This window comes from Larkinella sp. VNQ87, from assembly GCF_049445795.1.
Classification (GTDB): Bacteria; Bacteroidota; Bacteroidia; order Cytophagales; family Spirosomataceae; genus Larkinella.
This window is the reverse complement of the sequence record NZ_JBMSDT010000004.1, coordinates 339,982-397,652: the sequence shown is the minus strand read 5'-3', so window position 1 is coordinate 397,652 and position 57,671 is coordinate 339,982. Positions and strand designations below refer to the sequence as shown.

51 protein-coding genes and 1 pseudogene (1 of these 52 running past the window's edge) are annotated in these 57,671 nt (G+C 48.8%); 24 read left to right on the top strand and 28 right to left on the bottom strand.

Annotated features, from left to right (window positions below; all coding sequences use genetic code 11):
* The 3 genes from mltG to ACO2Q8_RS09275 all read right to left on the bottom strand — a co-directional run.
* Positions 1-358 carry the 5' end (the start) of an endolytic transglycosylase MltG gene (mltG, locus tag ACO2Q8_RS09285; protein ID WP_423344518.1) on the bottom strand. It extends 680 nt beyond the left edge of the window, so the window shows 358 of its 1,038 coding nt (coding positions 1-358); it begins with the start codon at positions 356-358; the stop codon falls past the left edge of the window.
* Positions 359-498: 140 nt separating this feature from the next.
* On the bottom strand, positions 499-1,443 hold the full coding sequence (locus tag ACO2Q8_RS09280; RefSeq protein WP_423344517.1) for an EamA family transporter: 945 nt from the start codon (positions 1,441-1,443) through the stop codon (positions 499-501).
* Between the two features lie 125 nt (positions 1,444-1,568).
* Positions 1,569-2,639 (bottom strand): Ldh family oxidoreductase, encoded by a 1,071-nt coding sequence (locus ACO2Q8_RS09275; RefSeq protein WP_423344516.1) that lies wholly within the window; start codon positions 2,637-2,639, stop codon positions 1,569-1,571.
* A 167-nt stretch (positions 2,640-2,806) separates the two neighbouring features.
* On the opposite strand from ACO2Q8_RS09275, the gene ACO2Q8_RS09270 reads away from it, so the two are divergent.
* The 7 genes and pseudogenes from ACO2Q8_RS09270 to ACO2Q8_RS09240 all read left to right on the top strand — a co-directional run.
* Positions 2,807-4,459: a DUF4139 domain-containing protein gene (locus ACO2Q8_RS09270; protein WP_423344515.1), complete on the top strand. Its 1,653-nt coding sequence runs from the start codon at positions 2,807-2,809 to the stop codon at positions 4,457-4,459.
* Between the two features lie 119 nt (positions 4,460-4,578).
* Positions 4,579-5,172, top strand: a complete 594-nt coding sequence (locus ACO2Q8_RS09265) for a hypothetical protein (protein WP_423344514.1) — start codon at positions 4,579-4,581, stop codon at positions 5,170-5,172.
* Positions 5,173-5,357: 185 nt separating this feature from the next.
* Positions 5,358-6,692: a 3-phosphoshikimate 1-carboxyvinyltransferase gene (locus tag ACO2Q8_RS09260; RefSeq protein ID WP_423344513.1), complete on the top strand. Its 1,335-nt coding sequence runs from the start codon at positions 5,358-5,360 to the stop codon at positions 6,690-6,692.
* 118 nt (positions 6,693-6,810) lie between these two features.
* Positions 6,811-8,373, top strand: coding sequence for an FMN-binding glutamate synthase family protein (locus tag ACO2Q8_RS09255; RefSeq protein WP_423344512.1), 1,563 nt, complete (start codon positions 6,811-6,813; stop codon positions 8,371-8,373).
* A gap of 237 nt (positions 8,374-8,610) precedes the next feature.
* On the top strand, positions 8,611-9,408 hold the full coding sequence (locus tag ACO2Q8_RS09250) for a DUF3050 domain-containing protein (RefSeq protein WP_423344511.1): 798 nt from the start codon (positions 8,611-8,613) through the stop codon (positions 9,406-9,408).
* 18 nt (positions 9,409-9,426) lie between these two features.
* Positions 9,427-10,155: a carbon-nitrogen hydrolase family protein gene (locus tag ACO2Q8_RS09245; protein ID WP_423344510.1), complete on the top strand. Its 729-nt coding sequence runs from the start codon at positions 9,427-9,429 to the stop codon at positions 10,153-10,155.
* 22 nt (positions 10,156-10,177) lie between these two features.
* Positions 10,178-10,339 (top strand): annotated as a pseudogene (locus tag ACO2Q8_RS09240) (EamA family transporter); the annotation flags it as partial.
* On the opposite strand, the gene ACO2Q8_RS09235 reads toward ACO2Q8_RS09240, so the two are convergent.
* The 3 genes from ACO2Q8_RS09235 to ACO2Q8_RS09225 all read right to left on the bottom strand — a co-directional run bounded on the left by ACO2Q8_RS09235 (position 10,336) and on the right by ACO2Q8_RS09225 (position 13,156).
* Positions 10,336-11,136, bottom strand: coding sequence for an NIPSNAP family protein (locus ACO2Q8_RS09235; RefSeq protein ID WP_423344509.1), 801 nt, complete (start codon positions 11,134-11,136; stop codon positions 10,336-10,338). The pseudogene ACO2Q8_RS09240 and the gene ACO2Q8_RS09235 overlap by 4 nt on opposite strands.
* 459 nt (positions 11,137-11,595) lie before the next feature.
* On the bottom strand, positions 11,596-12,681 hold the full coding sequence (locus tag ACO2Q8_RS09230; protein ID WP_423344508.1) for a hypothetical protein: 1,086 nt from the start codon (positions 12,679-12,681) through the stop codon (positions 11,596-11,598).
* Between the two features lie 157 nt (positions 12,682-12,838).
* Positions 12,839-13,156, bottom strand: a complete 318-nt coding sequence (locus tag ACO2Q8_RS09225; RefSeq protein ID WP_423344507.1) for a hypothetical protein — start codon at positions 13,154-13,156, stop codon at positions 12,839-12,841.
* 138 nt (positions 13,157-13,294) lie between these two features.
* Here ACO2Q8_RS09225 and ACO2Q8_RS09220 point away from each other — a divergent pair, with 138 nt between their 5' ends.
* The 6 genes from ACO2Q8_RS09220 (at position 13,295) to ACO2Q8_RS09195 (ending at position 21,064) form a co-directional block, all read left to right on the top strand.
* Positions 13,295-13,489 carry a hypothetical protein gene (locus tag ACO2Q8_RS09220; protein WP_423344506.1) on the top strand — a complete coding sequence of 65 codons (195 nt, stop codon included), beginning with the start codon at positions 13,295-13,297 and terminating at the stop codon, positions 13,487-13,489.
* Between the two features lie 115 nt (positions 13,490-13,604).
* A complete protein-coding gene (locus tag ACO2Q8_RS09215) occupies positions 13,605-15,128 on the top strand; it encodes a type IV secretory system conjugative DNA transfer family protein (RefSeq protein WP_423344505.1) in 1,524 nt (507 codons plus the stop codon).
* Between the two features lie 12 nt (positions 15,129-15,140).
* Positions 15,141-15,929 carry a hypothetical protein gene (locus ACO2Q8_RS09210; RefSeq protein ID WP_423344504.1) on the top strand — a complete coding sequence of 263 codons (789 nt, stop codon included), beginning with the start codon at positions 15,141-15,143 and terminating at the stop codon, positions 15,927-15,929.
* 170 nt (positions 15,930-16,099) lie between these two features.
* Positions 16,100-18,841 carry a MobF family relaxase gene (gene mobF / locus ACO2Q8_RS09205; RefSeq protein ID WP_423344503.1) on the top strand — a complete coding sequence of 914 codons (2,742 nt, stop codon included), beginning with the start codon at positions 16,100-16,102 and terminating at the stop codon, positions 18,839-18,841.
* Positions 18,825-19,205 (top strand): hypothetical protein, encoded by a 381-nt coding sequence (locus tag ACO2Q8_RS09200; protein WP_423344502.1) that lies wholly within the window; start codon positions 18,825-18,827, stop codon positions 19,203-19,205. The genes mobF and ACO2Q8_RS09200 overlap by 17 nt, the downstream gene beginning before the upstream one ends.
* Positions 19,206-19,771: 566 nt before the next feature.
* Entirely contained in the window at positions 19,772-21,064 is a 1,293-nt protein-coding gene (locus tag ACO2Q8_RS09195) for a hypothetical protein (protein WP_423344501.1), read from the top strand.
* Between the two features lie 467 nt (positions 21,065-21,531).
* Here ACO2Q8_RS09195 and ACO2Q8_RS09190 read toward each other — a convergent pair whose 3' ends face one another.
* From ACO2Q8_RS09190 to ACO2Q8_RS09165, 6 genes are all read right to left on the bottom strand, one after another.
* Positions 21,532-22,473, bottom strand: coding sequence for an ArdC family protein (locus ACO2Q8_RS09190; protein ID WP_423344500.1), 942 nt, complete (start codon positions 22,471-22,473; stop codon positions 21,532-21,534).
* A 225-nt stretch (positions 22,474-22,698) separates the two neighbouring features.
* Complete coding sequence (locus ACO2Q8_RS09185) at positions 22,699-23,157, bottom strand: JAB domain-containing protein (protein ID WP_423344499.1); 459 nt, start codon at positions 23,155-23,157, stop codon at positions 22,699-22,701.
* A 29-nt stretch (positions 23,158-23,186) separates the two neighbouring features.
* Positions 23,187-24,095 (bottom strand): toprim domain-containing protein, encoded by a 909-nt coding sequence (locus ACO2Q8_RS09180; RefSeq protein ID WP_423344498.1) that lies wholly within the window; start codon positions 24,093-24,095, stop codon positions 23,187-23,189.
* 39 nt (positions 24,096-24,134) lie between these two features.
* Positions 24,135-24,353, bottom strand: a complete 219-nt coding sequence (locus ACO2Q8_RS09175; RefSeq protein WP_423344497.1) for a helix-turn-helix domain-containing protein — start codon at positions 24,351-24,353, stop codon at positions 24,135-24,137.
* 137 nt (positions 24,354-24,490) lie between these two features.
* Positions 24,491-25,705, bottom strand: a complete 1,215-nt coding sequence (locus ACO2Q8_RS09170) for a tyrosine-type recombinase/integrase (protein WP_423344496.1) — start codon at positions 25,703-25,705, stop codon at positions 24,491-24,493.
* Positions 25,706-26,117: 412 nt separating this feature from the next.
* Positions 26,118-27,302 (bottom strand): ATP-binding protein, encoded by a 1,185-nt coding sequence (locus ACO2Q8_RS09165; protein WP_423344495.1) that lies wholly within the window; start codon positions 27,300-27,302, stop codon positions 26,118-26,120.
* Between the two features lie 334 nt (positions 27,303-27,636).
* Here ACO2Q8_RS09165 and ACO2Q8_RS09160 point away from each other — a divergent pair, with 334 nt between their 5' ends.
* Together ACO2Q8_RS09160 and ACO2Q8_RS09155 are read left to right on the top strand one after the other, a co-directional pair.
* On the top strand, positions 27,637-27,855 hold the full coding sequence (locus tag ACO2Q8_RS09160; protein ID WP_423344494.1) for a hypothetical protein: 219 nt from the start codon (positions 27,637-27,639) through the stop codon (positions 27,853-27,855).
* Positions 27,856-28,006: 151 nt separating this feature from the next.
* Positions 28,007-28,882, top strand: coding sequence for a hypothetical protein (locus tag ACO2Q8_RS09155; RefSeq protein WP_423344493.1), 876 nt, complete (start codon positions 28,007-28,009; stop codon positions 28,880-28,882).
* Positions 28,883-29,027: 145 nt separating this feature from the next.
* Here the strand turns inward: ACO2Q8_RS09155 and ACO2Q8_RS09150 are convergent, their stop codons facing one another.
* The 5 genes from ACO2Q8_RS09150 to ACO2Q8_RS09130 form a co-directional block, all read right to left on the bottom strand.
* Positions 29,028-30,290: an STAS-like domain-containing protein gene (locus ACO2Q8_RS09150; protein WP_423344492.1), complete on the bottom strand. Its 1,263-nt coding sequence runs from the start codon at positions 30,288-30,290 to the stop codon at positions 29,028-29,030.
* 266 nt (positions 30,291-30,556) lie between these two features.
* Positions 30,557-32,647 carry a 3'-5' exonuclease gene (locus ACO2Q8_RS09145; protein ID WP_423344491.1) on the bottom strand — a complete coding sequence of 697 codons (2,091 nt, stop codon included), beginning with the start codon at positions 32,645-32,647 and terminating at the stop codon, positions 30,557-30,559.
* A complete protein-coding gene (locus ACO2Q8_RS09140; protein ID WP_423344490.1) occupies positions 32,647-35,442 on the bottom strand; it encodes a site-specific DNA-methyltransferase in 2,796 nt (931 codons plus the stop codon). Before ACO2Q8_RS09140 ends, ACO2Q8_RS09145 begins: the two co-directional genes overlap by 1 nt.
* Positions 35,442-38,516 carry a BPTD_3080 family restriction endonuclease gene (locus ACO2Q8_RS09135; protein WP_423344489.1) on the bottom strand — a complete coding sequence of 1,025 codons (3,075 nt, stop codon included), beginning with the start codon at positions 38,514-38,516 and terminating at the stop codon, positions 35,442-35,444. The genes ACO2Q8_RS09140 and ACO2Q8_RS09135 overlap by 1 nt, the downstream gene beginning before the upstream one ends.
* A gap of 148 nt (positions 38,517-38,664) precedes the next feature.
* Complete coding sequence (locus ACO2Q8_RS09130) at positions 38,665-39,294, bottom strand: hypothetical protein (protein ID WP_423344488.1); 630 nt, start codon at positions 39,292-39,294, stop codon at positions 38,665-38,667.
* Between the two features lie 85 nt (positions 39,295-39,379).
* Between ACO2Q8_RS09130 and ACO2Q8_RS09125 the strand changes: the two genes are divergently transcribed.
* Positions 39,380-39,970, top strand: coding sequence for a hypothetical protein (locus tag ACO2Q8_RS09125; RefSeq protein WP_423344487.1), 591 nt, complete (start codon positions 39,380-39,382; stop codon positions 39,968-39,970).
* 2 nt (positions 39,971-39,972) lie between these two features.
* Here the strand turns inward: ACO2Q8_RS09125 and ACO2Q8_RS09120 are convergent, their stop codons facing one another.
* The 4 genes from ACO2Q8_RS09120 to ACO2Q8_RS09105 all read right to left on the bottom strand — a co-directional run bounded on the left by ACO2Q8_RS09120 (position 39,973) and on the right by ACO2Q8_RS09105 (position 42,404).
* Complete coding sequence (locus tag ACO2Q8_RS09120) at positions 39,973-40,245, bottom strand: hypothetical protein (RefSeq protein ID WP_423344486.1); 273 nt, start codon at positions 40,243-40,245, stop codon at positions 39,973-39,975.
* Positions 40,246-40,247: 2 nt separating this feature from the next.
* Positions 40,248-40,517 carry a helix-turn-helix domain-containing protein gene (locus ACO2Q8_RS09115; RefSeq protein ID WP_423344485.1) on the bottom strand — a complete coding sequence of 90 codons (270 nt, stop codon included), beginning with the start codon at positions 40,515-40,517 and terminating at the stop codon, positions 40,248-40,250.
* 8 nt (positions 40,518-40,525) lie between these two features.
* Positions 40,526-41,104, bottom strand: coding sequence for a restriction endonuclease (locus tag ACO2Q8_RS09110; RefSeq protein WP_423344484.1), 579 nt, complete (start codon positions 41,102-41,104; stop codon positions 40,526-40,528).
* An 85-nt stretch (positions 41,105-41,189) separates the two neighbouring features.
* Positions 41,190-42,404 carry a phage integrase SAM-like domain-containing protein gene (locus tag ACO2Q8_RS09105; RefSeq protein WP_423344483.1) on the bottom strand — a complete coding sequence of 405 codons (1,215 nt, stop codon included), beginning with the start codon at positions 42,402-42,404 and terminating at the stop codon, positions 41,190-41,192.
* Positions 42,405-42,644: 240 nt separating this feature from the next.
* On the opposite strand from ACO2Q8_RS09105, the gene mnmA reads away from it, so the two are divergent.
* The gene (gene mnmA, locus ACO2Q8_RS09100) at positions 42,645-43,823 is read left to right on the top strand and encodes a tRNA 2-thiouridine(34) synthase MnmA (protein ID WP_423344482.1); all 1,179 of its coding nucleotides are present in this window, start codon (positions 42,645-42,647) and stop codon (positions 43,821-43,823) included.
* 54 nt (positions 43,824-43,877) lie between these two features.
* Here the strand turns inward: mnmA and ACO2Q8_RS09095 are convergent, their stop codons facing one another.
* Positions 43,878-44,969, bottom strand: a complete 1,092-nt coding sequence (locus ACO2Q8_RS09095; protein WP_423344481.1) for a hypothetical protein — start codon at positions 44,967-44,969, stop codon at positions 43,878-43,880.
* A 355-nt stretch (positions 44,970-45,324) separates the two neighbouring features.
* On the opposite strand from ACO2Q8_RS09095, the gene ACO2Q8_RS09090 reads away from it, so the two are divergent.
* From ACO2Q8_RS09090 to ACO2Q8_RS09080, 3 genes are read left to right on the top strand one after another with little or no spacing between them, the layout of a single operon-like run.
* Complete coding sequence (locus ACO2Q8_RS09090) at positions 45,325-45,708, top strand: hypothetical protein (RefSeq protein ID WP_423344480.1); 384 nt, start codon at positions 45,325-45,327, stop codon at positions 45,706-45,708.
* A gap of 3 nt (positions 45,709-45,711) precedes the next feature.
* Positions 45,712-45,849 (top strand): hypothetical protein, encoded by a 138-nt coding sequence (locus tag ACO2Q8_RS09085; protein WP_423344479.1) that lies wholly within the window; start codon positions 45,712-45,714, stop codon positions 45,847-45,849.
* Between the two features lie 47 nt (positions 45,850-45,896).
* On the top strand, positions 45,897-47,519 hold the full coding sequence (locus ACO2Q8_RS09080) for a S8 family serine peptidase (RefSeq protein ID WP_423344478.1): 1,623 nt from the start codon (positions 45,897-45,899) through the stop codon (positions 47,517-47,519).
* A 36-nt stretch (positions 47,520-47,555) separates the two neighbouring features.
* Here ACO2Q8_RS09080 and ACO2Q8_RS09075 read toward each other — a convergent pair whose 3' ends face one another.
* Positions 47,556-49,646 carry an ATP-binding protein gene (locus ACO2Q8_RS09075; RefSeq protein WP_423344477.1) on the bottom strand — a complete coding sequence of 697 codons (2,091 nt, stop codon included), beginning with the start codon at positions 49,644-49,646 and terminating at the stop codon, positions 47,556-47,558.
* 11 nt (positions 49,647-49,657) lie between these two features.
* Positions 49,658-50,059, bottom strand: coding sequence for a response regulator (locus tag ACO2Q8_RS09070; protein ID WP_423344476.1), 402 nt, complete (start codon positions 50,057-50,059; stop codon positions 49,658-49,660).
* A 175-nt stretch (positions 50,060-50,234) separates the two neighbouring features.
* Between ACO2Q8_RS09070 and ACO2Q8_RS09065 the strand changes: the two genes are divergently transcribed.
* A complete protein-coding gene (locus ACO2Q8_RS09065) occupies positions 50,235-51,941 on the top strand; it encodes an IlvD/Edd family dehydratase (protein WP_423344475.1) in 1,707 nt (568 codons plus the stop codon).
* Between the two features lie 91 nt (positions 51,942-52,032).
* Here ACO2Q8_RS09065 and ACO2Q8_RS09060 read toward each other — a convergent pair whose 3' ends face one another.
* The 3 genes from ACO2Q8_RS09060 to ACO2Q8_RS09050 form a co-directional block, all read right to left on the bottom strand.
* Positions 52,033-52,959, bottom strand: coding sequence for a sugar phosphate isomerase/epimerase family protein (locus ACO2Q8_RS09060; protein WP_423344474.1), 927 nt, complete (start codon positions 52,957-52,959; stop codon positions 52,033-52,035).
* 81 nt (positions 52,960-53,040) lie between these two features.
* Positions 53,041-53,949: an EamA/RhaT family transporter gene (locus ACO2Q8_RS09055; protein ID WP_423344473.1), complete on the bottom strand. Its 909-nt coding sequence runs from the start codon at positions 53,947-53,949 to the stop codon at positions 53,041-53,043.
* A gap of 116 nt (positions 53,950-54,065) precedes the next feature.
* Entirely contained in the window at positions 54,066-54,866 is an 801-nt protein-coding gene (locus ACO2Q8_RS09050) for a prolyl oligopeptidase family serine peptidase (RefSeq protein WP_423344472.1), read from the bottom strand.
* A gap of 296 nt (positions 54,867-55,162) precedes the next feature.
* Between ACO2Q8_RS09050 and ACO2Q8_RS09045 the strand changes: the two genes are divergently transcribed.
* Together ACO2Q8_RS09045 and ACO2Q8_RS09040 are read left to right on the top strand one after the other, a co-directional pair.
* Positions 55,163-55,828, top strand: a complete 666-nt coding sequence (locus ACO2Q8_RS09045; protein WP_423344471.1) for a hypothetical protein — start codon at positions 55,163-55,165, stop codon at positions 55,826-55,828.
* Positions 55,792-56,196, top strand: coding sequence for a DUF4932 domain-containing protein (locus ACO2Q8_RS09040; protein ID WP_423344470.1), 405 nt, complete (start codon positions 55,792-55,794; stop codon positions 56,194-56,196). The genes ACO2Q8_RS09045 and ACO2Q8_RS09040 overlap by 37 nt, the downstream gene beginning before the upstream one ends.
* 81 nt (positions 56,197-56,277) lie before the next feature.
* On the opposite strand, the gene ACO2Q8_RS09035 is transcribed toward ACO2Q8_RS09040, so the two are convergent.
* Positions 56,278-56,976: a fasciclin domain-containing protein gene (locus ACO2Q8_RS09035; protein ID WP_423344469.1), complete on the bottom strand. Its 699-nt coding sequence runs from the start codon at positions 56,974-56,976 to the stop codon at positions 56,278-56,280.
* 223 nt (positions 56,977-57,199) lie between these two features.
* On the opposite strand from ACO2Q8_RS09035, the gene ACO2Q8_RS09030 reads away from it, so the two are divergent.
* On the top strand, positions 57,200-57,670 hold the full coding sequence (locus tag ACO2Q8_RS09030) for an FKBP-type peptidyl-prolyl cis-trans isomerase (protein WP_423344468.1): 471 nt from the start codon (positions 57,200-57,202) through the stop codon (positions 57,668-57,670).
* The last annotated feature ends 1 nt before the right edge of the window (position 57,671 follow it).

Sequence of the window (57,671 nt, the reverse complement as noted above, 5' to 3'; positions counted from 1 at the left end):
GGATGTTGTTGAACGTGACGTTCATCGGGTCCTGCGCGCCCGACCGCAGCTTCCGGATGGCGTCGTGGTTGCTCATTTCCTTTTTGATGACATACCGGCCGAACTTGACGTGATCGGTATACTTCATAAAACGAGCCAGAAACCGGAACGACATCTTATCGTTGACCACATTGTGCTTTTCGAGCGTATCCATAACGGTTTCAAAGCTGGCACCACGCGGAATAAGAAGTTCAAAATCTTTGTCGTTCTCGCCAACCTGTAGGTTCGGGGTCTTAACAATTTGCCACGCATAAAACGACAACGTAGCCAGCAGAACAGAAGCGATAATCAAAACAGCAGCAACAAACTTGCGAGACATATAGAAAGTTAGTTCGTTTACAGTTTTTGGTTTACAGTTCGCTACCCGATAAAATGGGCACCACTCCTCTCAACTATAAACTATAAAGTATACACTAAACGCTGCAAAGGTAGCAAGGAAGAAATTCACCCGGAAACAAATCATTTTTTTGAATTACCAACCTTGCGCACACTCTGATAATTGGGGAGATTGACCAGCAACACACCCACCAGAATGACACCCAGCGCCAGTACCTGCCGCAGCGAAATAACCTCATTGGCAAACAGGGTTCCCAGCAAAACAGCAATCACGGGATTAACATAAGCATACGTACTGACGACGGCCGGGGGCCGGACCTGCAACAGCCACAGGTACGCTACGTACGTAATGACGGACCCCATCACGATCATATACCCCAAAGCCAGCCAGGATTCAACCGTAACTTGCTCGATCTGAAAGTCAGCCAGTTCGCCCGAGAAAACACTTACCAGCCCACTGAACAATCCCGCAGCGAGCAGTTGCAGACTCCCGTTGAGCAGGTTCGAGGAAGGCGATGGTCTGTATTTGGCAAACAACGATCCTACCGTCCAGAAAATACCCCCTGACATCAAAACGGCGATGCTGAGCCAGTAATAGTCGCCGACCCGCTGGAGTGTCCCCATTCGGCCCGGCTGCGCGAGCAACAGAATTACCCCGATAAAACCAATTACCAAACCACCCGGAATCATCCCGTTTGAAAAATAATTCTTCCACTGCCGCCGATCCAGAATCACAAACCAGAACGGCAGGGTTGTCACCAGGATGGCCGCCAAACCGGAAGGAATATACTGTTCAGCCCATATCACCGAAACGGTACCGCCAAAAAGCATCAGCACACCGCTCAGGGTGTTCCGCGCAACAATCTTTCCCGAAAGCGTCGCCTGCTTTTTCCAGATACACCAAGCGAGGAGCAACATCCCGGCGATCAGAAACCGGAGGGAAGCCATCAGAAACGGCGGCATACTCTTCAGCCCGAGCAGCGCGGCCAGGTAGGTTGAGCCCCAGATGATGTAAACGGCCGCAAAGGCCAGGATGACCAGCAAAGGCCGGGGTTTTGTTGGAGTCATTCGATTGTTTTTCCCCCAACCCCCTGAAGGACGGTCGGCCGCTGCCGGTCTTTATACACACGAATTTTCAGCCCGGCAGCGGCCGACCGTCCTTCAGGGGGTTGGGGGTAATGTTGTTTCTTAAACTAATTCCATTTCAGGCCAAACCGTTCCGCCAGTTCGCGCAGATTTTGAATCACCGGCTCGATCAGCGGCAGACCGTTCTGTTCGCGCTCGGTTTCCATGTCGCGCTCCGGATCGCCCGGAATCAGGACCTGCTTGCCCTCCACCGCCCGGGCATTTCGGAACGCCCCAATCCAGGTATCCATGTGCTGCTTGAACTCCTCCGCTGGTCGGAACGCATCGACGCGCATTGCCCCGAAAAAATGACCGGTTCCGACTCCCACGCCCTCTTGAGCTGCCATAAAACCGGCGGTGGCAAAGGGCGGCACCCACGGTCCGTAGTTGGCCCCTGACAAGACACCGGAGAAAATATCCACAATCGCGCCTAAACCGTACCCTTTATGACTTCCATGTTCGCGGTCGGAACCCAGCGGTAACAAGGCCCCGCCATTTTTGATCGGGTTAGCATCCGTTGAAGGTTGCCCGGCCGCATCCTGCGCCCAGCCCAGCGGAGCCGACTGCCCTTTTCGCTGCAAAATCTCCATCTTCCCGTAAGCCACGGCGGTCGAAGCAAAGTCGGCCACGAACGGCGGCTGAGTCAGGGCCGGAACCGCCACCGCAATCGGATTGGTTCCCAGCAACTTATCCAGCGAAAACGTAGGTGCGACCAGTGGAGCTGCGTTGGTCATGGTCAGCCCGATCATATCGTGTTCGAGCGCCAGCATGGCGTGGTAGCCTGCAATGCCAAAATGATTGGAATTCCGGACGGCCACCCAGCCGGTTCCGGCCACGCGCGCTTTTTCGATGGCGACCTGCATGGCTTTCGGCCCGACCACCAGCCCAACACCCCGGTCGCCATCGACTACGGCCGTGGACGGCGTTTCGTGTACGACCCGGATATCAGGCGTCGGGTTCAGTCGGCCGTGATCGTACAACCGAACGTAGCCAGCTAAGCGAGCCACGCCGTGCGAATCGACGCCCCGGAGATCAGCCTGGACTAAAACCGTCGTCGCCAGGTCGGCATCGGCCTCGGAAAAGCCTATTTTCAGGAAAACTTGTTTGGTAAACGCTTTGAGTTGATCGACTGGAATCATAGGTTGACCACCCGACTAACCAGAAATCGGTTAGGGTGTTTGAAAAAAAAGTGGACAATAAAAACCGGTATGTGGTTCTTTTTTTTGCAAAAGTAGCCGATTGACTAAACGAAACCGCCATCAAACGTATCTATATTCCCAAATGATCTTTTTCCCTCCCTGAATTGATGAAAACATATCTCGTTGCTATAGCTATCCTCCTGACGTTCAGCTCAGTTTGTGCTCAGGACGACGAACAGCGCCTGAGCGCTACCATTCAGCACGTTACGGTTTTTCTGAACCGCGCCCAGATCGACGCCCAGGCCCGGACCACGCTGGCTCCCGGCACGACCCGGCTAATCATCGACAATGCTTCCGCCCAGACCGATCCGCAGAGCATTCAGGTCAGCGGAAAAGTCAGTCCAGACCGGGTCAGTCCAGACCGGGTCAATCCAGACCGGGGCGACGCCGTTATCCAGGGCGTTCAGTTTCGGACCAACTTTCTGACGAAAGTCCCTAAACCGGTTTCGCTGCAACGGCTGGAAGATTCGCTGCGTGCCGCCCGCGAAACCTACGACGAACACCTGCTTCAGAAAGAGGTATTGGAAAACGAAAAAAAAATGGTGCTGGCGAACCAGAAAGTGGGAACCGAAAAAGGCACCATTGTGGACGATGTGGAAGACATGGCCGACTTTTTCCGGAAACGCCTGACCGAAGTGGGGAAAAAACTGCTCGCGCTCGAAAAAATCGTGCAGGAGCAAAAGAAAAAAGTGGATCGGCTCGAAGGCCAGGTCCGGGAGCAGAACGCCAAACGCGAACGGCCGGTTGGTGAAATTGAAGTGACGATTTCGGCCAAAAACCGCACAACCGTCGATCTGGCCTTGAGCTATGTCGTCAACGATGCCGGGTGGGTGCCGTTTTATGACATCCGGGTGCGTGACACCAAAAGCCCGGCGACCCTGGTCTACAAAGCCAATGTCTACCAGAACACCGGTTTCGACTGGCAGAACGTCCGGCTGACCCTTTCGACCGCCAACCCCGCCCTGCCCGGTACCCAACCGCAACTGGAGACGCAGTTTGTCGGTTTTTACGAACCTCGCCCCGTTCTGCAGAACGCTTCCATTCGGGCCAAAGCACAGTTCAGACAGTCGGAGTCGGCCGTAGCCGAAGCAGCCGCCCCGGCCGCTGATCTGGCTACGACGGCCAATTTTACGCAGGTCAGCGAGCAGCCGACGAGTGTTCGGTTCGACATTTCGGTTCCGTATACGGTTTTGTCGAACAACCGACCACAAGTCGTTGATATTCAGTCTGGCGAATTACCGGCTACCTACCGGTATACGGCCACGCCCAAAGTTGATTCGGATGCGTTTCTGGTGGCAACGCTGAGTGGCTGGGAGAAGCTAAATCTCCTGAATGGCATCGCCCGGACGTATTTCGAAGGCACCTACGTCGGCGAGTCGCAGGTGAATCTGCAACAAGCTGGCGACACGCTGGCGCTCGGGCTGGGCCGTGACAAAAAGATTGTGGTAAAACGCGAAAAAACGCAGGATTTCAGCAGCCGAAAAGGTCTAAGTTCGTCGGTTCGCGATAGTTATTCGTACAAGATCTCGGTGCGGAACACAAAAGCCGAACCCGTTAGTCTGACGGTTTTCGACCAAATTCCGGTTTCGACCGATAGCCGGATCGAGGTGGAACTGGACGACCGGGCCGGAGCGGAACACAACGCCGAAACCGGTCGCCTGACCTGGAATCTGGCCCTGAAACCGGGTGAAAGCCGTGACCTCGTTTTCCGGTACACGATCAAATATCCGAAAGGGAAGCAGTTGGTGAATGCACAGTAAGAAAGCTAGGAACGCTGATTGGACAGATTTAACGGATTTTATATCCTTACCAATCCGCTAAATCTATTAAATCCGAGTTCCAAACGGTACTTTTTGCTCGGTTTGTCGTTTATTGGGGTATGATTCGATCCCTGCTCACGACGGTTTTTCTCCTGCTTTTGGTTCAGACCCTCTGCGCTCAGAGCGATACGCTTTCGGTCGACTCGTTGATGATCAAGCAGAAATCGCCTTATGTCGCCCTGCTTAAACCGGGTCAGAAGTACCTCGCGCTGGATGTGACGGGGCGGATCGGTGGTTTTCAGCGTCACCGGTTTTTCCCGAACGAGGAAATCAAGTTTAAATACGACGGCAAAAAATACCGAGAACCCATCTACGGCGTCACCGACACGACGCTCATGCTGATCCTGGAAGATCCGAATACATTTCTACCCGAAACCGTTCATTTCCGACTCGACAAGATTGAGAAGATCTACGTCAATCGGCAGATTCCATTCATCACACAGGGCACTTACCTCTTTCCCATCGCCGGAACGCTGTTCTTCGTGGCGGATGTGGTCAACGTGTCTCGCCAGGAAAAACGGCTCGCGGCCGACACCCGCGCCCTGAGAGTGCCAGCGGTCCTGATTGCCCTCGGTGCGATTTGCTACAAGCTGAGTTTTCCGCGCTACCGAATTAACAAAAACAACCGGCTCAAAGTACTCGAAACGTATTGAATATTAAAATAATAACGAATATTGAATAATGAATAACGAATATCGAAAGTCAAACCGTACTTAATTTCGATATTCGGTGTTCGATATTCAATATTCGATATTGCCTTTTCATTCTTCTTCATTCATTATTCATTGTTCTTTCCTCTCTGTAGTTTTGCGGAAAAATTCACCAATTCGTTTCCGATTTGAACGCTGTACGTCTAACCCCGCCGACTGCGCCCGTCCGGGCCACCATTCCCCTGGCTTCGTCCAAAAGTGAGAGCAACCGCGCCCTGATTATTAACGCACTGACCGGTTTTCGGGGCAGGCTGCACAACGTGTCGGCCGCCCGTGACTCCCAGACCATGATCCGGCTGTTGCAGTCGGAGGATGCTGTAGCCGATGTGCTGGATGCCGGAACAACCATGCGGTTTCTGACAGCGTACTTTGCGGTGACCGGACAACAAAAAACAATGACCGGAACGCCCCGTATGTGCGAACGACCGATTGGTATTTTGGTGGATGCGCTGCGTGAGCTCGGGGCCGACATTGCCTACCTGAAAAACGACGGTTTTCCACCCCTGCAAACCAACGGTTTTACCAGCAACGGCACCAGCCGGTTAGCCATCCGGGGCGATGTGAGCAGCCAGTACATCTCGGCCTTGCTGATGATTGCCCCTACCCTGGCCAACGGCTTGACCCTCGAACTCACCGGCGAAATCGGTTCGCGTCCGTACATTGAAATGACACTTCGGCAGATGGAACATTTCGGGGTAAAATCCGTGGCCGATTGGACGAACAAAACCATTACGGTTCCGGCCACACCTTATATACCCACCGACTACAGCATCGAATCCGACTGGTCGGGAGCCAGTTACTGGTATAGCATGCTGGCGCTGGCGCAGGACGATTCGGCTGAAATTGAACTCCTTGGTTTAAAGGAAAATTCCTTGCAGGGCGACAGTGCCATTGTCGACATCATGCGCCCGCTCGGCGTTACCAGCCAGTTTACGGAGCAGGGTGTCATCCTGACGAAAATACCGGCCGAATCCTCCCTGGCCTGGGACTTTACCGACTGTCCCGACCTGGCCCAGACGGTGGCGGTTTGCTGCGCAGTAAAGAATATTCCGCTGACGCTGACCGGTATCGAAAGTCTGAAAATTAAGGAAACCGACCGCGTTTTTGCCCTCCAGACCGAATTGAAAAAAATCGGTGCCGAGTTGGTGGAAGTGGTAGAGGGCTCGGGGCAAGGGGCAGAGGGCATGGGGCAGAGGGATTTGGGCAAAGGGCTGGGGGCTGAGGGACGAAAATATGTGGTTCGCACCGTACCCTCTGCCCAGAGCCCTAGGCCCTATGCACAATCCCCTCTGCCCACTGCCCCCAGCATTGCGACTTATGAAGATCACCGGATGGCGATGGCGTTTGCCCCCGTGGTCATGCGCCAGGAAGTGATCATTGAAGAACCGGGTGTGGTTGCCAAGTCGTATCCTTCGTTCTGGGAGGATGTGGCCAAGGTGGCCGGGGTTCGGATAGTGGATTAATCCCCATACTTCTCAGCGACCACAGAGCCCAAGCCCTGCGGGCTTGGGCAAGGAAACGGGATTGGGACAGTGTAGGATTGCCGGTTTTTGGTATTTTTACGGCACTCACTGAACCTTGATGCTGTTGGAACTCCTGATTTTTCTGGGTAACCTTCCCTGGTGGGGATGGCTCCTGCTTAGCCTTGCAGTCGTAGGGCTCTACGACATTTCCCAAAGGAAGCACACGATCCGGCACAACTTTCCCGTTGTCGGCAATATCCGGTATTTTCTGGAAAGCTTTGGTCCGGAACTTCGGCAATACATTGTGGCCAATAACCGGGAAGAATTGCCGTTCAACCGGCAGCAGCGGGCCTGGATTTATGCGTCGTCCAAACAGGAAAATAATTTCCAGGGCTTCGGCACCGATCAGGACATTCATAGTCCCGGCTATATTTTCATCAAACCGGCGCTGTTGCCCTTACAGCTTCCGCCCGACGATCCGAATTGCCACGCGCCCTACAGCGCTCCGGCGGCAAAAGTGATTGGCCTGTTTCACAAACGCCGACGGCCATACCTGCCGCGTTCGATCGTCAACATTAGCGGGATGAGCTACGGCTCGCTGTCGGCCACAGCCATTGAATCGTTGAACAAGGGAGCCAAAAAGTTTGGGTGTTATCACAATACCGGCGAGGGCGGGTTGTCACCCTACCATAAATTCGGAGCCGATGTGGTTGTCAATATCGGGACGGCGTATTTCGGCATTCGGGATGACGACGGTAACTTTGTCATGGAAAAACTGGTGAAACTGGTCAATTCCAACCCATTTGTGCGGATGCTCGAACTGAAATTGTCGCAGGGGGCCAAACCGGGTAAAGGCGGGGTGTTACCGGCGGCCAAAATTACGCCCGAGATTTCCGAAATCCGGCATGTTCCGATGGGTAAAGATGTGATTTCACCCGCTGCTCACAGCATGTTCTCCGACATTCCGGGCATGGTCGGATTCATTGAAGCAATGGCCGAAAATACCGGGTTGCCCGTGGGCATCAAGTCGGCGGTGGGCAAACTCGAACTATGGGAAGAACTGGCTGATTACATGCTGGAAACCGGCCAGGGCCCCGATTTTATCACCATCGACGGTGGAGAAGGTGGTACCGGTGCTGCTCCTCCCTCCTTTGCCGACCACGTTTCACTGCCGTTTGTGTACGGTTTTTCCAAAATTTACCAGATTTTTCAGAAAAGGGGCCTTACAAATAGGATTACCTTCATTGGGTCGGGAAAACTTGGACTGCCCGAATCAGCCATCATGGCCTTTGCAATGGGTGCCGATCTGATCAACGTCGGTCGGGAGGCCATGCTGTCCATCGGTTGCATTCAGGCCCAGATTTGTCACACCAACCGCTGTCCGTCGGGCGTAGCAACTCAAAATAAATGGCTGCAATCAGGGATCGATCCGGCGCTGAAAAGTGAGCGGTTTTACAACTACATTAAAACGATGACCAAAGAAATTATGGAGATCTCGCACGCGTCGGGGTATGAACACCCCTGCCAGTTTACGATGAAGGATGTGGTTCTGTCGATGGGTGACAATAACCGCATCCAGACGCTGGCCGAAGCCTTTGGTTATCAAAAAGATCCGGTTTCCTTTACGTCCATCGTTTCTATTTTAACCAGTGAGTACCTGGATAACAAGATAGATCTTTAAGCGGGATGCATTTTTTTCCGGAGTAACCCGAAAACTCCTGACGTTTTCATCTATCAACCCGGCTGAAGGGTTCACAACGTCCCGTTACGGTCGCTCGCATGAGCTGCTTGATGATCAAATAAATTAGAAAACCGCCACCAAAGGGAAACTATCCGCGCCCAAAATCAGTACGTATGGCGAACAACGCTTCTAATCGAAATTTTTAGCGTTGACCGATCAAAAAAATACAACTGACCCATGAACGAACGGATTGAACTACTCAAATCAACGATCGAGCCGCTCCGGCAGGAAATTATTCACCATCCGGTCTACACCCAGATGCATGATCTGGACGACCTAAAAGTTTTCATGCATTTTCACAGTTATGCCGTCTGGGATTTCATGTCCCTCCTTAAAACCCTGCAAAACAAGTTGACTTGTACAAACGTACCCTGGTTCCCGACGGGTTCGGCCGACACACGGTTTTTAATCAACGAAATCGTAACCGGAGAAGAGTCGGATGTCGATCCGAATGGAAATCGGAAAAGTCATTTTGAGCTGTATCAGGAAGCCATGCGGCAATGTGGAGCCGACACCGCTTCCCTTGAAACCTTCACCGCTACCCTGCAACAAACCGGCAAGCTGGACGCAGCTTTTCAGGCTGCCCAAACCCCCATTGAAGCCCGGGATTTCGTAGACTTTACCTTTCGGGTCATTGCTACCGACAAACCGCATGTGCAATCCGCCGTGTTTACGTTCGGGCGTGAAGACCTGATTCCGGGCATGTTTTTCGCGATCATCAACGACATCCACCACCGTTTCCCGGAGACGGTGTCTATTTTTAAGTATTACCTGGAACGGCACATTGAAGTAGACGGCGACCACCACAGCCACCTGGCACTACAAATGACTGCCAATCTTTGTGGTGATAACAACGATTTATGGCAGGAAGCCGAACGCGCTACCATCGATGCGCTCCGAAAACGCATCCGGCTCTGGGATGGCGTTGCCCGCCAGCTTGCCGAACAGCCGGAAGTGCTGCCTCAGTTGACCTGATTAAAAAACACATTTCGCATGATCATTTGCCTTGCCCAAACCCGTCCGGTCAAAGGAGCCATTGCGCAAAACCGCCAGCAACACCAGCAGCTCATCGACCGGGCGGTTGGGCGAGGTGCGGATCTGATTGTTTTTCCGGAACTCTCGCTGACCGGCTACGAACCGTCGCTGGCGGCTGATCTGGCCACCGCGCCGGACGACCGTCAGTTCGATGATTTTCAGACGCTTAGTGACCGTCACCAAATCACTGTCGGCATCGGAATGCCAACCCAAAGTGATGCCGGTGTCCATATCAGCCTGCTACTTTTTCAACCCCGGCAAACCCGTCAGGTGTATTTTAAACAATACCTGCACGACGATGAAAAACCGTATTTTGTCCACGGCGAGCAGGCGTTTTTTTTGTCGGAAAATCCAACGAAGGTTGCCCTGGCTATTTGCTACGAACTGTCGGTGCCCGAGCATGCGGAACAGTCGGTTCGGAACGGTGCCAACCTTTACCTGGCCAGTGTCGCCAAAACCGCTGAGGGCGTTGCGAAAGCCGCCGAACGCCTGGCCGACATTGCCCGCACCCACGGTCTGACCGTTTTGATGGTCAACAGCGTGGGCGAACAGGACGGTTTTCGGGCGGCCGGGCAATCCGCCATTTGGAACGAACAGGGCAAGTTGCTCGGGCAACTCGACGACACCAGTGTGGGCTTGCTGATGCTCGACACGGCAACGCAGGAGGTGACGGCCCAACTTCTATAGTCCGAAACGCTCCACCCCGCCCCAACTGGTATCCACCTACGCTTACGTCAATCCCGTCGTGGCTATGCTGCTGGGCTGGGCCTTTGCGGGCGAGACCCTGACAATTACCTCGGTTCTGGCCGCCCTGATCATTTTGCTGGGCGTTGTCCTAATCACCCTGGGCCGGAAAGAACGACAGGGTTAAATCTGAGAAAAAGCCGTCGGAACCAGAAACGTCCGGGTGATATTCGACACGATGCGGGCGTTGGCATATTCCGGAATGGCACTAATTTTTTTCCACTCCGGATCACTGCCGAAGGTTTTCCAATTCCGGTCATGCTCTGGCATGTCGTCAAAGGTCAGCATATAGGTCAGATTGGGCCGGTGCGGCCCAATAAGCGTTTCACCGAAGAAAACCGGGGTGAGCCCCACTCGCTTGAAAATGGCGATCTCCCCGCCTTCGTTGAACATTTCAATCTTTTTCTTCCCGGCCACCTCGCTATGGCTTTCATACCGGCGAAGCTCAAAAATCCGGGGCTTTTTTTCCGGTACTTCCAGCTTCGGCATGTACGCAAATGCTTTCAACAGCGAGCTTTCAATGCGTTCGTACGCCGGTTCGGTAGCTGTGGCGTTCAGGTAATCGGCACCGGCCTGCTGGTACGCGGTGTCACTGGCCAGTTGATCCGGTGCTTTCAGATACGCATCCAGGGACGGGTACGGAATGACAGCCACCAATGTGGTAAAGCCCTGCGGAAGGTACTCGGTAAAGACGCCGACGGTTTTACTCCCCAGCCGGTTCAGTGCCGGAATGGCCGCCTGCTGAAAATACGACTCGACCAGTTTTTGCTGCCGCCCGTTTTTCAAGGTGTAGAAGCGCAATTCATAAAATTCAGGACCGGGATTTTGTTGCGCAATTCCGGCATCAGCCGAACTGGAAGAAGCCAAAAAACCGGCGGCCGTGGTACTCGCTAAGGAAGTCTTGACAAACGTGCGTCTTTTCATGAAGGGTTTAGTTGAGTTAAATAGCCGTATTGTCACGCAAATTACCAAGTTTACGGGTGAGTGCAAAGCTTGGTCCCGATGGTAAATAGCCGGATTTTCGTTGCGGTCAGCGAACCCATTGCGGGTCAACCGCATAGAATCAACGGAACCTCATAATCCGACCCCACAACTGAATCAATTTTCCGGAATACCTGTTAAACTGTATCTTTACAACAGTTTCCGGTAACCATAAAAAGAAAAAGAGAATTGATTCCAGCTTTTTACCGTAAATCAGCCGGTTCATCTTACTTCTTTTCTCTTTTTGTCTACTAGTCTTTTATTTATCAAACTAATTATCGCAAGGCTTTGAACCTTGTCAAAAAACCGCAAAAATAGAGATCAATTGACTCATAATCAGTATTTTAGAGAACTGAAATTTTAGCTGGTACAACATAGGTACAACAACTCTTCTCCTGCCCTTCAATGTAGTTGCCTACAATGCAAAGGTAGTAGGCCATCAATACGCCATTGATCTCCTTGTCTTACACACCGGCATTTAAAGAGACGGTCAATTGGAGCGGTACTTGACAGCGGAAAAGCAGCTTTCAACCCGACTGGGTCTACGCCGTGCTCAAACCAAACTGTTTCTACAGCGGTTGGATAGAACAAGCGGATGATCGCCTTATCCCCAAATCCTTTTCCGCCTAAGCGTTCAACGGTGGTAGCCAACGTTCTGATCTTTTCCACGACGCTGCCGACATCTTTGATCGCTGTTTTTCCTAAATCATTCAGTTCGCTAATGTGAGGTAGCTCCAACTCATCTTTGTAATAGACCATGCAATGGGCAGTCGGACCACTGACCTTGAGGTTGAAGACATGCAGATCGCTTAACGCCCTGAAAAAGAAATACCCCTTTTTAAACAACTCAAAACCGGCTTTCTCACGCTCAGCCTGGCTGCCTTCCCCACTTAATGCGATCCAGATCCGGTTGTGAAAATCCTCCGATAATAGTGACCAGGCGGTTCGGTATCCCTCTTCACTCCGAATAGCGATATGCTCATAAAATCGATAGACAACCGCAGTAATGTCATCTATGGGTTGCTGGGTGTTTGTGGTGCCGAAATAATTGTAGTTGATGGTTCGTTGGTTGATATTCTCCCCGGTAATGTGCAGGTTTTCGGTTTTGATTGCGTAATTTTTTTCCTGCTCTTCTTCTTCAAATGTTTCGTCTAACTTCTTCTGGGCGAGAATAATCGAGTCTTCAACCTTGTATTTTTTGTAAAAGTCATCCAATAAAGCTTGGGTATTTTCTCCTGAACAATCGATATAGACAAGAACATCGTTTAGTACTTGAGCCTTTAACGTGATGTCTTCTCCATCTTCGGCCCATTGGTTTCGCTCGTAAAAAAACTTCTGACTTACCTTAAACTTCTCATCTACAACAAGTTGCCGCTTCGCATTGAGCTTTCCCCAGACGCCATACTTCTCACCCGGTCTTGCGCCAATGGACGTCCATTCCTTCCGAATAAATACCTTTTTAAATTCTTTATAAAGTTTCGTATACAACCGACAATGCAGCGTCTTCTTTAAGACCATTTTTCAGAAATATTTACGGTAAAAAAATAGTCAAATTAATAGGTATATACCTCTCTTTCAAAGCATTACAGCACCAGCAATCTTTGCAGTGGTCATTTAAACAATGCCGCTGTTCTTTGAAATACGCTTAGCGAGGAGTATTCACCGGTGCCTTCTTTTCCGCTTTCGATTGATTGATGTAATCATGCATAGTGGTCATCAGATCATAACGTTCATTGATGATTTGCTGAATCTGCTCACGGTATTGATTCACAGTCAGGTCTTTGTTTTTTTGGTTGGCTAATATCTGTTCCAATAACGAACAGACATCCCAAAGACCTTCCGTGTAGGCTTGCACCTGATCCAGCGGACGTTCCTGAACGTAAAAACCCAATAGAGGCTTGGTCAGAACTACGGTTTCATGATCAAAGCATCCGTCGTTATCGACAACCGGAAATTTAGGCATTCGAACCTCCTTCAAAGCAGCCTAATATATACCATAACTCGATGATTTGTCAAGCTTTAGCTAAAGAAACGGGGGCGGCTTTGCGCCGTAATCATGATTTGATTCTGGCTGATTTTTAACAATTAAACTTCAACAACGATGTCACAGGAAACAGATCCATCCCTGGACCACGCCCTAAAGCAAAGTGGCTACCGCCAGGACGCCGGTGATCCCAAGGACACCTACTACCAGGTTACCGCGAACGGTGTAGAAAAAGTCTACACGGATGGCAACTGGTATCGCAAAGCGGACTCCAACGAATGGGAGCGCTATGTTCAAGGTAAGACCATTTAAGTGGTCTTGCTAACATCAGACCTCTCCGGCTGATGTCATGCGTTCGGGTGGCCGTGGACAAGATTTGGTCCACGGCCCCTCTTTATCAACATTCATTTCTTATTCCTACAATTAGATGAGTTCATTCGATCTCGATCACCCCTTGGTCGAATTCATTTCTGATTCATCCAGGGGTGTCTTTACCTATCGCCACAGTTTCGAAGGCATTCAAATCTTCGGCGGCATCGGTGGGGGAAAATCCAGCGGTCCGGGCAAGTTATTTGCTCATAAGTTCATGCAGCATGGCTACGGCGGGCTTGTATTGACGGCCAAAGAGGATGAGGCCAGCGTATGGAAAGAGTATGCCGAAATGACTGGTCGCTCCAAAGACCTGATTATCCTGGAGCCGAATGGCAAGCATACCTTCAACTTTCTGCAATATGAGGCCGAGTCCGGACCCGATGGTATGGCCCCCACGGAAAACCTAGTCGATCTGCTGAAGACGGTGATCAAGGCCAGCGAGGAAAAAGATACCGGTAGCATTAACGACCCGTTCTGGGAGCATTCGCTCAATATGCTCATTTTCAACATCATTGATTTGTGCAAGTTGGCGTATGGCCGTCTCTCCATTCAGTTGATGTACGACATCGCCCAGACCCTCCCCCAAAAACATGAACCCGTGTCTGAAGAGGGCAAGCAGACGGCCTTTGAAAAGGCTTTCAGGGCAGCCCAACGTAATGTCACCGCTCAGATGGATGCCTGGATTGCCTCCCTTTCCGAAAATAAGCAACGTCGTTTTCAGGAAGATGGTGACCTGTTTGAAGAAGAGTTGGTCGAAAACCTGCCCGATGCCCGGCTCCTACGCTTTCTGGATCAGTTCTTCATGCAGAGTTTTCGCAATCTGTCGGACAAGACCCGCTCCATTATCGAGTTTTCCTTCAGCAATTTCCTTTTGCGGTTGCTTCGGGAACCGGTCTACTCGCTATTCTGCCGCTATGATTGCACGTTCCGACCCGAGGATAGTCTGCAAGGCAAAATTATTCTGCTCAACCTGTCGGTGAAACGGTATCAGAAAGTGGGACGCGACTGCCAGATTCTGTTTAAATATATCTGGCAACGCGCAATGGAAAAACGGGACCTCCGCCAGAACACCAGGCCCGTGTTTCTCTATGCTGACGAGAGCCAGAACTTTATCCACGAACTGGACGCTTTGTTTCAAGCCACCGCCCGCAGCAGCCGGGTGGCTACGCTCTACATCACTCAGAACCTGCCGAATTACTATGCAGCCATTGGTGAGAAAAGCGAGCATCGGGTGAAAGGGTTCTTAGGCACGATGGCCTGCAAAATCTTTACGGCCAACGCGGACAACGAGACCAATGAGTACGCCAGCAAGCTCATCGGCGACGGTTATTTCATCGATCAGTCACGCAGCGTGACCTTGTCCCAAACCATTAGCCAGACCCAGGGGCAATCGCTGAAACTGGAGCGCGTGGTGCGGCCCGAACAGTTCCAAAGTCTCAAGACGGGTGGCCCTAAGAACAACTACCGGGTAGAGGCCTACCTGCACCGACAGGGCGATGCCCTCTTCAATGGCGTGAATTACCTCAAGACCAATTTCAATCAGCTTTACCGACCCAAAGAAAATCATGTTTCACTCTAATTTTTTACTGCTATGGCAACGATTAATGGCTATTACCGTTTCATGTATCAGCGTCGCAATGCCCTGCGTGAAGCCCTGCTAACGTTCTTCTATGCCTTCAGTTCCTGGCCCCGACTGCTGCTGGAGGTTTTCCTGCGCCGGAATATGGGCGAACGTTATTTTACCTTATCCGGGTCTATTATGCTCGCGCTCATTCTTGGGCTTTATCCGATTTTGAAGATGACGGGTTTGATGTTCTTCGCCCGCTATTCTTACTACCAGCAAGAGCCAAGCATCACTTCATTTTTCGGCCAGTATCTCAGTTGGTATGCTTTTCTGGCCGGATTTCTGATCATGGCGCTCCAGCGCAATCAAGAGATCAAACAATTGCCGGGCATCTTTGAGCTAGCGCGCTTCAGCCTCTCCAGCGGCATCATTCATCCCCGTTTCCGCACCCTCCAACTTAATGGTCAACCCGTGGATACCCGTACCATTGAAACGCTGCTTGAGCCTGGCTTTTGCCTAGGGGTCGGCACGGTTCTCTGGATGGCGGGTCAATCGGTGGGGCTGTTGATCGTCCTATGTAGCATCGTTTATTCACTCAGTTATTTGGCTGCTTATGAGCGGGCAGATCATTACATCATGGATAAAATGGACGAACTGATCGCCAACCGGGAAATGGGCCGCTCGTTTATTGACTGTGTGGATGCGGAGGAAACCAGTGGCTTTCGGGTTCTGGGCCGTCGTCCGGCCGATCCCGAAGCCCGGCGGGAGTTGGTCGATATGTTCTTTGAAAAACAGGAAACCGCTGAGGCTATGTAGTGTTCGCGGCTGTGCAGCGAGAAGACGTCTGATGTAAAAAACGCTATCCGGACAAGGTACTCTCCGCTGCACAGCCCAGCCGGGTTTATCTCTTCTTTACAGGCAATAAGGATTGCACAATTCACCCATCGATCGGAGCGATCACCTGTACACTTCCTGCTATGATCCGCATGGTCCAATCCCAGTCGAGCGGGCACGCCAAAGCCTACTTTACCGAAAGCCTGGCGAAGTCCGATTATTACCTCTCCGGTCAGGACCAGGAGATCAGCGGACGGTTGCAGGGAAAACTCGCTGAGCGTTTAGGACTTGTCGGTCCCGTTAAAAAAGGAGTGTTTTTCGACCTGTGTGAAAACATCCATCCCGTGACCGGCAAGGCCCTGACGCCCCTCACCAAACAGGATCGAACGGTCGGCTACGACATCAATTTCCACTGTCCCAAAAGCGTCAGTATCGTCCATGCGCTTTCGGGTGACGACCATATCCAAACCGCTTTTCAACGTGCGGTCCAGGAAACCATGCAGGATATGGAAGCAGACGCGAAAACGCGGGTGCGTAAACAGGGAGCGGTGGACGAACGGACCACCAGCGAACTTTTGTGGGCGGACTTTACCCACCAGACGGCCCGACCCGTTGAAGGTCATTTGCCCGACCCTCACCTGCACATGCACTGCTTTGTCTTTAATTGTACGTGGGACGAGGCCGAGCAGCAGATCAAGGCCGGACAGTTCCGTGACATCAAACGCGATATGCCCTTCTACCAGGCCCGCTTTCACAAGCGCCTGGCCGACAATCTGATCGATCTAGGCTATCAGATCCGGCGTACGGACAAGTCCTTCGAGATCGAGGGCGTGCCCCAACCGGTGATCGAATTGTTCTCCAAGCGCACGGATGAGATTGGCCGCATTGCGCAGGAGAAAGGCATCACGAATGCGGACGAGTTAGGAGCCTTGGGTGCCCGCACTCGTGCGAAAAAGCAAAAAGGTTTGACGATGGCGGAGCTCAAAGCGGATTGGAAACGGCAAATTCAGGCGCTGGATAAAGATGCTGATGATGGCAAACAAATTATTCGGTATGCGTCTCAGCCACTAGACAAAGAAACGCCTTCGGCGGAGCGCTGCGTTGATCATGCCCTGGCGCACGGTTTTGAGCGGGCTTCGGTGGTCCAGGACCGGCGTTTGCTGGCCGAAAGTTACCGGCATGCGGTCGGTCATCGCAAAACCTCGCTGGAAGCCATCACCCAAGCTTTTGAAGCGGACCAGCGGCTGATCCATGTCACCGACGCGGGCCGCACGATGACGACCACCCAAGCGGTGCTGCGGGAAGAACAACACATGGTCAATCTGGCGCGGCAGGGATTGGGTAAGCTGAAACCGTTATACACGCAAGCGCCCGACCTGGCTTTAGAGGGACAACAGGCCGAAGCCGTCCGGCATGTACTGACCACCACCAACCGCGTGTCGATCATACGGGGTGCTGCGGGGAGCGGTAAAACCACCTTGATGAAAGAAGCGGTTACTCACCTGGAGAAAGCCGGAAAGACGGTCACCGTGGTGGCTCCCACGGCGCAAGCGTCGCGGGGTGTTCTACGCGATGAAGGGTTTGCGAACGCCGAAACCGTTTCCCTCCTGCTAGCCGATTCCAAAAAACAGGACGCCTTAAAAGGGCAAGTCTTATGGGTAGATGAAGCCGGACTCCTCGGCAATGCCGATATGACGGCTCTTTTGGATTTGGCAAACAAGCAAAACGCCCGGCTGATTTTGGGCGGTGATACCCGGCAGCATAGTGCGGTCGTGCGCGGTGACGCATTGCGTATTTTAAACACGGTTGCGGGGATTAAAACGGCGGAGGTTAACAAGATTTACCGTCAACGTGACACGGACTACCGGGCGGCTGTTGAAGATTTGGCAAAAGGCAACGTAGCCTCCGGTTTCGCCCGACTGGATAGCATCGGCTTTATTGAAAGTGTCGATCCGCTCAATCCGCATCAGAACTTAGTGCGGGACTACGCCGATGCATTGAAGCGGGGCAAGTCGGCACTGGTGGTCTCCCCAACCCACGAGCAAAGCGATGCCATTACCAATAGCATCCGTGCGAAATTAAAAGAACAAGGCTTAATCGGTCACAAAGAGATTCAGGCCACCCGCTACACCAACCTCAATCTAACGACCGCCGAACGAGCGGACTGGCGGAATATCCAGCCCGGCCACCGGGTTCAGTTCAACCAGAACGTGCCCGGCTTTCAACGCGGTAGCCTGTGGCAGGTGAAAAGCAGCACGAAAGACGGTGTTGAGGTCGAAAACGAGCAACAACAAACCATGCGCCTACCTTTGGAAAAGGCCGCTCATTTTGACGTGCTTCGTCGAAGCGAGATCGCGCTTGCCAAAGGCGACAAAGTCCGGATCACCCGCAACGGCTTTGACGCCAATAAAAACCGGCTAAACAATGGTCAGATGCTGGATGTCGTAAAAGTCAGCAAGAATGGCCCTATTCTCCTCCGCAATGAAACGAGCAAGGTCCACTACACATTGGACCAACAGTTTGGGCATATTGCCCATAGCTACTGCGTAACGTCCCATGCGTCGCAGGGTAAGACGGTGGATGAGGTGTTACTCTGGCAACCCGCGGCCACGTTCCCCGGCACAGATGCTAAGCAGTTCTATGTATCGGTCTCCCGTGGACGCGACCGGGCTCGCATCTATACCGATAACAAAGAGGAGTTGATGAGCTACGCCCAGCGATTGGGCGACCGGCAGTCTGCCCTTGAACTGGTCGCGAAGAAAGATCAGACCCGCGAGTACGTTCTCCATCACATTCGTGATGAGTTAAACCGACACCCTCTCAAAGCAGAAAAAGGAAAAAACGTTACCAAAGCACCTCGTGTAAAAGACCGCGATTATGAACCACGGATTTAAGCTGCGTTTTGATCAGATGCGGGAAAGCAACCCAACCCGAGAACAGGAGCCGGATGGCGAAGCTAATCATTCTCCGGGGAGTCATCGCAATCTGTGCCTAGTTTGGCCGGATGGAAGGCGGGCGTTTTTCAACTATGCCTACCTGATTGAAGGTGAATTTGATCCCGGCAACGAAAAAAACTCTATCCAGCTTCATTTTTCGGCCTATAAAATCACCTTACAGGGATATGGATTAGCGACATTGTTTACCGCTTTGCTGGATCATAGTCCTCGTTTTATTTCCGTTATAGATGCACGGTACGTCATGGATGCGGACCCGGAAAAAGAAATTGTGACTGATATTTTTATTGAAAAAGCTGAATAAGCTGTGCAAGAAATTCCAATTTTTATTAAATACATCTATTTTCAATAGCTTACATAGAGCGTACGGTGAATAAGCCTTTTAATCCCCGCATGATATGCGGGGATTAGCATGGACAGTGCGGTGAATGGCTGAGAATGGAGCCTATCAGCGATCGGCAACCCTTGATGCTTAACACGTTGTGGGATGATATTGATAGCCAGTTAACCTCACCCAAATGGGCGAAGATTGCCAAATGTTCCTAAGATACGGCGTTACGGGATATTAAGAACCTTATTGAGCAAGGAGTGCTGGTCAAAGACTTGTCCGGTGGACGCAGCACGAGTTATGTACTCACTACCATCAAACAAGATTGATTTGAACTTATTTGATGCTTCATGATCCTTGATAGGAGAAGATTCTGCATTAATTTGATAGGCAAGTATATCAATTTCATTCGTCACTTTCTTATTTTTGATAATATCAGCTAGCTTTTTTATTATTAAATTTATGGCAAATACTCAGGATATTTAATTTTTTATAAAGTATGTATAAACTCGTATAAAATAACTTTTAGAGAAGAATAAAACATGCGCCATTTGGTATTTATTCCTGCTTTTTTCCTTTTCTGTATTCAAGCATATGCGCAAACTCCTCCTTGTGCAACTGCCACAGATGCAGGTAATAGTTATGAAACGGAAACGTCGGGTGTCTTTGAAAGGCAGGTTTGTAATGGCGCGTCTTTCGTTCCTGTAGAACTCTGGACACAAACAGGGACAAAAACAATAGATTTCGGCAATGACACCAGCACCTGCAATTCAAGCCGTTCAGGACGGATACGTTATACTGGTGGTACTAGCTGGGACTATTGCAATGGTACTGCATGGACTGCTTCAGGCATGGGCGACACGAGTTTTGCGATGCCGTCTTTAGTTGATAACGCGTCAGGCTCGCCAACTAAACAGGTTTTTACAATCGTAGATTTTACTGCAAGTACATTTCTAGGTTTTAATAAAACAGATTCAAATACTTTTCTAGGTAACGCCGCTGGAAAATCAATTGTCAGTGGTGCTATCAATAACACTTTTGTTGGGCATTATGCAGGACGAGCTGTCAATAATGCCAATGGAGATAATAACACATTCTTTGGAACATCTAGCGGCCGGACCACTACTAGTGGAGCGGGGAACAGCTTTTTTGGCTCAGGGACAGGTGATGCTAATACTATTGGCTCATCAAATACTTTTGTTGGCTTATTTACCGGTGCTTTTAATTCCAGTGGTTCTTTTAATACTTTCGTTGGTGCATTATCAGGCAATAGAAATACAACTGGTGCATATAATGTCTTTGTCGGTAATTCGGCTGGAAATTACAATACAACAGGAAATAATTCTGTCGCAATAGGACATCAAGCTGCAGAAGGTAAGTCCACTCTCTATGCTCTTGGTAGTAATTCGGTGATGATTGGCTACCAATCAGGATACAGTACAACTTCTGGCTCAACGGGAGCTAAAAATGTATTTATAGGTTCTAGTACTGGTTTGGTTAATACAACCGGCGCAAATAATTTATTCTTAGGGAGCGATACGGGTACAACCAACACAACAGGCTCAACAAACATTTTAATTGGCTCAGGTATTGACGGTCCATCAGCTACGCAAAGCACTTATTTGAACATCGGCGATGTTATTTACGGTAACATGACAACTAATGGTGCAAACACAGGTACGTCTGATAACTCAGCTAGTCTAGCTATTGATGGAAGTCTAAAAGTAGGCACAAGTACGGAGACATGTGATGCATCAAATGGAGGAAGGCTTCGTTATAATGCTACTTCTAAAGTCATGGAATATTGCAACGAAACGGCGTGGACTCCCTTGTAATTGATTGGAAAATACTTTGTTAAATTCAAACTAGCTCTCTACTAAATTTAATAAAGGTGATTATCGTTGTCACAGCCGTGCTATTATATCAAAAGCTTTGATCATCATATTCCCAGGCTTTGATCCAGTCGGCTTTGTCGATACCCTTTTTGACTTTGACGATATACGCCGTATGCGTCGGTTGTTTGGAGTGGATTTTTCGTTTTGGGTAGTCATGATCAAGTCTCCTCTCCTGTGTGTTGATCATGGAAGCGGCCAGACGGCTATAGACGGTGACCGCTCCCCGAAGGCTAAAAATCGATGCGCAGTGTCTATTTTTAGCCGGAGTCGTTAGAGCCTTTTGGACGAGGTCTAAAAGGAGGGATTGGCGCAATCACCCGTCTTGCCGATATTTTGCCTGCTTTGATCAACCGCACAGGACAAAGGAAACGATGACCACGCTAAACTGAATCCCTTTGACGATACTGTTACGACGGCTGTAGAGCGTGGATGTATTCAACCGCCTTCTGGGCATAAGAGGCTGCCTGGAAGATAAAGCGTTTGTCGTTCTGCAAAGCCTCCAGCCAGGATTGAATGTAAGCCGCATGTTTGGTCTCCGGCATCGGCTCAAAGCCCAGATCAGCAGCCAGGAAACACGCACCTAGTTCAGCAACGAGCTCTTCTTTCGCATACCCGGCATCGCCGTAGGTTTTGCGGCCCAGGTCACGATTGAGACGGCTGGGGTGGCGGGTCCAGTGGGTGATCTCATGCGCGAGTACGGCATAAAAGCTTTCAGCACTCTCAAAGCTTTCGAACGGGGGCATCTGGACACGATCCGTTGTCATCGAGTAATTGGCTTGCACGCCGGTGTAGATTTCGGCCTTGGTCTGGGCAAAGAACAGTTCCAGTTCGGCATTCCGCGACTGCGGATTAGCTTCAACCCGTTCAGGCTGTTTGTAGAACGTCTCCGAAAGCCCCTCAATCTGGTTGGCATTGAAAACCGTGTAGGATTTGAGAAACGGAATCTGCCGGGTACGGGTTTCGCCATTTGGATCTTCTTCCTCCTGGGTCAGCTTATCGGCATAGACGACCTGCGTTCCCTTCTCGCCTTTGCGAACCGTCGCTTTGAGTTCCTGCGCCTGCTTAAAGGTCATCCAGTACGGTGATTTGAATCCCTGCTCGGCGGCTGTGCCCCACAACATCAAGGTGTTGATGCCGGTATAGGGAATATTGTTCCAGCGTAAGGGGCGCATGACCTGACCGTTTAACTGCTCTGAATGCCAGGGCTTTCGCCAGGTAAGGTTGCCTTGCTCCAGATCCATCAGGATCTTGGCCGTTACTCGGGCGTAGATGTCGTTCTGAGGGGATGGATTGCTTTGAGCTTCCTGTGTCGGTCGGCTACGGTTAACCGGATGTTGCGTGGTTGTCATGGTCTAGTCTCCAGGGCTGAGGGTGATGGGAATGGCACAACCCGGCGCTAAGCCGAATGAGCCAGCATGAATTTTGGTGGGCGGGGAATGCGTGAAACGCGGGGCGAAAATTGCTGTTGGCGGAATGAGCGAGCCGGGTACCTTCCCAACTGAACCGGCATGTCATGGCAGACTGAGCATGATCCGATATGCCGGATTTTCCCAATGACGCCAAACGCCAGAGCATTAGCCCGGCATCAGACCTTCATCGGCAAACGACCGATAGTTGTGAGGGGTGACAATCAGGTGATCGAGAACGGCAATATCAAGCAACTTGCCACCGTCTTTCAGCTTACGCGTGAGCGCCTTGTCGGACTCGCTGGGGGCCAAATTGCCACTGGGGTGATTGTGGACCAGGATCAAACCGGTTGCTCGAGTTTTAAGGGCGGTGGCAAAGATGACTTTGGGATCAGCTAAACAAGACGACATGCTCCCGGATGCAATGTCGGAAACGCCTAAGCAGTTGTTTTGTTGATCAAGCAGCAAGATCTTGAACTGCTCGACCAGTTCCAAACGGTTTTGTGCCCAGGTCGCTAACAGAATTTCATAGGCGGTCGCCGAAGAGCGAATTTGAATGCGGTCCTGATAAAGAATGGGATTGCGGTAAACAATCTCTACCTCATTAACCCGAAACAGCGATTGCAAGCGCAGTTGATCGAAGGTTAGTTCTCCTCTCACAACGTTAGACCAAGCTGGTGCATATGCCAGGCATTCACATCCTTGTGCGGGGCATACATCCGGTTCATGGTTCGGTGGGTTAGATCATCCTGCGTCTGACAGAATTCAGACAGCGACGCGGTAGCACCTTCCCCGGCTTTGTCATTGTCCAGCCAGCTATACGCCACGCGGTAACCGTAATTCTGGATGTAAGGGGCGATCTGTTTGAGGCAGGATAGTGAATTGAGGACAATGGTATCGCCTTTAAGACCGCTGCCTTTCGCTTGAGCAACGGCGGACAGGTAATCAAAGACCCCCTCGAAAATATGGATGGTCTTCGGTTTGGGCTCTCGCCCACGGATAAACGAGATAGCTTTTGGGCCAAGTGAGCCTTTGAAAAAGGGATTGCGCAACTCGTGCCCACCCTCTTCATTTTGAATGCCCAAGGCAAAGAAACTTTTGCCAGTGCGCGGGTTTCGGACGTGGATTTCTTTCAGGTGATGATGCGCTAATTGCAACGGAATACCGCGTTTTTCCAGGTAATGGATCAGACCCAGATGCTGGATCGGCTTTTTGGCTTTGAGAACCAGACCAGCACCCTCTTCTTCAATGTATTCTGCTAGAACAGGGGCGAATTCAAATGGCCCAAGCCCTATGTTTTTAATCCAGCGCAATGCATCAACGACGGTATCGGTCTCGCGGGTGAACTTGAGGTAAGCTTGCGCAAAATCGATCAGGTCTCCTCCGCGTCCGTCGCCGAAATCATGCCAGCGGTTGGTCTTGAGATATACATAGAAGCTAGGCGTTTTTTCCTGTCGAACGGGTGAAAGATAAAGCATCTTACCGTTACTGGCTTTGTGAGGCTGATAGCCCAGACGATTTAAAATTTCGGCAATAGGAATTTCATTCGCCTGATCAATGTTCATGGCGACCTCCTGAAAAACGGTCTAAAGAGTGATTAAGGCTTACTGACTTCGATCAGTACTCGTATTGTTGGATGACCAAAGGCGCTGCTCAATGAATTTATCGAGGTCCGACTTCCGGTAACGGACAGCACGGCCTATCTTAATTGGGTTAAGATTGTACCGTTTGGTACAGTCCCAAACAGCTAGAGTTCCTGGAGATAAATTGAGGTATTTCGCGGCACTTTTCCGGTCGAGTAGAGCGTCATTTTTATTGAACATTACATCCCTCCCTCTTTGAGAATCAGTTTCTGTAATCAACTCATTTTAGGAATATATTCATGATATACCCGCCAATAAAGTAAGGCAACAGGATTCTTATCCTATTAACACTAGGTAATAAAAAAAGGACGAGTTCGCTAAATAACGGTAGCTGATGATGTACTCAGGTGCCGTTTTTTCAACTCTTCTAAATAGACCTTATCCAGGTAATCAGCGTACGCTTGCATCATCTCAATACGTTGAGGTAAAAACTTCGCCCGGTCGTAAGCACGGTCCGTACTGCTTTTAGGGGCATGGGCGAGTTGCCGGTCCGCAATCTCGTGCGCATAGCCTAGCTTCTCTTTTAAGATGCCAAGTGCCAGCGCCCGAAAGCCATGCCCAGTCATTTTACGGTTATAACCCATCCGTTTCAGTGCAACCAAAATGGTGCCCTTGCTCATGGGTTGGCGCGGGCGTGGCAGACTAGGGAATACAAACTCGCGCTTTCCATTCATCTTTTTCAACTCGGTGAGAATGTCTAATGCCTGCCGGGAAAGTGGTACCAGATGAGGGCTCCGCATTTTCATACGTTCAGCCGGGATCGTCCATATTGCTTGATCAAAGTCGATTTCCGACCATCTGGCTTCAACCAGTTCGCTAGTCCGCACGAACGTCAGGAACATTAAGCGTATAGCGAAGTAAGTTTGCTGGTAAAGCCGGGCTTTATGGTTGTGAAGTGTGAGAATAAAAGCTGGCAGTTCATCAATATCAAGTGAGGCAAAATGGCCTTTCTTATAGCGTTTTAAGGCTATCTCTAGGCCGATTGTAGGATCAGTTTCCGTGCGACCTGTAACAATAGCGTACCGGCAAATATGACTGATCAACTGCTTAATGCGCCGAGCCATTTCGGGAGCGGTCTGCTCAACTTTTTGCAGACAACTAAGGACAGTAAGCGGCTTGAGCAGGTGAATAGGATAGTTTCCTAAATCATCGAACACATACTTTTCAAGACGATGCAGAACCGTTTTGGCGTAACGTGGGTCCCATGTGTCTACTCCTTTGCTGTGCCACTCGCGGGCAATCCGTTCGAAGGTCTGACCATGTTCGAAAGCTGCCTTGAGCTTCGTTTCCTGTTTGACAAGGACCGGGTCCAACCCAGATCGGATTTCGCCTTTAATCCGGTTTTTCTCCTTCCGGGCATCCTGTAAGCCCACCTGGGGATAGCCCCCAAGAGCAATGCGCTTTTCTTTGCCGTGTAGGCGATATTTAAGCCGCCAGTTGCGACGGCCAGACGGCATGACCTCCAGATAGAGTCCTTCTCCATCCGACAGCTTGAAAGGTTTATCTTTCGGCTTTGCGGTACGGCACTGCATATCTGTTAATGGCACGGTTCTCCTCCTTGGCAAGAGTTCAAAGACAAACGAACGGACCAGGTGGGGGACCTAAAATATGTAATCTTGAAATTAGTCCCCCAATAGTCCCCCAAATTCCGGTAATGCCGGAAAATGACAAATGACTTCGGATAAAAAGAGAATACGTTGAAAGCCTTGAAAAACAGGCGTTTTTTCAAGCCAGTTAAGAACAAACAATGTGGGATAAAGAGAGTATTGGCTCCTCGAGCAGAACTCATTTTCTTCTCGCAATCGCTTCAAATTGCATGATTTCTAAATAATGAATAGTCATCTTAGGCCCCCATTTAGTCCCCCAGTAAAAGAACTTGGAACTGGCCCCTAAGAAAACCCTATCCAACGATGAATCGATTTTCAAGAAAAATTTCACAAACATCTATTGGCCGATAGTGCGCAGTTCCTGCATCATCTCCGTCAAAGGTATAGCCGTGACATCGCTGGCAATGGGGTAACGCTCGGTGCCTGGATATACCAAAAACCGGCTGGTTGCACCAATGTCTTCGCACCCCAGATAAAACCCTTTCGAAAGTGTGGGAGCCAGTGACCGTTTGATCTCGATGGCGTACTTCTGTTGCTTGTTTCGCTCAATGACAAGATCGATTTCCGCGCCCGCTGATGTCCGGTAAAACCACGGTGTCACCCCGACCGGCAAGCAGGACAGCAGATTTTCGATGACAAACCCTTCCCAACTGGCACCAACTACAGGATGTCCCAACAAATCATCCATCGTTGTCAGGTTAAGGAGCGCATGGGTAATGCCGCTATCGCGGATATAGACTTTCGGGGCTTTGACCAGGCGTTTGCCAATATTCCCTGACCAGGGGCGCAAATGACGGATGAGCAACAAATCTTCCAACAGTTCAATATACCGTTTGGCCGTCGGAATGCTTACACCAAGATTTGCCCCTAATTGAGCCATATTTAGCTGAGCGCCTTGATTATGGGCCAGCATGGTCCATAAAAGCCGCAAGGTCGTTGCTGGAATACGTGGGCCAAATTGCGGCACATCCCGTTCCAGGTAAGTATTAATAAAGTTAAGCCGCCAGCGCAGACTAGCCGGATCGGTTTTGGCTAGAAAGCTGTCTGGAAAACCGCCCCTGAGCCACAGAGTGTTTTGGTTGCCAGTCTCTGACGCGGTGATTTCGGTCGCCATCAAACCCGGCAACTCTTTGTAAGCGATGCGACCTGCTAGGGATTCAGAGGCTTGTTTTAACAGATCAAGCGAGGCCGACCCTAAAATGAGAAACTGGCCTGTTTTGTGGCCTTGCCTGCGTCGTCGGTCGATGACACCGCGCAGGATGGCAAACAGCTCAGGCACTCGCTGAATTTCATCCAGGATAATAAGCTGCCCCTTATACAACTCAAAGTAAGCTTCCGGTTCACTTAATTTCGCCTGGTCTATTGGACTTTCTAAATCCAGATAAACCGGGTTGGGGCTTATCGATGTGGCAATTGTCTCAGCCAGGGTTGTTTTACCAACCTGGCGTGGACCAAGAACGGCAACCGCTGGAAATTCTTCCAAGAGTTGAGCGATTTCAATTTGAGCTTCACGGGTTATCATCCTTGCAATTATAACACAGCATATTATAATTGCAAGGAGAAAATAGCTGAAAGAAGTTAAAAACTATTCTAAAAAGTTGGGATAACGCGTCCAAGTGACATGGCAAAAAGTCATTTTCGTCTTATCTACACGAAAACCTTATATTTTTACACAACTACTTTGCTGATAGTCCCCCGCAAAGTGCCCCTAACGTGATGTATTCGTGGCGGTTCTTGTTCCGTTTGGCTAGCTTCTGGCTTCTCAGAAGCTAGCCAAGAGAGCTACAAATGTCAAGAAGTCCAGTTTATTAGTAATAAACTGGACAAATTAGATCCATTCAATGAAATATTGAATCATGAAAGTATCTGATTACATTGCAGTTACAATAGATAGGCTCCCGAAAGGCTATGTATTCACCTATACAAACTTTTCAACTGAAGTAAGTCAAAAGGAAGCTGTAATAAAAGCCCTTAATCGGATGGTCCAAGCCGGCAAAATTGGAAAGCTGTCAAAAGGCAAATACTACAAGCCAGAAAGCACCCCTTTTGGTAATCTGCTCCCCAATCAAACCTAAATGGTCAAAGACCTGCTGGAAGAGGATGGCAAAATTACGGGCTACCTGGCCGGTTACAGTATCTATAACTAGTTGGGCTTAACCATCCAAGTGAGCAACACAAGTGAAAGCTCATCAATGATGAGTAGCTGGTTATAAACGAGAGGCAAGTATGATTCTTCAACAGAAAACATTAGAAAAACTTAGAAATATAATTAATGAGGAGTCTGTATATCGCTCAGGTCCTCAACTAGTAGAGTTCTTTAATCAGCTTGGCTTTAAAGATGTTTACGGGCCTGGTTTTCCTTCCAGATGGAAATTTACGGATGAAAAGCTAAGTCAGATCAATGGTCGTCCTGAGATTGACCAATGTCTTAAGAACGTATTTGGTGTCATTAATTATATTAATAATCTGCCACATTTGGATAGCTTAATTAAAGATTTTAATAATTACCTAGCATTTGATAAGTGGAAAGTAAAAAGAGTAAATGCAGAAATACAATTTGAGAAAGTAAGTAATGTAGTAATTCCCAGTAAAAAAGTAGAGAGCGAAGATAATAATTTAAAGGAAGAAGATTTTTTGAGTCAGGAATTTAAAAATATAAATCTTGATGCGCTATCTTTGGATTCACTTATAACGGATGTAATAAAGTTAAGGTTCGAAGAAATAAAAATTTGCCTAAGAAACAATGCTCCTCTTTCAACAATTTTTCTAATTGGGAGTACATTAGAAGGGATTTTACTGGGGACTGCTTTATTGTATCCTCAAAAATATAATCAATCAAAAAGCTCTCCTAAAGATAAGAATGGAGGTGTAAAGCCATTTCACCTATGGACATTGAGTAATCTTATTGATGTTTCAAACGAAATCGGCCTTCTAAAACAGGATGTAAAAAAATTCAGCCATTCACTTAGAGATTTCAGGAATTACATTCATCCTTATGAGCAAATAAGTTCGCAGTTTAACCCTGATAAACATACAGCAAGGATTTGTTGGCAAGTTCTGAACGCTGCAGTATATCAACTGTCTAGCAATAAAGTTAGATGATCTGATACAGGAGAATTAGTATTTTTGATCAGGATAATAATAACCTATAAAACAGTTATTTTAGAAGTTTAATATCCTAGAATACACCCTATTACATCTCAAATATTCAATAATTGCCTTAAAATACTTGAGCATATACTTTTGTTTATTGTTCGTCAGAAGCCTGAACTAACCTCTGAGCTACTGCCTTGTCTATTAGATTAATAATTAAATCTTCCATACCTTTGTTTCTTACACGCGCAGAGAAAGATAAAGCACCAAGCTCTAAAAAAGCTTTGCCTATAAACTCGTCCGCAAAACTACTTGATACGACAGGGATACCTTGCCAATCTATTATGATTGGAAAAGTAGGTTTTGCATTTAGTAGATTAAATAACTTCGTTCTTAATTGCTTGCCAGACTTTCTTGATCCAAAACCAGTAGTCTCATCTTTAAGTTTTAAATATAGACAATCACTATCTTCCATTTCATATTGAGTATCTATTATATCTTGTGGAACGTACTTGATACCAGTGCCAAAGTCTAGAGCCTCACTTATTGAAAACATTTTATTTATTTTTATTTGCCCGCAGACCACAGTTCCATTATAACGCTGGGAAACTTCTCTTTGGTTACGTTTTGTTTCATCTAATTTTGCCAAAATTCTGCCTCTCCCGCTTATAATTTCAAACGAACCGCCTGACATCGTAGTGATTTTTAGAGTTCCTGCTAAACCATTACCTTGTCCATATTCTGCCCCTCTGGTAACACCAGATTTAACCGCTTCACCTATCGCTTGAATATCGGTTCTAAGGCTGGGTACGCCCTCTTTTAATGTTCGAAGTATGCCTTTTCCCGCATCTGCTATTGCAAAAGCTATCAATTCATTTTTCAAATATGTACTTACTTGGATGTAGCCACCAATATCTGATTCTGAGTGGTTAAGTACATTATCAGTTATTTCATTTATTGACCATTCAAGACCAGTTATAATATCTTTTGGAAGCTCCATGTTCCTAAGGATAACATCCATAAAGCTATCTACTACTTTCTTTTGTTCATAATTATCAGTAAATATACTAGTGACCAAATGTCTATCATGTACAGATTCAGATCTATTATACTGATCCGGCGAAAGGTAATGAGCCCAATTAACATTTTTAAAAAGTTTTCTTGTATCAGGCTTAGTTGGTAAAACTACTTCAATTTTATAACCTTGATTTCTTAAGTTCTCTATAGAGGCAATTACTGGCAACATTCCATTAGGATAAGCAGCTATCGTTCTTGAAAAATCTATAATTAGATTATTTGAATTCCCCCTCTCAAACTGGTCTAATGCAGAACAAAAATCGGCAGTATGGAAACTATCAACCTTATCAAAAAATTTAATTTTGTTTTCTTGTCTAATGAACCATACAGATCGACCCATAACTCAAAATCTTGAATGTAATTTGTAGTACAAAACGTTCATTTCAACTTGTAAGGAAAAGTATTCAAAATGGGTTGTCTTTTAACTTGACCATGCCATTAGGTTTAATTATCAAAAGATGGCATGAATTCCACAACTCATTTCAAATGACTGACCATTCAATATTTAAAAATCAAATATTTATCACAGAGGCTAAACCTTAAGCTGTTTACTCTCTATACTTCATTCGCTTTACAGCATATGGAATAAAATAACCTAAATATTGTCTAACCCATCATGATATCATCTAAAAACTCTGAACATGGTTTGACGCTAGTGATCAGCAGTTGATCGCGTGCTCGTGTACAAGCTACGTATAAAAGGTGGCGCTCAGTATTGTATACATCTTCCAGGTCAGCGTAGTCAGTGATGGCTTCAATGCGCTCCTGTGAAGGAATGATTTCGTCATCACAAGCCATAATCACAACAGCTTTAAATTCTAATCCCTTGGCTAAGTGCATTGTGCTCACAGCTACTTTTGTACTTATGGTTTCAACTTGCTCATCCAAAACTAGAAAAGGTAACTTGGTCAACTCAACCGCTGATTTCGCGCGTTCGAGTTCATGATTTGATCGAACAAATACCCCGATTTCATGGGGAGATAGTCCTGATTCATGTAGTTTTGCTATCCACTGACCAACAAAAGCAGATTCTTTTTCTGGGTTATCGAAACTTTTAAACTCGGGAAATGGACCATTAAAAACTGAAATCGTTCTGTTTCGTTCTTCAACATTTCCATCTACATCCGTCAACTCAATATTGAGTAACTGGTCTGCTTTCCGACGAATTTGGTGCGAAGTGCGGTAATTGACAAACAATGTCTTGGAGCGGCCTTGTACCGAAACACCTAGTGATTTCCAGGAAAAAGGTTGTTGAAAAATGCGCTGGCCAATATCACCAGTAAAAAACAAAGCATTCGGTCTAGATGCACCTAAAGCAGCCAGCAATCGAAGATGATATACGGTTATATCCTGAGCTTCATCAACCACAATAAAGTCATACGGTGGCTTCGCGGTGATTTTTGTAGCCAGATTAGTAAAGGCCTCGGCAAGGGTAATTAAGTTTGCTTCTTTTAGATGAGTAATAACTTTGATGAAGATGGACCATAGTTTGGCTCTCTGATTCTCCGGCAGCTTAGTTTTGCGTCCTAATCGCTTGACATCCTTGTATTCATCCCAGGTTTTCAACTGCCAGGCATCGACTACCTGCTCCCATTCAGAAACTAAAAACGACAAACTAAACTTTTGTTCTGCTATGTTTCGGGCCGCCTGTTCAATGTAATTGGCTATTTGCTCACGTGTAGCAACTGCTTTAGAATTTCCAGCATTTTCGCGAATAATTGCGGTCTTATATAGCCGCAAACCAACTTTGTTGATTGCTTCCACATCGATCCGTTCCGCCAGATGTGGTTCGCTGCTAATTAGACGTCGTAGTTTGACGCGAAGCGCATTAGCTAAAATCTCTGAAAATGTGGTGAGCAAAATTCGAGCCTGTGAATTTTGTCGGGCTAAGTGAACAGCTCGATGAAGCGCAACAATTGTTTTACCTGTTCCGGCTGATCCTGATACGCGGGCTGGCCCGTTAAAATCTCTTGTTACAGTACTTCGCTGATCAGGATGCAAAAAGACGGCCCATTTATCCCAAGGATAATCCAAAGCTTGTTGTAACTCTTCGACATTAGCCATCGTACGAAAACGACGTTGGGCATCTGGGTGTGCAAATGGATCTTCTGCTTTTGTCTGTAGTTGCGATACTCTTGGTGTTCCGCCAGTAGCAAGTTCAAGTAAAGCCTCCGCTGCTTCTGCTGGTAAGTGGTCTACCAAAATGTACAACAACTCTTCATCCGCAGCCTGAACATCCGCTAGCCACTCGACTGGTACACCATAGCTTAGGAGATTTTCTTCAGAAAGGTGAGAAAATAGCTTTTTACCTGTAACGACAGACTTTATTTCTGGTGAGATATACACAGGAACTTGAATCTCTTGGACCGTTTCCCGGATTTCAACAAATTGGGCAGCACCAGTCGTAGGGTGTACTTCCAATTTTCGCCGTTCAGCCCAGTTATAGGCATTATCATGATGATCGACATAGCAAAGTAGAAAACTGGCTTCAGTCTTATGAATAATTAGACGAATGTCACGATTAACCCGAACTGACCAGAAATTTTTGTCCTTTGCTTTATCGAGTTTGTGAAAACTCAGGCCGGGATTAGCGGGATTTATTTGTAAATCAAAAGCCGTAGTTTTTACGGCTTTTTGCTCGTCACCGGTTAATCTCGCTAGACTATCGGTAAAAGTATCTGCTATTCGAAATTCCATTAGCTTACCTTGAATACTTTCATTACTTCATCCCCCAGATGATTGATGACTTTTACTGCAATTCGACCTGATGCGGGTTTAGGAAACGGGCGCGAGATATCGCTGTTTAATGACTCCCAGACTTCTTGATTAATCTCAGCTTTAAGTGTGGTTTTTAGAGCTTTATAAGGATTGTTAGCACCAAGAAAGTAGGCATGACGTACAAAAAAACTTTCTTCATTATAGTCTGTATCAATAAACCAGCAGGCAATACCTTCTGCGCCATCGCTACGAACTTCACCAGTATTAGGATGAAATACATCTACACCATTTAGTTTTACTTGGATGTTTTCGCTTTCAGCTTGAAGCACATCAATATCAGGTTCGCCGAAAATGACAAATAGGTTACCTTTCCCAGTATTTTTAAGGTCATCTGACATGTGCAAGTCAGCGTTCATCCGGGCCTTCAAGACCGGTATACTGCCGAGTTTGCTGAATTCTGTGGCATGAGCCTCGTAATTAAATGCACATGCAATGAGGACATCAAAACCAGCATCACCACATTCACGGGCTGCCTTAACCAAATCAGCTCGCTGCACGGTACCAAATTCAGGACCGATAAAAATTCCGGCACGTCGTTCCTTTTCGCCTTCTAAATAAGTGCCTTCCGCACAAATTAACTCCCCAGGCCAGCCAGTAAGTGCAGTGAAATCTATTTTGTCAGCCTTGTGGGCCTGTTGAACACCTGCGCTTTTGAGGTTTTCTAAAATCATCTGCTCAAACGTGCGCTCCAGTCCATACCCCATCTTGTTTTCCTGTACCGCAAGCGGGTCAATCAATTCGTCGTTTTCATCAACGCCTAACATCCGGTGCGGAGATAGACTCTCGACGGTGAAAGGCCCAGCTACACGGACTTTGCGCTTGTCTTCGTATGGTTTGTCGTAGAGGTATTCAAACTCTGCTTTGGCGGCAATGGATGCATCAATTTCTATTTGTCGAGCAATCCGAGCTTCCCACCATTTTTTGTGAAGTTGGAGTACGTCATTCGACCATTTTGCATCGCTTTTGGGTGAAATTTCCCACTCAGCCCACTCTTTTCCAAGTTTTGTATTTAAAGCAGTACGTAAAGGCTCTAGCGTCGCTTGCCACTTATTCCATATTTCATCGATCTCCGAATTATTAGCGATGGATTTGAGAGTGATATGCGGCACTCGGTCATACACAAAACCTAGTCGGAGGTTACCTCGAGTTGGCTGTGTACTTGGCGTTGTGCGTGTAATTTCAGCTTCTTTCAATTGCCCTTCTTGTGAATCTGCTAATAAGTAATATGGATAGCGCCCCCCCATAATTCGAGCACGAGCCAAAGCAAGGGCAACTCGTGATGTATCAATCGTAATCCATCTACGTCCCCATTGCTCGGCAACAAAGGCTGTCGTACCCGAGCCACAAGTTGGATCAAGTACTAGATCACCAGGATCGGTAGCCATCAGTATACAACGTTCGATGACATCAGTCGCCGTTTGAACAACATAAACTTTTTGTCCAGTAAAACCTCTTTCTCCTCCACTCATCCAAAAGTTGTCAATCGGTGTTTGCCCAAAATCATTGAGAAACATTTTATATTCGATACGATTACCCAACTGTATGATTCTATCTGCCTTAACCAATCTTTCAATTCCGTAACGTGTCGTCTTCCAGTGAGAATTGGCTGGCAGTCGGTAGTCTTTCCCCTGCCAATTAATTGGCGATTGGTCCTGAGAAGACCCGGCCGACACAAGTGGAGTTCCATCAAGGACTTTAGCCGTTTCAGGTAGCATTTTAATGTTTTGCTTTTCTTCTTTGGTCAGTCCTCTTATTAAGCCTACCTCTTCCTGAACATATGTATACCCAGTTGCTCCTGCTTCACCTGCTACTTTTTTCCGATATATTTGGTGAAACTTTGCGTTTTCTTTTGATTTACTAAACCATAATATGTAGTCATAGGCAGATGAGAGGAACTTGGAAGCCTGAAGCCCTGTTTTGTTAAAATGAATAGTTGCGATAAAGTTTTCATCTCCAAACACCTCATCCATAATTGCCCGTACACGATGCACATTTTCATCACCAATTTGCACAAAAATAGAACCTGAATCTGCTAATAAATCACGAGCTACAGTTAAACGATCACGCAGATATGTCATGTATGAGTGAATACCATCTCGCCATGTATCACGGAATGCTTTTACCTGCTCTGGTTCGCGGGTTATCTGGTCAATTTTTCCATCTTTCACATCTCGGCTCATAGTACTCCACTGGAAATTAGAATTAAATTTAATTCCATAGGGTGGGTCAAAATAAATGCATTGCACTTTCCCGCGTAACCCTTCGCGCTCGCATAGACTTGCCATTACCTGTAAAGAGTCCCCAAGAATCATTCGGTTACTCCAATGCTGGTCATGTTGATAGAATTCAGTTTTATCAACACCTTTGGGAATACCGTTGAAATCCGAAAATAAATCGGCCACAATTTTGCCAGCCGCATATTCTTGTTCTTTTGACTGACGCAGCAGATCATCAATCAGTGCTTTAGGCTGTACTTTTTCCTGAATGTAGAGCGGAGGAGCTTGAACCATTAGGTCGCTCCAATCCTGCTCTTCTTTTCCTCGCCATACCAATTGTGGATCAAGATCACGATTGCGTCGTTCATATGCTACTTTTATCGGATCGGTAGCGGAACCGTTCAGCATCGACTGATATTCTGCCGTTGGAATATTCCGGCGTTTTGCTTCGTCATGCGTGAATGCTGCAATTATTTTATCAGTGGTTTTCTTAGCCATTATACAATTTCTGCCTGCGTATACGCGGTAGCGTTTTCAATGAGTTTACTAAACTGACTTTGCACTTTAGCTGCAAAGTTTGATTCGATTTCATAGATGGAAGTAAATTCAGCAAAGGACCACCGGCCATACTGTTTGCTATTATTTACACCCGGTATCCAATAAGTTTCCATCGTGTTTTTTTTGTCTTTGGCATCTTCTCCTCGGTAACCCTTGATCTCAACAATTAAATGTAATAGATCATCAGGGCCGCGACCGTCATCGACCAAAACTATGAAGTCAGGAATATATTTTCGGTTTTCTGAGCCAAATCGATATGGCACTGTAAAACCCAAATTATGGTTTTTTACGTATGCGCGTACTTGGGGATGATTTTCGACAACTCGGCAAAATTCACCTTCCCAATCGCTGTCCAAAATAGCCCAGTTGATTTGGCACTTTTGTGGATTAGTTTCCCAACGCTCAACCTTAGATGTATTGAAATTTACATAGCGGGTTGAACCTAAAGGGTTATATGGGTCTAAAATTATCTTTACAGGCTGAGTTCCTACAAAAGCCCGGTTGATTCCCGCAGTTATCCGTTCACAGGCCATATCTGCTAGCATTTTATAACGCAATTGCGCTGGATACGTACCTCCAGAACAAACTAAACAGGTGTCTAACCATTGTTTACAAATTCTTTTTAATTGCCCAAATAAATGTAGCTTTGGCTGTTCATCATGATCGCGCCATTTCGTAAATAGCAAATGTGAAGTTAACTCGTACAATACTTGGGAAGGTCGAATGTCGCCAGTATGAATCAAATTCAGATTGACCTGCTCGCCAATAATTCCAGAATTTTGTGTTTCTGTTGCTCCTACCCATTCAGGTGTAAGTTCAAAAACAGAATCATCATTAAAATCCGCCGTCAATCGCTCCACAGGCAATTCAATTTTATACCCTACGACACGGGGAAATGTAATCTCCAGTTGGTCGCGGTCGGGCCGTATAGCACGAACTTGAACAGTTTCACGTGGTTTTTGTGGTTTGGAAATGACAGGTTTTGCAGTAAAATCGAACGGAATGCCTAACACGTCAGCGTATTCTGTGTTGAATAGCCCTTGTTCATTAAGTTCATATGATTGTCGCCGTAAAGCCCGGCCAATTACCTGTTCACAAAGTAGTTGAGTCCCAAATGCCCGGATTCCCAACACATGCGTCACAGTATTAGCATCCCAGCCTTCAGTCAGCATGGATACTGATACAACACAGCGTATATCACCACCTAATCGACCAGGCCGCCCAACTGTATTCATAACCTCACGCAGTAAATCTTGATCGGTTAGATTTTCAGCATCACGTACATTCCCCGTACGTTCAATAATTTCACGCCGGAACCGCTCAATTTCATCTGCTGCCATTTGGCGAAAATTGTCATCCAGTGCTTCACCAGATTCTAACTGTTCACTATCAATTAACAATGTATTAGGCCGTCCAAGGGCGTTCCCATTTTCGTCAAAATTACGGAAGAGTGGTAAGCGACCGGCTACAAAGCTCTCCGATCCATCTGAATTAGTCCGGTTAAAGCCAGAAATATAATCATATACAAGTTTTGAAGTAGATGTATTGTTACAAACTACAATAAAACAAGGGGGTACTTTTATACCGGAATCTTGCCATAACTGATAAGTTTTTTCGTAATGACCATATAAGGCATCTAAGGCGGTTTGCAGTTGGGTTGGTAAACTAAGTGGGTCAAGCCCGCCACTATTCCCCCGACCTTTTTTCGGCATTTTTGTTCGAATATGTTCCCAAAGGTTGCGAAACATAGGAACTTCAGCACCAGGAATATTATCGGCAACAGGTACACGTGGGAGTTTGACAATCCCGCATTCTATAGCATCCATAAGCGAGAAGTCACTCATTGTCCAGGGAAATAAAGTCCCTTCAATGTAGCCAGAGCCACTCAGAAAGAATGGTGTTGCCGACAAATCCATAACGCGAATGAGCCCCAGCTTTCTATTGACTGCTTCCAGACCGGAAATCCAGAGCCGGGCCGCTTCCCGGTTTTTTTCGACTTCGGCCTTTTCATCTCCTTTGAGATCGGAGACATCTTCTTCCGCTTCGGCTGCGGGTTTTTCGCGGTAGCAATGATGAGCTTCATCGTTGATGGCCATGATGTTCTTCATTCCCATCAAATCTGGCATCACCCGCTGAATCATCTGGCCTTCGGTTTCCAGCGTTTCCAAGGCCTCTCCACGTCCCTGCAACAACGAGCGGCCACCCTTCGAAATGTCGATCCTCTCACGAAGTTTAAAAGAATGATAGTTGGTGATGACAATCTTGGCACGTTGCAGATCATCAAGCATATCTGTCGGCACCAATTCACGACTGGCATAATAGCTATCCGGGTCATTGGGTTGCAGTACCCGCAAACGATCTTTAATCGTGATACCAGGCGTGACGATCAAAAAACCACGCGTAAAGTTCCTACTTTGCGGCCGACGGACCGCATTGACGGTTTGCCAGGCGATAATCATAGCCATGACAGTTGTTTTACCGGCACCGGTAGCCAACTTTAACGCCAGTCGCATTAAATCAGGATTGGCTTCGTAATTGGCGTTGGCTAAATGTTCGAGAATTGCTTTGCCGGTTTTACCACTATTTGGAGCAACTTCCGTCAGCCAGATAGCTGTTTCAACAGCCTCTACCTGACAAAAGAAAGGCCGAATGCTACTAAAGGTATGACTACGCCAATGTTGCAATAGCTTAGCAGTTTCAGGGGTGACTTGCCACTGATTAGGATTAGGAAGACTCCTCCATTTGGACACCTCCTGACGAACTTGATTAATAATTGATTTGGGATCATATCGCTGTTTATCATTTGAGAGTCCTTTGCCTTCGTCAAAAATGATCGATTGCTGAAGACCGCCTTTCTTTTTTCGCGGTTTAGGAATCGGTGTAATAAAATCAGCAGGTCGGCGTTTGTCTATAATCTGCTGGGTTGGTTGACCATGTTCATCAAGTTCCCAATGCTGTAGTGGACATTCATACGGTGAGTTCAATATAGGTTGGTCAAAAAATGGGTTTGTCATGGCGTTTACTCTTTGAATTAATCAAACTTTATGTATAATCCTTATTAGTATGTTTTTTAAGTCAATTTCGCGTTGACTTTGTTTTTAAGACATTCTTTTTATGTAGCTGAAATAGATTCATAAAGATAGGTAGTGTTATGCAATTACACTACCTGAGTAGTTGCGATAGATCAGCCCCTGTTTGTCCTTGTTCAAATAAGATTTCTCGGTATCTAATTAAAGTAATAGCCTTGAAATCAGCAGGTGTAGGCCAATCCGGCAGACGGATATCATCCCTCCCCACCAAGTCCCGCAACCACAGTTCAGCAACGACAGAATGTTTCAGATCAGGTATGTACCCCAGGAAATTGCTCAAACGTTCACGAACCGCATAGCCATAAGGGACGAAGGTATCGTAATATTTCCGGTAAATATGTGGATCGTATGTCAGACAAGTGTTAAGGCGCATATCCTGATTGCGAATTTCCTTCAAGACAGTATTTGCTTGTTGCTCGAACTCGAACTCACTAATTAGACCATATTCGTAAGCCCGAACGTGCATCCGTAGACGCGGCTCAAATGGCAGCGTAACGCAGTCATGCGGTAGGTAGCCTAACCGGCTTTCAATCAATTCTCTGCCCTTCTGGGCAAAATGGGGAAGCGTATTACTAGCCTTGTTCAGATCGTCCCAACTGATTGCATAGAGATGGCCTTCCAGAACGGCCAGGTCGAAATCTTTCTGAAACTCTTCAGTATCGCCACTGTATCGTTGGTCAATAACGTTTTGCCAAATATTCATTACAAGCTCAAGGATGAAGGCATTCCTGATATTGAGTATATTAGCATAACCAAACAGGAAATCAAGAAAAAACCAATTAGGAGGTATGAGCCATAAGGAGAGTCGGGAGACACCTTACCCTCCCGCATTCAGTCATTTGGAAGAAAAGGTTCGTCAAGCCAAAGAGCAAATCGGCCAGCTAGAAAACCTGATAGAAACAACACCAAAAGATAAAACGGGTCCCTCTCTCGGACTCAACCCACCTGGTTTTTTGCGATCCAGGCCGCTTGGAAGTCATGACCAGCGGGTGGCAGCGCTCAAAGGGCAAATCGAGCAAATCCGCAAAGACGCTTTTGGTCAGATCGAAAAAGAAACCAGTCAGGCTGATCCCAAAACGGCACGTTTAGTACGAGAGCATGCCCTCTCCTATCTTTATCCGAATCCCGTCAAGGAAATGAGCCCTGACAAGAAAGAAACATTCCGTCAGAGTCCAAAAGATTTAGAGCAATCGCAGGAGATGATGGATGCCATTCTTTCCGATTACCAGGAGAAAAAGCAGCAAGTACCCGAAAAAGAACAGGGTTCAACACAGGCATCACTCTCTCAAAAGTTTATGGCGACGTTCCACTTTAACAGATCTGAAATGACCGACAAATCCCCTTCAAAAGATGCTGATCGGGATAAGGAACGAGACTAAAATTAGTCCTTTTCGGGCTCAATATCACGGGTCTTATCCTTATCTGGCGATGGAGTATCTTTAGAAAAGCGATCTTCTTTTAGCCAGGATGGAAGGCGTTCTCTGGTTTTTTCTTTGTGATATTGTTGATAGCCGTCCCGAAAGGCCACAGCACGGATAAAGTCGGTTTCAATGTGAGCCAGTTTTTCGGCAAGTTCCGGCTGATACTGAGCCATCGTATAACCTTCATTGAAGCCTTTCAGATAATCCGGCTCCACTTTGTCATTGTCTTCCATGTTTAGAAAGGATTACGGGCGTTTCTCTCCAGATACGTTTCTACAGAATCTCGGTCGTAAAGGATAATTTTCTTTTGCGGTTGTGAAAAACGGATTTTCCCTTCGTCTCTCAACTTCTGAAGGGTTGTTTTCGACTTGATATTCAATAGACGCATGGCCTCTTCGTCTGAAATCCACTTATCTTTTTCCTGCCCGTTCCGTTCTTTTAGCCGGGCTACGACCTGCTCCACCAGAGCATAAAAAGCTTCTTCTTCCAGGCAAATGACTTGCATAACATTCTTCAGTTATAAATAAAGTCACTTAACGACGAGAGATGGCCGGTTGACAGGTTAGATATAGAGCATTTGTTCTCCTCAATATCATGTATATAGACCCCATCGTATTTTGGAAGGTCTGCCCATGCTGGAATTTCAACAACAACACGGTCAAGAGATCTTGTTTCGTAGGAAAATCTACCTTCTCTTAATCTAATTAATGCAATTCCATGCTTTGCAGCAAACTCAATTGCTCCCTGTTGAAAACCAGAGGTTGAAAAGATGATGCCCTTATGAGCACCTATTGACAGTAAACGGCTAAAAAGAATTTCGACTTTCTCTCTTTTTACAGGTGCATTATATTTTTTGCATTCGACAAGGACAACTATGTTGCTACCACCAAAAATATCAAAGGTAGCTTTCACATCTATCTGATAAGTGCCATCATGAGCTTTCTCTTTAACATTGTGATGAACTTCAAAAGAGGGCAAAGTTTTTCCTGCTTCTGATAAAAAATCTTTGACTAACTTTTCAAACTCGGTAGGCGATATGTCAAGAACATAATTAGCAGGCAGATTATGCTCCATAATTTTATCAAAATTCATATGCAACCCTCTTTTTTCAAGTTTTAGCTGTTAGCTAAGATAATACTACACAACATATTTTGTCAGTAATAAATAACAAAAACACTTAGCTACCAACAATGGCATCCAGTGCCTCATCAGCATCTTTATGCATGAAATGACCTTGGTAACCAATGGTCGTTGTAATCGAGGTATGGCGGTAAAGCTTCTGCAACATTTGAACAGATATTTTGTCGCCAGAAAGATTGCCAAAGGTATGCCGGGCAATGTGCATGGTCAGCTTTTTATTTATGCCAGCGACTTTCGCTATCTGCTGTAGATTGTTGTCTAATCTCCTTACAGCAAACGCAATTTTCCGTTGTACTTCGAAAGCATTATTTAAATTGTCAAGTTCCTGCAATTCTGGGAAGATCAAATCATGCTTACTGTTTTTCGGATATTGCTCAAGAATTCTAAGAGCTCTTTCCGGCACCTTGAGAGAGCCCGTTTTTGCATTCTTTCCCATTGTGTAATGCAACCTATCATTTTGTAAGTCTGAATGCTTCAGGCGCAACACATCCGATACGCGCATTCCGGCGAAATAAAAAGAGACCAACCAGATATTTCGAGCATGCGTCCAGTAAGGTGGCGATGACGATAAATCAAGGTTCTCTAATGCTTTCAGTTCCTGGTCGTTTAACCCGATTTTTGTTGCTTCTGGCAACTTAATTGTCACTTTTCGTTTGCCAAAAGGATAAAATTTCTGATCGACCAAACCATCGGCAATCGCTTGATTATAGATGGTTCGAATGAAAATCAAATGGTTCATCACTGTCCGGTCACCAACCTGCCTTACTCCTTTCAAGAATGCTTTGTACTTATTGAGCAGCGTTGTTGTAATGTCCGGAAATAAAATATCCTGACCCTTTAGAAATTCTCGAAAGTGGTTGAGGTACGGTTGTTCAGCGCTGACCCGGTTGAACTTCCCTTGTTTTCGCATACTCTCAATGAATGCTGTTGCCTGAGCAAAAAAAGACGCAGATTTATTCGACTTAATCTGTTTACGAACGGCTACTGCTGACGTAGCTTTGGCTTGGGTAGCCATTTCAAGCATTTTGTTGTTTGCTTTGGCCTTCTCTTGTAGGATGAAATTGTTTAACCAGACTGAATTATCGTGGGATTTTCGCACTTTTTGTTCTTTTGCGTTCCAGTCGGCCTCTTTCAATTTGAACCCTAAATTTATGTAAGACGCTTTCCGATCAACTATGATCCGAATAGCGAGAGGGTATAATCCATCTTGGTCCGCTTTTTTGCGCAGCACGACCTTCAGAGAAAATGCCATAAAATTGAATTTTAGGAATGAATGGATTTCCTGAAAAACTTGTTAACCAGTATCTTTGTAACGGTATCCGCTAGAACAAAGATACGAAAATTGGTACAACATAGGTACAACAAATTGCGGTTTTGCTTGTATTTGCCTGTTTTCTTCATATTTCTAACAAGCTGATTACCAGCATAAATCAATACAAATTACACCATATCAAACCAATTATCGCAAGGCTTTGAACCTTGTCTGATAACCATGAGCAAACACGGACGCATTTTGGTCGCCATGAGTGGCGGCATCGACTCCTCCCTGGCAGCGGTTCTGCTACACGAAGAAGGCTACGAAGTGATCGGCATGACCATGAAAACCTGGGATTATGCCTCGTCGGGCGGCACCAAAAAGGAAACTGGCTGCTGTAGCCTCGATTCCATCAACGATGCACGAAACATCGCGGTCAGCCTTGGCTTTCCGCATTACATCCTCGACATTCGAGCCGAATTCGGCGACGCTGTCATCGACCATTTCACGGGCGAATACCTGGAAGGCCGTACGCCCAACCCCTGCGTCCTCTGCAATACGCACATCAAATGGGATGCGCTGCTGCGCCGGGCCGACCGGCTCGATTGCGAATCGATTGCCACGGGCCACTACGCCCACATCCGGCAGGTGACCGATGACGGCCCGGCCCACGGTCGGTTTGTCATTTCCAAAGGCGTTGATACACTCAAAGACCAGTCGTACGTGCTGTGGGGCGTTTCCCAGGAGAGCCTGAGCCGCACCAAATTGCCGTTGGGCCATCTGCGCAAATCCGAAATCTACGCGATGGCCCGCGAACGCGGGTTTACGGAACTGGTTACGAAATCCGAATCGTACGAAATCTGTTTTGTGCCCGACAATGACTACCGGGGCTTCCTGAAACGGCGCGTTCCGGGCCTGGAACAATCGGTAGCGGGCGGTAACTTTATTCTGGAAGACCCGGTTACGGGTACTTCAAAGGTAGTTGGAAAACACGAAGGATACCCTTTTTACACGATCGGTCAACGGAAAGGATTGGGCATTGCATTCGGGTTTCCGGTTTTTGTAACCGACATTCGAAAAGATACGAACGAGGTCGTGCTGGGCGTCGACAAGGATTTGTACCGCGATGGCATGCTGGTCAGCCGGCTCAACCTGCAAAAGTATGTTTCGCTTGAAAAACCGCTGCAAACCGTAACGAAAGTGCGCTACAAAGACCCCGGCACCCCCGCACTGATCTCGCAGGAGTCTGACGATCAGATCAAGGTGCTGTTCGAGCAGGGGGTTTCGGCCATTGCACCGGGTCAGGCGGCTGTCTTTTACGAAGACGACGACGTGATCGGCGGTGGCTGGATCATGAAAAGCTTCCGGCAGGCCGAGACGCCGATGGTCAGTCAGATGGCTGACACGACGGTGTGAGTTCTGTTTCAAAACCCGAAAACCGTATTTATACAGGTACGGTTTTCGGGTTTCTTACCACTTCAAATGAATGTAGCTTTCAGACCGTAAAGAACCCGGCGTCTGAATCTTTTTGGGGTCGGGAAATTTGCTGACCGTTACATCATTGTGCAGCAAAAGCTCCCGCATGGCGCTACTAAATCCGCTGCTCGGCGAGGATTTCTGAATTTCCAACGCAATGGTAAACTCTTTCCCAACTGGCCCGTTCAATGGCAAACCGGTTAGCAGCGGCTCCTTTTCGGCAACTTCCTGGCTAAAGTCAGAACCCGACTTCCCCCAGCCAATCCAGTAACCTTTATCAACCGGAAAAAGGGGCGGATGAATTCGTTTGATCACCCATTTGGCATCGTAGACGAGCGACGGCCCCTCGGTTTTTTTCGCTTCATTTTCGGGCACCGTGAAGAACACATCTTCCACCTTGACGGTTTCAAACAGCACTTTTCCGCTTTTACCCAGAATCTGGAATCGTACGAGTTGGAATTCACAGGGGATAGGCCGAACCACCAGGGGAACCGGTTTCACCGTGCAGGTGTTGGCAACGATAGTCGCCGTGGGCATCGCCACCCGGACCGCATCGTGCGGAAAAACCTCGACGGTTTTGGTTTTGGGCAGCTTGCCGGGGGCGGCTTTGTCGATGATTTTCTCCGTCCGCCCCAGCCGGTATTCCAGGTGCGTGGCTGTCAACGGTAGAGGCTGATCGGCCGGATTAGTGGCTTGGGCGTTTTTGTTGACCACTAACCGGGTCGTTTGTAGCACCTCGGTTTTTCCATCTTTGACACGCAGGACCTGCCTGCGCACAAACCAGTTACCTATTAGTGGTGGTTGCGTCACCGGATTAGCCGGTTTAAATGCTTGATCAACCAGGATGTTTTCCTGATAGTATACAATCTGCTGAGCCTCCACTTTAATGGGAAACGCAAACGGTGTGGGTGCGGTCAGGTTGATTACCCCGGCCGGAACGGGTGAACTGGTTGTTAATCCTCCGAAGCCAATCCACGAAATGGCGAGAATCCCCGTAAAAGGCACCTTGGGGACGGTTTTGGTTTTTCCACCGAGATCTGGTAGGAGGCAACAGTAAAGTAGCCACCCAAACATCAGGTTTTTCATGAAGTAAAAGCGATTAAAAATGAGACAGATGACCGGCAAGTATGGCACGAAAAGCGAAATAATTCACCAGCTCATTTAGTTAACGGTTGGCTTGGTTCCAAACAAAAAATTAACCGTCCGGGGCCAGTATCTTTGCAACAACCCGTGCGTAGGATGCGTATTAGTCAGCAATGAAGCGTCTGAAAACTTAATTCCATTCAGGAACGGACTTATCTACTAACAAAAGAGTTGAACAACCGTTATTGATCACAACAGGTTGGGCGGCTTGTTTTGAAAAAACGCCCTACCCAACGAGCCAACTGACTGGATTTTGGCGCCTTGTATGTACATTTGAAAAAACGACATCTTGAATCCGATGCTGTACGTACTTTGGGCTATTGTAAACATTGGCTTGTTTATTTTCTTTGTGAAACTGTGTTTTCAGGCCACTCGCCTGCTTCGGGAGAAAAGCGGCATTTTGGCATCCGTGGTGTTTGTGGTCGGGCTGGCGTCGGTCGTGCGATATTCCGGCAGCAATGCTGAACTGACGGCCAAATCCAACCGAGAAGCCCGGAAGTCGAAGATGGTTGCGATCGGCGAACTTGTGCCGGGAACCCTGAAACAAACCTACATTCTCCTAGCTGAAAACCCGGTTTCGACGCTTTCACTCGGGGTTTTGTATGGAAAGGATACATCCGCTTACAAAACCGCCATTTACGACGCCTTTAGCTCACGGACAGGGTTTACGAGCGGTTTCTAATGGATGCCGACCAGCCTTCAGGTGGAAAGCCGGGGCGGGAAGTTTACGTACCGGGTTTCGGGCACACTGGAGTGGAAGCTCTTTGGCATAACCGTCTATTCGGACGCTCAGTTCTACGTCGGTGAAATTGCGGAGCCCTGATATGATTGATAAGTGGTATATTAAACTAGTTCCAATTGAGAACTTATATGAAGAAGCAATTACTATTTTGGCTGGTACTTCTCGCTGGGCTTTCGGCCAACGCCCAAAACCGCAAATACCTGGTTTTGCTGAAAGATAAAGTCAACACCCCCTACACCATTAGCAAGCCCGAACAGTTTCTGTCGCAACGTTCGATTCAGCGCCGGAACCGCCAGGGTATCCCCGTGCAGGAAAAAGATTTACCGGTTAATCCGACCTATGTGTCGGCCATTCGTCAAACCGGGGCAACCGTCTGGTTTACGTCGCGCTGGGCCAACGCCGTATTGATTTCCACCACCGAAGCTAATCTAAACACGATCCGGGCCTTGCCGTTTGTGCAGGGCATCGAAGGCAACCGGTCCATCGGCAACGCCCGGATTGGCTACGCACAGTTTACCTCTAATTCGCTACGGAACAAATTCGAGCAGGTGGAAGACCCCAGTGTGTACGGCAATTCCCGCGAACAATTGCTCCAGATTGGGGTCGACAAAATGCACGCCCAAGGCTACCGGGGCGAAGGAATGCTGGTGGCGATTCTGGATGCTGGTTTTCGGAACGCCAATCAGGTATCGTTCCTGAAACCGCTGTTTGATGAAAACCGGGTGGTTGGCACTTACGATTTTGTTCGGAAAGAAACGAGTGTCTATGAGGATGATTCGCACGGCCAGAATGTACTGTCAATCATGGCGGCTTACCAGGAAAACGACCTCATTGGCCCGGCCTACAAAGCTTCTTATTTGCTCCTGCGGACAGAAGACGCCGGGAGCGAAACCCCGGTCGAAGAAGCCAACTGGCTGCTCGGGGCCGAATATGCCGACAGTGCCGGTGTGGATGTGATCAACTCGTCGCTGGGCTACACCACTTTCGACGACCCAACGCAAAACCATACCTACAACGACCTCAACGGCCAGACAACGCTCGTAAGCCGGGCCGCGCGCTGGGCTGCCGAAGCCGGGATGCTGGTGGTAGTTTCAGCCGGGAACGAAGGCAACGACCCCTGGCGGTACATCGGCGCTCCGGCGGATGTGTCCACGGTGCTTTCCATCGGGGCCGTTGACCGGGACGGTTTTCGGGCCGCTTTCAGTTCGTTCGGCCCAACGCCCGACGGCCGGATCAAACCGGACCTGGTGGCCCGGGGACAAGGCACGGCGCTGGGTGCATCGAGTGGGAGCGTAACCATCGGAAATGGCACCTCCTACTCGGCTCCGCTGGTGGCTGCGTTGGCAACCGGTTTCTGGCAGGCCTTTCCGCGTCTGACGGCCCAGCAGGTCATCGAATGCCTGCGCCGATCGGGTAGCCAGTTCAATCAGCCGGACAATCAACTGGGCTACGGCATTCCGAGTTTCGAGCGGGCAGCGGCCATTGCCAGTGAGTCGTATTCGTTGCTGATTTATCCCAACCCGTTTACCAGCGCCGACCGACTGACGGTTCAATGGAACGAAATCCCGGTTAACCAATCCGTCAACGCCGTCGTGACCAACTCGGCGGGCCAAGTGGTCTGGCGGCAATCCTATGGTCCGGATCAGGCCATGAACGTGTCGCTGCAATCGCTCAGCCTGGCACCGGGTTTGTATTTTTTGACACTTTCGAGCGAGAACGCCCGTCGGACGATCAAACTTATGAAGTACTAAGGACCACCCGACCAACGTTCTGCTAACTCACACGGACTAAACGAGGCCACCCGGCGGTTCATGGGTACGGCGGATGGGCAGGTAGACATGGAAGGTAGCCCCCTGACCAGGTGCGCTTTCGGCGGTAATCTTTCCGGCGTGGTTTTCAACAATTTTTCGGCAAAGGGCTAATCCGATTCCCGTTCCGCTATACGTGCGGGCATGGTTCAACCGTTGGAAAATCGTAAACACCCGTTCCGAATATTCCGGTTCAAAACCAATCCCGTTGTCTTTAAACTGGAGATGGACATACGGAAAAAGGGGGTTCAGCCCTATCTGCCGCGCTGCTTCCGGCGACGAAAACACTTCAGCCGAAACCGAAATAACCGGGTTCCGGGTACAGAATTTTAGCGAATTGCCGATCAAATTTGAAAACAGCTGACCCAGGTGCAGCGGAATGCCCTCAACCACCGGTAAGGTTGCGGCCTGAATAACCGCCTGCTTCTGGCCAATCAGCAGTTCGTAATCGAGCCGGACATTGGCCAGAATCTGATTCAGGTCGGTTTCGACAAATCGGTCGGCGGTATGCGACAGCCGGGAGTAATTCAGCACGGATTTGATCAGTTCCGACATGCGCTGAGCCGATGAGTTGATCTTACCCAAATACGCTCCGGCCGCGGCAACATCGTGCAGATTAAGCTGCAGCAGTTCGGCAAATGACTGAATTTTGCGGAGCGGTTCCTGTAAGTCGTGGCTGGCGATGTAGGCAAACTGTTCCAGTTCGTGATTGGTTTTGATCAGTTCCTGGTTGCTATCGTGCAGTTCGCGGGTCCGTTGCTGTACCTTGAGATCGAGTTCGCTGGCCAGAGTTCGGTATCGCTCCCGACTTTCTTCCAGCGCCTGCTGGGCGGCCATTTCCGGCCGCAGGTCACGCATGACGGCTCCGACAGCCAGCGGCTGGCCGGTTTCGTGATCATCGATTCGCAGGCAATTGTTATACAGGGGGATGTTTTCACCTGTTTTGCAATGGCGGGCTTCAAACCGCCCCGACCATCGCCCGGTGGTCATAACCGAGGGAATAATTTCGGCACTAACAAACGCAAATTGCTCAGGAGTATGCAGGTCCGAAATCGGAATGGTCGACACATCCTGTCCATCCTCAATACCCAGCAACTGCTTCCCGGCTTTATTGATGTAGGAATTCTTGCCGTCCAGTTCCAGAATGGACATCAGATCGACACTGTTTTCCACCAGCGTCATCAGCTTCTGCTGCTCGATCCGGTTACGGACTTCGTCGGTGATGTCCTGAAGCGTACCGTTAAACCGGTACGGATTTCCCTCTTCGTTGAAATACGCTTTTCCTCTGGCCCGAACGACCCGGGGCAGCTCCGTCGCTAGGGTGTACTCAATGTCATAGTGCCCCCCCGAAGCGGGTTGTAAAGCCGCCTGAATAGCCTCTATCACCCGCTGGCGATCTTTCCCGGCAATCACTGCGATAGCCTGATCAAGATCGATTTCGTCGTACGACTCCAGGGCGAACCAGGTTTTCAGCCGGTTATTTCCGGTTAAGCGGTTTGTTACAGGGTCCAGATCCCAGGCAGCCAGTTCAGCCGCTTCCAGCGCAAACTCCAACTGCTCTTTCTGCTCTTCAATCCTCTTGAAATCCGTCGTCTCGTTACAGGCGACAAACACGCCCGCGATCTGGCCCGACTCGTCGTGAATAGCGCTGTAGCTGTAGGTCCAGTAAACGTCATCAAATTGACCGTTGCGCTCAATCGGGATCAATTGGTTTTCGCTGTAAATAGGGCCTTCGCCCGCCATCACCTGAGCAAGCAGCGGCCCGACGGTCGGCCAGATTTCAGTCCAGGTTTCCTCAGCACGCTTTCCCAGAGCCATCGGATGTTTCCCGCTGGAACCCAGACTTGGCCGAAAGGCATCATTGTAAAAACATATCCGTTCCGGCCCCCAGACAATGAACATGGGGAACCGGCTCTGGAGCAAGACGCCCAGCGTGGTACGCAGGCTCGCGGGCCAATGGTCAATCGGCCCCAGGGGATGCTCCGACCAATTGAACTGCCGGATTAATTGCCCCATTTCGCCCCCGTGGGCGAGAAAGCGATAAGCAGGCGTAAGCGTTTGGTGTTCCATGAAGAGCGAACTCAAACCATCGGCCGATTCATCAATAATTTCGACAATTCAGCCGTCAGCATTGAAATCAACGGCGGTTTCGTCAGAAAATCCGTGGCTCCAAGCGCTTTCGTTTCCAGAATATCCTTCGGTTCCGAAGAAGTCGAATACATGATGATCGGAATTTGTTCGATGCGGGCAATTTTACGAAGCTCCACCAGACATTGTTTTCCGTGAATGCGGGGCATGTTCAAATCGAGGAAAATATAATCCGGCAGGAAATCCTCTTCCTCACGGATTTTCCGAATCGCTTCTCCGCAATCATCCGCCACGACACAGGTTAAACCGGGATCAACTTTCTTCAGAGCCATCATAAACAACTCCTGGTCATCTTCATCATCATCAATCAAAAAACAAGTAACGGCTCTGTCCATGTGCATCCGGAATGGGTAAACTACGCTAAGATATTAATATCAAATCGATGAAAAAACTCAGGCCCTTCATTTACCAAAAACTTTCTAACTTACCGTCCCATAACAGCCTATATAGTTCTGTTTTGTACGTTGTAGTGATTTTCGATTCTTTACTCACTGTTACCCGATTGACCTTATGCATCTCCGATCGCAAGAATGGTTTGGCCGCACCGGCAAGGACGGTTTTATTTACCGCGCCTGGATGAAAAACCAGGGCTTCCCCCACCATCTGTTTGAAAGTAAGCCGGTTATTGGCATTTGCAACACATTTTCAGAATTAACACCCTGTAATGCCCACTTCCGCGATCTGGCCGAAGCCGTCAAGCGGGGGGTTTGGGAAGCGGGCGGTTTTCCGCTCGAGTTTCCGGTGATGTCGCTCGGCGAGTGCCAGATGAAACCAACCACCATGCTGTTCCGGAACCTGGCCAGCATGGACGTAGAAGAGTCGATCCGGGGTAATTCACTGGATGCAGTGGTGCTGCTCTGCGGTTGTGACAAAACCACCCCCTCGCTCGTAATGGGCGCGTGCAGTGTCGACCTGCCGACGCTGGTGGTGTCGGGCGGGCCGATGCTGGCCGGGAAATACAAAGGCCGGAACATCGGCACCTCGGACCTTTGGCGGTTTGCCGAAGCGAACAAGAAAGGCGAAATGTCGCAGGAAGAATTTGTGGCCGCCGAAGCCTGCATGGCGCGCAGCCAGGGCCACTGCGCCGTGATGGGAACGGCCTCCACAATGGCTGCGATGGTCGAATCGCTCGGGTTGGCCTTGCCGGATAATGCCACGATTCCGGCGGCCGACTCGCGTCGGAAAGTGCTGGCCCACCTGGCGGGGATGCGGGCGGTTGAACTGGCCCGTCAGAACATCCGGCCCTCGCAGATTCTGACCCGGCAGGCGTTTGAAAATGCCATCATGGTCAATGCCGCACTGGGTGGGTCAACCAATTTCATTATCCACCTGAAAGCCATCGCGGGCCGGATGGGTGTCGAATTGTCCATTGATGATTTTGATAAACTCTCGGCGCCCATCCCGCTGCTGGCGAACCTGCAACCCTCGGGTGAACATTTCGTGGAGGATTTATTCTACGCCGGTGGACTCCCCGCCATCATCAAGGAACTTGAACAGTTTCTGCATAACGACGCGCTGACCATCAACGGCCGGACACTGGGCGAAAACTGCGCCAAAGCCGAATGTTACAACCGGGAGGTGATCGCGTCGGTCGCCGAACCGTTCAAACCGGAATCCGGTGTTGCAATTTTGAAAGGGAATCTTTGTCCGTACGGGGCGGTTTTAAAACCCTCGGCGGCTTCGCCGGAACTGATGAAGCACACGGGCCGGGCGGTGGTGTTCGAGAATATCGACGACTACAAAAAACGCGTGGACGATCCCGATCTGGACGTTGATCCAAGCTGCGTTCTGGTCCTGAAAAATGTGGGCCCAAAAGGGTATCCGGGCATGCCCGAAGTAGGCAACATGCAGCTTCCGGCCAAAATTCTGGCCCAGGGCGTACACGACATGGTCCGGATTTCGGACGGGCGCATGAGCGGTACCGGTTTCGGAACGGTGGTGTTACACGTATCGCCGGAAGCCGCCGTGGGCGGCAACCTGGCCCTGGTTCAAAATGGCGACCTCATCACGCTGGATGTGGAAAAACGGCTGCTACACCTGCATGTCGACGAGGAGGAACTGGCCCGTCGACTGGCGCATTTCCAGCCCATCGACCTGGGGTATGAACGGGGCTACACCAAGATGTACATCCGTCATGTGCTACAAGCCCACGAGGGTGCCGACTTCGACTTCCTGCAAGGCGGCTCCGGCCCGGTCGTGAAGCGTGACTCGCACTAGAGTTTGGAAAGTTGTTACACAGGGTTAATCAGGGAATATCAGAGACTTCTCTGGTTACCTCTGATATTCCCTGATTAACCCTGTGTAACAACTATACCCCTTCAGCCACTTTTTTCATCTTTTCCAACCCGGTTTTGGCGACCACCAGCGCATCCTGGGCGTAGTAGCTTTTGTTGAAGAGTTCCAGTGAAAGCACAATTGTTTTGCCCGGCGTTTTGATCTGTTTCAGCGTTTCCCGAACCGGCCCAATGCCATCACCCGGGTACACGCGGTCGGCATCGACGATAGTTTCGCGGGGCGGGTTGGTCGGATAATCGTTCAGGTGGAACACTTCAATACCGGGTTTACCCACCAACGGCAGACTGGCCGGACTGGAACCACCCTTGTAAAGGTGGTAAATATCGAGCAGGACCCGCGCGGAGGGATGTCCACTTTCGATGGCGACAAACATAACCTCGCTCAGCTTATTCAGGTTTTTCGATCCGCCCCAGAGTTCGAGTTGCGGTACAACCCCGGTTTTGTCGCCCAGTTCCAGAATGGTCCGGTAGCGTTCGGCGGCTTTGCGCAGGTCCAGACCGGGTTGCTGCGTGGCCCCCATCGGCGGAGCGGCCGTGCGCTTGCAGCCAATCTCGGCCAGCAATTCCATTTCTTTCTTAAGTTGATCGACGCCCTTGGTGCGGGTCGTTTCGTCATCGACAATCCACTGCGCGAACCCGATGGCATTCTCGACTTTCAGGCCCAGATCACCGAGCAGTTTGCGCACATCGGCCGTTGAATGTTGTTTCAGGTAGTCCTGAAAGGAATTCATCCAGATTTCCACATGGCGAAAACCGGCTTTGGACGCCACTTCCAGTTCCTTCTGAAAGCCCAGATTCTGGCCCCGGATGGTACTGACATTCAACGCATAGGCAAACGGGGGCGGGTCTTTGGCAAGGGCATGAGCGGATGCGGAAGAGGATGACAAAACGGCTCCTCCGGTGGTGGCGGCTATAGCGGCAAGGGTCTGACGACGGTTCATGAACGGGTTTGGAAAAAGAACGTTTAGTTGCGAACGGGCCGAAAAATACGGAATTATGGGAAAGAGACAAATCGCTCTTATCTATCTCCCCATCAAAACCGCCAGTTCCTGCCAGGAAATGAGACAGATGGCCAAAACCGCCAGGATCAGGCCCACCCGGTTGATGGCCAGAAGTTTTTCCTTAAAAAACAGCATAGCCGCCAAAGCCGCCACCAGAATGACACCAATATTATATAGCGGGTATACGAAAGCTCCATTGCCGCCAAACTGCGAAAGCGCCAGCAAAAGGGTGTAAAAACTCAAAAAGTTAGGAACGCCCAGCGTAATGGCTCCCAGCAAATTCCGGCTTTCAATCTTTTCTTTTCCCTGGGCAAGCCGGATTACCAGCATGACCGAACCAGCGGCAATGGCACCCAGGACCATCGTCAGCGTCACCTGCAGGGTTTTATCCGCCGATGGAATATACCGAAGGTTCATGTAGTTGATCATGGTGTTGGTGGAACCATATAGCAGAAAAACCGCCACTGGCAACAGCGTATACCAACCCAACATCTTGACCGTCTGGCCTTCATCTTTCCTGAAGGTACTGAGTCCCACGGCGACGACAGCCAGAATCAACCCCAGGTAATTGAGCGCGTCGAAGGTTTTACCACCGGTTTGAAACACGAACAGGCTAAAGCAAACCGGCACCACCAGCGACATATTGTTCGCCAGCGAGGTCGCTGTGATGCCCATCCGTTGCGTCGAAAGTCCTGACAGGATAAATGTAATGATGAACCCAACGCCCAACCCAAGCGCCAGCCAGGTCCAGGTTTGGGAAAAATCAACCGAAAACGACTGCCCCTCAGGCAGGAGCAGAAAACCGGTCAGGAAGCAAACCGGATAATTGAATACAATGGCCTGAAAGGTATTCACCCCAAACCGGGGAAAAAGGCGGAAGTTGAGCAACAGAACCACTGAGAGCAGAATGCTCAGGAAGAGAAAGAGCATTGGAGGGAAAAATGATAAATGTAAAATGTTGACGGGGCCACCCGCGCGGTGCCGAATGTAAAAGTAAGACGCCGGGTCATTTACTTTTACATTTAGCGTTCAACATTTTACATTTATCATTTCCTTTTAAACAGCCATTCCAGCAATTCCGGCTCGGCTAGCGCGGGCTCCCAGCTTTCGTGATCGACACCATGGTATTCGGTGTAGCGCACATCGGCCTTCAATTCTTTCAGCCGGGCCACCATCCGCCGGGAGTACTCGACATTGACCACACTGTCGGAGCCACCATGAAATAGCCAGAGCCGGACCTTCCGGGCATAAACTGGAGCATCCTCCGGTTTTCCGCCCCCGCAGATCGACACGGCGGTCGTAAACAAATCCGGCTGCGTGGCAAGCGTCTCAAAAACACCCAATCCACCCATCGAAATCCCCAGCAGACAAAGGCGGTTTTTGTCCACCAACCCTTCAAGTTTCATCTGTTGCACCAGTTCGACGACGGCCTGCATGGGCCAGTTTACGTGTGCCTTGTAATCGAAGCCGATGGTGTAGGGCGTGGTCCGTCGGTCGATCTGAACGGAAGCCCAGAAGCTGGTGGTCGGACACTGCGGAAAGAGTACAATGGCCGGAAAATTACGGCGGTTTTTCTCGTCCAGGAAAAGCGACGAACCCAAGGCCAGTTGCTTTTCATTATCATCTCCACGTTCCCCGGCCCCGTGCAGCACCACCACCAGCGGGTATTTTTTTGCCCGGTCGTAGGACTTGGGGTACAGAATGCGGTACGGTAACACATTTCCCTCCGCGGTGGTAAACGTCTGTTTATTAAACTCGGACTGCGCCCGGAGGGGCCGCATCATGGCCAGGCCAACTACGAGCATCCAGCCGATCCAGCGACACCCATTTGTTCGAATGCTTTTCATCCGTTACATTAGATTTCGTATTGATTGAACGTTCCGACCATGACAAGCTGGAAGGCAATTCTGTTTCTGCTGGCATCCGGCCAGGGCCTTATTCTGAGTTTTGCCCTGATCGCAAAGGGCTTCGCAGCCAGCTTTCTCACTTGTTTCTGGGTTTAATTTTATTCATCATCGCCCTGAAGTTACTGAACGCCTGGGACATGCAGGTACATTACCACGACGACGTCAAGTAACCGGGTGCAACGGTTGCGTCCTCAACAGCCCGAACCGTTCAAGTCCGTTTTCATAAAAATGTGGAAATGTTGGGCTTCGTATACTTCCTGGGCTACGAGGGCCGGGAGTTAGAGAATGACGAAGGCTATCTGAAAAGCAAACCCATCCGAATGAAAGACTGGTATGGCTACGGTTTTAGTCTGTATCAGCAGTACAAAACCCATCAACACAGTCCGCACCTCACGGAGGCTATGCGGTTGGTCGAACACCTCTGGCTGGATTACCTGATCAATCTGCTGGTGCAGGTAGACGACTTCCCACGAGCCACGCTGACCGACCAGATTCCCGAATCGTCCTATCGCCGGTTTTCGCGTAGTCAAGATACAACCGAAGGCCGCCAGAAGGCACAGCTTTTTCTGGAATCCATGAGCCGTTTTTACGCAGAAGTAAATTTTGATTTGTATTTAAAAGAGAATCAAAGCAAGTACGACCATGCACTGGCCCAGGTTCGAAAAGGGTTGCCCGACGAACGGTTTATTCCGGCCATGGAAACCTTTTATGGGCAGCATTTTGAAGCGTATACGCTGGTTCCGAGCCTGACCATTCCAACGAGCATTGGGTTTGGAGCTCGTTTACTCGTGATGGGAAAACGTACATTTTCAACGTATTTGGCCCCTTCGACGTTCAGCATTTTCAGGAGGAAGCAAAACTGGACATGGGCTTCAGCGATCGGCAGCACCTGCTGGAATTGAGTACGCATGAATTTGGCCATTCGTTCGTCAACCATGTGGTGGGTCAGATGCCCGCCGAATTGCTCAAAAGCACTGAAAAACTTTATCCACCAATCCAAAACCGCATGACCGAACAGGGCTACCCAACCTGGCTGGTGTGCCTGTACAAGCATTTCGTGCGGGCGGGTGAAATCCTGATTACTCAGAATCTGGGCCATGCTGAAGCGGCCCGGCGATTGAGAGAGCATTCCATTACCAATCGTCAATTCATCTACCTGCCGACGATTCTAACCCAACTGGAAAACTACCGACAAACCCAGTCGACTTCGTACCCGCAGGCTGTCGAAAAAGCCCTGCAGCAGCTTCAGGCGCTGGCCGCGAAGCAATAAAGTGAATGAAGAATGAATAATGAAAAAGTGGCTCAAATCCGGCACTTTTTCATTATTCATTCTTCATTTTTCATTCAATCCTCATTTTCCTTTCGGCATTAGCACCGTGTCAATCGAATGAATCATGCCGTTGGTGGCTTCCAGATCGGCGCGGTTGACGGTGGCGGCATTGCCCTGTTCGTCCGTTATGGTGATGGATTCGCCCTGTTTGGCAACGGTCAGCGTGCCGCCCGTGACGGTTTTCAGTTTCTGGCCATCCTGCAACTGGTCGGAGGCATAATTGCCTTTCACGACGTGATATGCCAGCAGTTTGACCAGTTTCGATTTGGATGCCGGTTGCAGCAACCCGTCGAGTGTTCCGGCAGGCAGCTTGTCGAAGGCTTCGTTGGTCGGCGCAAAAACCGTATACGGGCCTTTCCCTGCTGCCTGTTCATCCAAACCTGACATTCGCAGCGCCCGGAACAGCACCGTATGCTCCGAGGATTTTGCTGCGCTGATCGCCAGATCCCGGCCCGTTGATCCACCCGGTTTCATACCTCCGCGCGACTCCCGGCCTGCGCCCATCGGTCCGTAGGCATTTCCGGCACCCTGGGTTGCCACGGACGTGTTGCTGCTGGGCATCACCCCTGATTGGCCGGCCTGCGACGAGGTAGTCGGGGTTTGCATTGTTGAGTTGCGATTGGACGTAGTGTCCTGCACGGTCTGTGCCACGGCGGTTTTGGTAGCACCGGCGACTAATCCGAGCGCAAGAGCGATTCCGAAAACAGCTTTCTTCTGCATGATGAAACTTGGTTTGTTAGACAATACGTTGAGAAAATAGCATTAACTTTTAACACATCGTGCCAGCAAATTGTTGTCAGGATGTACGGAGGTTAACGGGCTGTCGGACGAAAATCGTATGAAGCTACCCCTTAAAACCCGGGATTCTTATCGTAGAAAAGCGCTGGATGGTAGGCTTTTTGAAAAAAAATATCACCTTTGTTCTTTACTCAATTTATTTTTTATGCAAATTTCCAAACACAAAGTTGCTGGTATCCACTACACGTTGAAGGACAACGACGGCAACATTCTCGACTCCAGCGAAGGACGCGATCCCCTATATTATCTGCACGGTGAGGGCAATCTGATTCCGGGTATGGAAAATGGCCTGGACGGCAAAGCCCCCGGCGACAAGTTCCAGATCAAAGTTCCGGCCGAAGAAGGCTACGGCCTACACAACCCCGAGATGATTCAGGCTGTTCCAAAAAGCGCTTTCGGCGGGCAACCGGTGCAGGTCGGGATGCAGTTCCAAACTAATCACGGCCAGGTCGTTACCGTAACTGAAGTCGGCGACGATCAGGTTACGATTGACGGAAACCACCCGCTGGCGGGTCAGGAACTGAACTTCGATGTGGAAGTGATCGAAGTACGCGATGCAACCAATGAAGAAGTAATGCACAAACACGTACACGGCCCCGGCGGTCATCATCACTAAT

What these genes read in the sequence shown, in the direction of transcription:
- ACO2Q8_RS09155 (WP_423344493.1), top strand. Translation starts at nt 28,007, where the DNA reads ATGATTCTTCAACAGAAAACATTAGAAAAACTTAGAAATATAATTAAT.
- ACO2Q8_RS09045 (WP_423344471.1), top strand. Translation starts at nt 55,163, where the DNA reads ATGTTGGGCTTCGTATACTTCCTGGGCTACGAGGGCCGGGAGTTAGAG.
- ACO2Q8_RS09095 (WP_423344481.1), bottom strand. Translation starts at nt 44,969, where the DNA reads ATGAAAAACCTGATGTTTGGGTGGCTACTTTACTGTTGCCTCCTACCA.
- ACO2Q8_RS09050 (WP_423344472.1), bottom strand. Translation starts at nt 54,866, where the DNA reads ATGAAAAGCATTCGAACAAATGGGTGTCGCTGGATCGGCTGGATGCTC.
- ACO2Q8_RS09190 (WP_423344500.1), bottom strand. Translation starts at nt 22,473, where the DNA reads ATGACAACCACGCAACATCCGGTTAACCGTAGCCGACCGACACAGGAA.
- ACO2Q8_RS09195 (WP_423344501.1), top strand. Translation starts at nt 19,772, where the DNA reads ATGCGCCATTTGGTATTTATTCCTGCTTTTTTCCTTTTCTGTATTCAA.
- ACO2Q8_RS09220 (WP_423344506.1), top strand. Translation starts at nt 13,295, where the DNA reads ATGTCACAGGAAACAGATCCATCCCTGGACCACGCCCTAAAGCAAAGT.
- ACO2Q8_RS09150 (WP_423344492.1), bottom strand. Translation starts at nt 30,290, where the DNA reads ATGGGTCGATCTGTATGGTTCATTAGACAAGAAAACAAAATTAAATTT.
- ACO2Q8_RS09040 (WP_423344470.1), top strand. Translation starts at nt 55,792, where the DNA reads ATGGGCTTCAGCGATCGGCAGCACCTGCTGGAATTGAGTACGCATGAA.
- ACO2Q8_RS09075 (WP_423344477.1), bottom strand. Translation starts at nt 49,646, where the DNA reads ATGGAACACCAAACGCTTACGCCTGCTTATCGCTTTCTCGCCCACGGG.
- ACO2Q8_RS09275 (WP_423344516.1), bottom strand. Translation starts at nt 2,639, where the DNA reads ATGATTCCAGTCGATCAACTCAAAGCGTTTACCAAACAAGTTTTCCTG.
- ACO2Q8_RS09250 (WP_423344511.1), top strand. Translation starts at nt 8,611, where the DNA reads ATGAACGAACGGATTGAACTACTCAAATCAACGATCGAGCCGCTCCGG.
- ACO2Q8_RS09030 (WP_423344468.1), top strand. Translation starts at nt 57,200, where the DNA reads ATGCAAATTTCCAAACACAAAGTTGCTGGTATCCACTACACGTTGAAG.
- ACO2Q8_RS09085 (WP_423344479.1), top strand. Translation starts at nt 45,712, where the DNA reads ATGCCGACCAGCCTTCAGGTGGAAAGCCGGGGCGGGAAGTTTACGTAC.
- ACO2Q8_RS09215 (WP_423344505.1), top strand. Translation starts at nt 13,605, where the DNA reads ATGAGTTCATTCGATCTCGATCACCCCTTGGTCGAATTCATTTCTGAT.
- ACO2Q8_RS09135 (WP_423344489.1), bottom strand. Translation starts at nt 38,516, where the DNA reads ATGACAAACCCATTTTTTGACCAACCTATATTGAACTCACCGTATGAA.
- mobF (WP_423344503.1), top strand. Translation starts at nt 16,100, where the DNA reads ATGGTCCAATCCCAGTCGAGCGGGCACGCCAAAGCCTACTTTACCGAA.
- ACO2Q8_RS09145 (WP_423344491.1), bottom strand. Translation starts at nt 32,647, where the DNA reads ATGGAATTTCGAATAGCAGATACTTTTACCGATAGTCTAGCGAGATTA.
- ACO2Q8_RS09225 (WP_423344507.1), bottom strand. Translation starts at nt 13,156, where the DNA reads ATGCCTAAATTTCCGGTTGTCGATAACGACGGATGCTTTGATCATGAA.
- ACO2Q8_RS09180 (WP_423344498.1), bottom strand. Translation starts at nt 24,095, where the DNA reads ATGAACATTGATCAGGCGAATGAAATTCCTATTGCCGAAATTTTAAAT.
- ACO2Q8_RS09070 (WP_423344476.1), bottom strand. Translation starts at nt 50,059, where the DNA reads ATGGACAGAGCCGTTACTTGTTTTTTGATTGATGATGATGAAGATGAC.
- ACO2Q8_RS09160 (WP_423344494.1), top strand. Translation starts at nt 27,637, where the DNA reads ATGAAAGTATCTGATTACATTGCAGTTACAATAGATAGGCTCCCGAAA.
- ACO2Q8_RS09175 (WP_423344497.1), bottom strand. Translation starts at nt 24,353, where the DNA reads ATGTTCAATAAAAATGACGCTCTACTCGACCGGAAAAGTGCCGCGAAA.
- mnmA (WP_423344482.1), top strand. Translation starts at nt 42,645, where the DNA reads ATGAGCAAACACGGACGCATTTTGGTCGCCATGAGTGGCGGCATCGAC.
- ACO2Q8_RS09140 (WP_423344490.1), bottom strand. Translation starts at nt 35,442, where the DNA reads ATGGCTAAGAAAACCACTGATAAAATAATTGCAGCATTCACGCATGAC.
- ACO2Q8_RS09270 (WP_423344515.1), top strand. Translation starts at nt 2,807, where the DNA reads ATGAAAACATATCTCGTTGCTATAGCTATCCTCCTGACGTTCAGCTCA.
- ACO2Q8_RS09065 (WP_423344475.1), top strand. Translation starts at nt 50,235, where the DNA reads ATGCATCTCCGATCGCAAGAATGGTTTGGCCGCACCGGCAAGGACGGT.
- ACO2Q8_RS09130 (WP_423344488.1), bottom strand. Translation starts at nt 39,294, where the DNA reads ATGAATATTTGGCAAAACGTTATTGACCAACGATACAGTGGCGATACT.
- ACO2Q8_RS09200 (WP_423344502.1), top strand. Translation starts at nt 18,825, where the DNA reads ATGAACCACGGATTTAAGCTGCGTTTTGATCAGATGCGGGAAAGCAAC.
- ACO2Q8_RS09210 (WP_423344504.1), top strand. Translation starts at nt 15,141, where the DNA reads ATGGCAACGATTAATGGCTATTACCGTTTCATGTATCAGCGTCGCAAT.
- ACO2Q8_RS09055 (WP_423344473.1), bottom strand. Translation starts at nt 53,949, where the DNA reads ATGCTCTTTCTCTTCCTGAGCATTCTGCTCTCAGTGGTTCTGTTGCTC.
- ACO2Q8_RS09110 (WP_423344484.1), bottom strand. Translation starts at nt 41,104, where the DNA reads ATGAATTTTGATAAAATTATGGAGCATAATCTGCCTGCTAATTATGTT.
- ACO2Q8_RS09115 (WP_423344485.1), bottom strand. Translation starts at nt 40,517, where the DNA reads ATGCAAGTCATTTGCCTGGAAGAAGAAGCTTTTTATGCTCTGGTGGAG.
- ACO2Q8_RS09165 (WP_423344495.1), bottom strand. Translation starts at nt 27,302, where the DNA reads ATGATAACCCGTGAAGCTCAAATTGAAATCGCTCAACTCTTGGAAGAA.
- ACO2Q8_RS09170 (WP_423344496.1), bottom strand. Translation starts at nt 25,705, where the DNA reads ATGCAGTGCCGTACCGCAAAGCCGAAAGATAAACCTTTCAAGCTGTCG.
- ACO2Q8_RS09235 (WP_423344509.1), bottom strand. Translation starts at nt 11,136, where the DNA reads ATGAAAAGACGCACGTTTGTCAAGACTTCCTTAGCGAGTACCACGGCC.
- ACO2Q8_RS09080 (WP_423344478.1), top strand. Translation starts at nt 45,897, where the DNA reads ATGAAGAAGCAATTACTATTTTGGCTGGTACTTCTCGCTGGGCTTTCG.
- ACO2Q8_RS09255 (WP_423344512.1), top strand. Translation starts at nt 6,811, where the DNA reads ATGCTGTTGGAACTCCTGATTTTTCTGGGTAACCTTCCCTGGTGGGGA.
- ACO2Q8_RS09245 (WP_423344510.1), top strand. Translation starts at nt 9,427, where the DNA reads ATGATCATTTGCCTTGCCCAAACCCGTCCGGTCAAAGGAGCCATTGCG.
- ACO2Q8_RS09280 (WP_423344517.1), bottom strand. Translation starts at nt 1,443, where the DNA reads ATGACTCCAACAAAACCCCGGCCTTTGCTGGTCATCCTGGCCTTTGCG.
- ACO2Q8_RS09265 (WP_423344514.1), top strand. Translation starts at nt 4,579, where the DNA reads ATGATTCGATCCCTGCTCACGACGGTTTTTCTCCTGCTTTTGGTTCAG.
- ACO2Q8_RS09035 (WP_423344469.1), bottom strand. Translation starts at nt 56,976, where the DNA reads ATGCAGAAGAAAGCTGTTTTCGGAATCGCTCTTGCGCTCGGATTAGTC.
- ACO2Q8_RS09105 (WP_423344483.1), bottom strand. Translation starts at nt 42,404, where the DNA reads ATGGCATTTTCTCTGAAGGTCGTGCTGCGCAAAAAAGCGGACCAAGAT.
- ACO2Q8_RS09060 (WP_423344474.1), bottom strand. Translation starts at nt 52,959, where the DNA reads ATGAACCGTCGTCAGACCCTTGCCGCTATAGCCGCCACCACCGGAGGA.
- ACO2Q8_RS09125 (WP_423344487.1), top strand. Translation starts at nt 39,380, where the DNA reads ATGAGCCATAAGGAGAGTCGGGAGACACCTTACCCTCCCGCATTCAGT.
- ACO2Q8_RS09120 (WP_423344486.1), bottom strand. Translation starts at nt 40,245, where the DNA reads ATGGAAGACAATGACAAAGTGGAGCCGGATTATCTGAAAGGCTTCAAT.
- ACO2Q8_RS09090 (WP_423344480.1), top strand. Translation starts at nt 45,325, where the DNA reads ATGCTGTACGTACTTTGGGCTATTGTAAACATTGGCTTGTTTATTTTC.